Origin of the sequence: Paraclostridium dentum (assembly GCF_012922555.1) — a bacterium.
In the GTDB taxonomy this organism is placed as follows: Bacteria; Bacillota; Clostridia; order Peptostreptococcales; family Peptostreptococcaceae; genus Paraclostridium; species Paraclostridium dentum.
In genome coordinates this window covers 1-57,671 of the sequence record NZ_WIPK01000013.1, presented here as the reverse complement: position 1 = coordinate 57,671, position 57,671 = coordinate 1, and the positions used below count along the sequence as shown (strand labels likewise).

The following is a 57,671-nucleotide window of genomic DNA, read 5'->3' as shown; positions in this document are numbered from 1 at the left end:
AACTATGAAGAACTTATATTTGCTGAAAATGAAGAATACGGAGAATATGAAGAAATAGAAGATGATGAATATGAATATGAAGAAGTTGAGTATATTGATGTAGAAGACGAAGACAGCGAATATGAATACGAATATTTAGAGTATATAGAAGTAGAAGATGATGAATATGAAGATGAGCAAGAAGATGTAGAAGAGTATGTAGAGCCTAAACAAGAGTATACTCCTAATAATAATAATCATAGAAATCAAAAACAAATTCAAAAGCAAAGTAAATATAGCAAACAAGTTGAGGATATAAAACAAGTAAATGAAAATATAGAATATGAAGAAGTCGAAACAACTAAAATAAGAAACTTATTAATGCCTAGACAAATAAAAAAAGGATTAAAGATGTTTAAAGAGGTAAAACCATTTGTAAATGAAAGTTTTGACAATACTAGATGGTGGAAAATAGAAATAACACCAATGACTATGTGTGGTTATACAATGCCTTATTTAGGATATGTAAATACTCTAAATTATACTATGTATAGTGATATAGTTTTACAGGCTTATAGATATAGACACTATTTATTTGGTGTTCAATATGATGAATATAATAAACGTAAAAATTATATATATGCAATTCCGGGAAATAAAAATGAACAGCCTGATCAAGGCCATACGGGATTTGATATGTATAAACCTTGCGATGATAGAAGTGATAAACTAGGATACTGGATATGTCTTGTAGATTCTAGAACTAGAAAAATTGTAAAATAATTGGCACTAGTTTAAAAATATCGTTTTCTCTTGAAAAAACTACCAATATAAATTACAATGTATATATCACATATACCAAGGAGGAAATTTAAGATGATAAACAAAAAAAGATTAATAGACGAATTCATTGAATTAGTAAAAATAGATAGTCCTTCAGCTAAAGAAGGTAAAGTTGCAAAGGCTTTAGTAGAAAAATTAGAAGCTATAGGATGCGAAGTTTGTATAGATGAAGCTGGAACAAAAGTTGGCGGAGAAACAGGAAATGTAATAGCTAAATTAAAAGGAAACAGAGAAGGTAAAACTATTTTATTCAGTTCTCACATGGATACAGTTAGCCCAGGAGAAGGAATAAAACCTATAATAGATGAAGCTACTGGAATAATAAAAAGTGACGGAACTACAGTTTTAGGTTCTGACGATAAAGCTGGTATAGCAGCTATATTAGAAGCTTTAAGAGTTATACAAGAAAACAATATAGACCACGCTGATATAGAAGTAGTATTCTCTATATGGGAAGAAGGTGGATTATTTGGAGCTCAATACTTAGATTATTCTAAAGTAAGCCCAGATTTTGCATTTGTTTTAGATAGTGGTGGATCTCCAGGAGAAATAATAACAAAAGCTCCAGCTCAAGATAAAATAGAAATAACTATAAAAGGTAAGCCAGCACATGCAGGATTACAGCCAGAAAATGGAGTAAGTGCTATAATGGTAGCTTCTAAGGCTATAGAAAATATGAAGTTATTAAGAATAGATGAGGAAACTACTGCAAATATAGGTATAGTTAATGGAGGAATAGCTACTAACATAGTTATGCCAGAACTTGAAATAGTTGCAGAAGCTAGAAGTTTAGAAGTAGCTAAATTAGAAGCTCAAACTAATCATATGGTAGAAGAATTTAAAAAAGCAGGAGAAGCTATGGGAGCAGAAGTAACAGCTAAAGTAACTAGATGTTATGCACCATTCAAAATGGATGATAATGAAGAAATAGTAGAACTTGCTAAAAAAGCATTCTCTAACTTAGGAATAGAAGCTTATACAGCAGCAACAGGTGGAGGAAGTGACACTAACGTATTAAATGGAAATGGCGTAAAAGCTGTAAACTTAGGAATAGGTATGAAAAATGCTCATACATTAGAAGAATATATAGCTATAGAAGATATAATAAATTCTTCAAGAGCAGTATTAGAAATAATTAAAGAAGCTTAATCAAATATATGATATAATATAAAGATCGCCCAACATTTGTTGGGTGATTTTTCATTTTAAAGATAAATGATAATTAATATTGAATTATAACCATAATTTATTGCACTTAATATTTAATATAAGTTTAAATGTGAATAAAAATGGATAGTAAAATAAAAGATAGTATTAAAAGGAGGGAAATTAAGTGGAAACAAGGTATGATGAAGCAAATAAGGTAACAATAAAATCTATAGTATGGAATGTTATTTTAACTTTTATAAAAATATTTGCAGGTATAGTAGGTAAATCTAATGCTATGATAGCAGATGGATTACATTCAGCATCTGATATTATTAGCTCGGTAGGAGTTTTAATAGGGAATAAAATAGCTAATGCTCCAAATGATGAAAATCATAATTATGGACATGAAAAAGCCGAGACATTAGTATCTTTTTTACTTTCTATATTATTAATAGTGGTATCATTAAAAATAGGATTTGATGCATTAAAATCACTATTTAATTTAAATAGTGTTCAAATACCAACAGCGTTGCCATTAGTAGTATCAGTTATATCTGTAGCTATAAAAGAGTATCAATACAGAATAACAATAAAAATAGCTCAAAAAATTAATTCACCATCATTAAAAGCAGATGCATGGCATCATAGATCAGATGCTCTTTCATCTATAGCAGCATTTATAGGTATAGGAGGAGCTATGTTAGGTTTTAAAGCATTAGATCCTGTCGCTTCTATAGTAGTTGCGCTATTTGTTGCAAAGGTTGGATTTGATATATTAAAAGATTCAGCAAATGAACTTATGGATTATTCTATTGATACAGAAGAAGAAAAACAAATTATAAGTATAGCTGAAGGAACACAGGGCGTAATTAACTTAGGTGAAATTAGAACAAGAAAACATGGTGCAACTGCATATGTAGATTTAACTATATGTGTAAATAAAGACTTAACTGTATATGAAGGGCATGAAATTGCCACTAAATTAGAAAAAAGGATAATAAAAGACATGCAGTTTGTCAAAGGGATAACAGTCCATGTAGAACCATGTATAAATTGCCCAGGAAATTCATGTAAAAAATAATGAAAATTTTAAAAAATAATAAAAAAGCACTATGATTAAATTGTAGTGCTTTTTAGTTTGTGAATTTTATAGTATAATAAAATCGTAATTATATAGGGGGGAGCTTTTATGGCAAAGAAAAGAAAAATAAAAAAGCGCGTAATCATACTTATAGGGATGATTGTTTTTTTCGTTGTATATGCGGGTACATATATTTATTTCTCAAAACAACAAGAAAGTAGTGAACCTGTTAAAGTTCAAGATAAAAGTACAGAATCCGATAATAAAACTTTAATTTCTCAAATGAAAGAGACTGACACTGTATATATTTCAGATGATAAATTAAAAGATGTAAGGATAGAAAAAGATTACTGGGACCAAATAAAGTTTTTCTCTACAAAGTTTAAAGAAGTTAGAAAGCCTAGTAATTACGAAAGTAAATATGAAGCTTACATGGATAATGGAATTAGATTTTCTACAGATTTAGATTATTTTAGAATTTACACAGTAAATAAAGAAGAGTTTTATAAAATTCCGGTATCAGAAAAACAAGCATTTGATAAATTGCTTCAAGAAAGTATATATACATCTATAGATTCTGTAAAAAAATATAAAACTTGGGATAGTGTAGAGATAATATACAAAGATGAAGTAAAAAAACCATGGAAATGGAAATATGATGATTTAGCTTATAAAATATCTGTAAAGAGACTAGTTGGGAAAATTCAACCAGAAAAGAGTAAAGAAAGAAGTGAATATAACTTTACTATTAAAATTCATGGTGATGGTTATTCTACTACACTAGAAACAATGGGTAACGACTATGTTAAAATAACATCAGATAAAGCAACTGCATATTATGAAGTTCATGATGGATTATATGAATATTTAAAAAATGATATATTTAAGATTGGAAGTAAATAAAAAAACTAGGGCTTAGCCCTAGTTTTTTATTTATTAAGAAGCATTTCGCCGATTTTATAAACTGTACCAGCGCCTGCAGTTATAACTAAATCATCTTCAACTACATTTTCAGCAAGATAATTAGCAATATCTTCAAATTCACTTAGGTATAGTACATCAACATTATTTTGATATAACTTATCTACTAAATCTTTAGAATGTATATCACCAGGATCTTTTTCACGAGCAGCGTATATATCTGTTATTATAACTTTATCAGCAGCATAGAATGCATCTGAAAACTCATTTAATAAAGATTTAGTTCTTGTATAAGTATGAGGTTGGAATATACACCATAACTTATTCTTTTTAATTTTCTTAGCAGCAGATAAAGTTGCCTTTAATTCTGTTGGATGATGAGCGTAGTCATCTACAACTAAAGCATTTTTATATTTACCTTTAACTTCAAATCTTCTTCCAACTCCTCCATATAATGCAATATTTTTTCTTATAGTCTCTAAATCTACACCAGAAACTAAAGCTGCTATTATAGCACCAGTAGCATTATATATATTGTGAACACCAGGAACAGAAAGTTTGAACTCTCCTAAGTTGTTTCCATTATAGTTAATGTTGAATATTCCGTATCCGTTTTCGTCAAATCTAACATCTTTTATTAAAGCATTATTTCCTTCATTTTGACCGTATTTTATAACAGTAGCTTTTATTTCATGAAGTATATCTTTAGTATTTTCGTCATCTCCATTGATTATAAAGTATCCATCATAAGGTAATAATTTACCAAACTTATTGAAAGATGCTTTTATTTCATCGATTCCAGAGAAGTAATCTAAATGATCTTCTTCTATATTAAGTACTACTGAAATTTTAGGATTGAAGTTTAGGAAACTGTCAACATACTCACAAGCTTCAGTTATGAAGTTCTCAGATTTACCTATTTTAACATTTCCACCTATAATACTAAGGTTTCCTCCAACTAATATCGTAGGGTCAAGATCCGCGTATTCAAAAATTGCAGATAGCATCGAAGTTGTCGATGTTTTCCCGTGAGTACCAGAGATTGCTATAGCATTTTGATACTCCCTCATTATTTGACCTAAAAATGCAGCTCTATTTATTGTTAATTTATTTTTTTCTTTAGCAGCGATTAATTCCTCATTGTCAGATTTAACAGCAGCAGTATATACTACCATATCTATATTATCAGTTATATGCTCTTTTTTATGGCCAACATATATTGTTGCTCCTTGAGAACGTAAATCATCTAATAGATATGACTCTGTAGAATCTGAACCGAAAACATTATAACCTTTATTTAGGCATATTTTAGCTAGAGCACTCATGCTTATACCGCCAACACCTATAAAGAATATGTTCATATTGAAACCACCTTTCTAATAAATTAAAAGTTCTACAATAAGAACTATGTTTGTGATATAATAGTATAATGTTCAATATTTTAAGCAAACTAAAATTATAAAATATTTCTATACATTAATATATTAAATTTCAAATAAAACATAACAAATATTATAACATATTGGAAAAAAATATGCATTAACAAGTTTAAATACATAGGTTTCAGGGACAGGAGGTATTATATATGAAGTTTAAAAGAACGGAGCGTATAGGAGCGATAGTTAAAATACTATCAGATAATCCTAATAAAATATTTACTTTAAGCTATTTCACATCAAAATTTAATTCGGCTAAATCAACTATAAGTGAAGATTTAATAGTTGTTAAAAATGTTTTTGAAAAGCTAGAATTAGGACAAGTAATAACTATATCAGGAGCCGCTGGTGGAGTTAAATATATTCCAAAAACATCAAAATCAGAAAATGAAGAATTTTTATTAAACCTATGTGAAGAAATAAAAGATCCATCTAGAATTCTTTCAGGAGGATTTTTATATCTTATAGATTTAATATACGATCCTAGAATAGCGTCTAAGATTGGTAAAATATTTGCATCAAATATAGATTATTCACAAGCTGACTACGTTGTTACTATGGAGACAAAAGGAATACCTATGGCTCTTATGACAGCAAAAGCTATGAATTTACCTTTAGTGATAATAAGAAAAGACACTAAAGTATCAGAAGGTCCGACACTTAGCATGACATATGTAAGTGGAAATAGTTCTTCTAAAGTAGAAAGCATGAGTTTACCGAGAAAAGCTGTTAAGCCAGGAAGCAAAGTTATATTAATAGATGACTTTATGAGGGGCGGAGGAACTATAAAAGGTATGATGCAACTTATGAATGAGTTTGGAGCGGAAGTTATAGGAAGGGGAGTATTCATATCTACTACTAATCCAACGCAAAAAATGGTCGAAGATTATATATCTTTAATAGAAATAGATGTAGTTAATAATGAAGTTGTAAGCGTTAAACCTAATTTACAAACTTTTAGGGAAGAATATTGGTCTACAGCTGAAGTGGGAGAAACTGTAGAAGAACAAAGTGAAATTGATAAATTAGAAGAATAATATAAATTTTAAGGGTAAATTTCTATCAAATAAAAAAAAGGTAAAAAAATAAAAAAATTTTTCTGAAATAATAGAGGAAATTTAGCAATTTGATAGAATTAATATATTATAAATAAAAAAAGATTTTTTAATGTTCAAATTAAATTTGTCAAAACTAAAAGGGGGATATTAGTAAAATGAAAATCACTGACGTTAGAGTAAGAAAATTAACTGATGAGGGGAAAATGAAGTGTATAGTTTCATTAACTTTCGATAATTTATTTGTGGTACATGATATAAAGGTTATAGAGGGGCACAATGGATTATTTATAGCTATGCCAAGTAGAAAAATAGGTGAAGGAAACTTCAGAGATATAGCTCACCCTATAAATGCTGAAATGAGACAAATGTTAGAAGAAGAAGTTTTAAAAGCATATCAAGAAGCAATTTCTCAATTAGAAGTAGCTGCTGAATAGTAAAAAGAAGAACTAAAATAAGATATATTTTCGAATATATTTCTTAAAGAGCCGAATTTTAGGCTCTTTTTTATTTGAATAATATGTACTTTTTACTTCAAAAATGGTATATTAGTTAATAGAATTAGGAAATTGTATACAAAATAAAATATTTACACATCATATATAAATTTATTCAAAATTAAAAAAGATTGAAATGGAGTGGGTTTATGAATTTTAAGGCAATAATCCTTGCGGCAGGAAAAGGAACAAGAATGAAATCAAGTTTGCCAAAAGTAGTTCACAAGGTATGTGGGAAAGAGATGGTAAACCACGTTGTCAATGTATCTAAAAAGTCAGGGGTTAATGAAATTGTTGCGATTTTAGGTCATGGAAGTGAGGTAGTTAAAGATGTATTACCTACTGATACTAAAATAGCTATGCAAACTGAACAATTAGGAACAGGTCATGCTGTTATGATGGCAAATGAGCACATATCAGAAAATGATACTATAGTTGTTTTATGTGGAGATACTCCTTTAGTAAATTCAGATACATTAGAAAATCTATTCAAATATCACTTAGATAATGGATATCATGCTACTGTATTAACTACTAAAGTAGAAAATCCAACAGGTTATGGAAGAATAATAAGAGATGAAAAACAAGACTTATTAAAAATAGTTGAACAAAAAGATGCTAACGAAGAAGAAAAGTTAGTAAATGAGATAAATTCAGGAATTTATTGTTTTAACGGAAAAAGCTTAAAAGATGCTCTTTCTAAAATAGACAATAATAATGCTCAAGGAGAATATTATTTAACTGATACAGTAGAAATAATGAGAAATAATAATCTTAAAGTAGGAGCATTTAACGGAGCTACAATAGAAGAACTTATGGGTGTAAACTCAAGAGTTGAATTATCTAAAGCTGAAGAAATAATGAGAAGAAGAATAAACACTATGCACATGGTGAATGGTGTAACTATAATAGATATAAATAGCACATATATAGAATCAGATGTAGAAATTGGAAATGATACAATTGTATATCCAGGAGCTATGTTAAAAGGAAATACAAAAATAGGAAGTAATTGTAAAATTGGAATGAATACTTCTATATCAAATTCAACAATAGGTGATGGAACAGAAGTAGAAAATTCTACGATAATAGATAGTAAAGTTGGCAATAATACTACAGTTGGACCTTATGCATACTTAAGACCTAAGAGTAATATAGGTAATAATGTAAAAGTGGGAGATTTCGTAGAAGTTAAAAATGCTACAATAGAAGATAATTCTAAGGCATCTCACCTAGCTTACATAGGAGATGCACATGTAGGAAAAAATGTTAATATAGGTTGCGGAACAGTATTTGTAAACTATGACGGTAAAAATAAATTTAAGTCAGTTGTAAAAGATGGAGCTTTTATAGGATCAAACTCTAACTTAGTAGCTCCAGTTGTAGTAGAAGAAAATGGATATATAGCTACAGGATCTACTATAACGGATGATGTTCCACAAGGAGCATTGGCAATAGCTAGAGAAAGACAAGTTATAAAAGAAGGTTGGGTAGAAAAGAAGAACCTTAAGAAATAAATTCATATAAACAAGGCTATAACGCAGATATAGCCTAGTCTATACCTGCGTTTAAATATAATATTTTCTTTAACAAAATTTTCGGGAGGTAATTATGAATACTAGCGGAAGCGAAATTAAAATACTTGCAGGAAATGCGTCGAAAGAGTTAGCTCAAAAAGTAGCTGATTACATAGGTGTACCAATGGCAAAATGCGAAGTTGGGACATTTAGCGATGGAGAAATATCTGTAAATATAAGTGAAACAGTAAGAGGTTGTGATGTTTTCGTAATACAATCAACTAATAGCCCAGTAAATGATAACTTAATGGAGCTATTAATAATGATAGATGCATTAAGAAGAGCATCTGCAGGTAGAGTAACTGCTGTTATACCATACTATGGATACGCAAGACAAGACAGAAAGGCTAAGGCTAGAGATCCAATTACAGCTAAATTAGTTGCAAACTTAATAACTGCAGCAGGAGCAGATAGAGTTTTAACTATGGATTTACATGCGGCACAAATACAAGGATATTTTGATATACCATTAGATCACTTACAAGGTGGAACAATATTAGCTGACTATTTCAACACAAAAGAAATAGAAGACTTAGTAGTAGTTTCACCAGACTTAGGAAGTGTTACAAGATCTAGAAAGTTTGCCAATACTTTAAACGGAGATGTTCCGATAGCAATAATAGATAAGAGAAGACCAAAAGCGAATGTATGTGAGGTTATGAATATAATCGGTGAGGTTAAGGGTAAGAATGTTATATTATTAGATGACATGATAGATACAGCAGGTACAATAGTAAATGCAGCTAATGCTCTTAAAGAATTTGGGGCAAAAGATGTATATGCATGTTGTACACACGGAGTTTTATCAGGTCCAGCTATAGAAAGAATAGAGAATTCAGCTATAAGTGAGTTAATAGTACTTGATACTATACAACTTCCTGAAGAAAAGAAAATTGACAAGATAAAAGTGAAAAGTGTAGCTTCTTTATTTGGAGACGCAATAAAGAAAATATTTGCTAATGAATCAGTAAGTCAATTATTTTAATATTAAAATTAAATAAAAAAAGAGTTCATTTATTTATAAATGAACTCTTTTTTTGCTTCAATCTTAAGATAACATTTTAAATTTTATCTAATTTTTATATATTTCCTAGGAAAATATTTGTATATCTGAACTCAATATAGGAATAATCTTAAAAGAGATGCAAATAAATCGTAGGAGGTAGATTATGGATATATTCGATATTTTAATAAACGCTAGTGATTTAGGAGCCTCAGATGTACATATAAATTCTAAATGCGAACCGATAGCTAGAGTGAATGGAAAGTTTATAAAAATTTCAAATGAATTATTAAGCAAGTCAGATACTGAAAAAATGGCTAATGAATTAATAGGGATTCAAAAATTTAATGAGATTAAAGAATTAGGAGAATATGATTTTTCTATCTCAATAAAGAACTTATATAGATTTAGAGTTAATATATATAAACAACAAGATAGTTATGCAATTGCTGCAAGAATAATAAATTCCAAAATTCCTGATCTTGGAACATTAGGATTACCCAATGTTATAAAAGAATTTGCAAAGAAAGAAAATGGGTTAGTTTTAGTTACAGGTCCAACGGGAAGTGGAAAAAGCACAACATTAGCAAGTATATTAGACTCTATTAATAAAAATTTTCAAAAACACATAATAACACTAGAAGATCCAATAGAGTACATTTACAATAGAAAAAACAGTATTATATCTCAAAGGGAAATAGGTAAAGATACAAAAAATTTTAAATCTGGATTAAAATCAGTTCTTAGGCAAGATCCAGATGTTATTCTTATAGGAGAGATTAGAGATGAAGAAACATTAGCTACAGCTTTAACAGCAGCAGAAACTGGACATTTAGTTTTTTCAACATTACATACAATTGGAGCAGCTCAAACAATAGATAGAATTATAGATATGTTTCAAGCTAATCAACAAAATCAAATTAGGATGCAACTATCAAGTGTATGTGAGGGTATAATTTCACAACAACTTATACCTAATATAAACAATGAAGGTATGGTGGCGGCTACTGAGGTAATGGTATCTACATCCGCTATAAAAAACTTAATAAGAGATTCAAAAACTCATCAGATTTCAAATATTATACAAACTGGATCTAAAAATGGAATGCAACTTATGGATCAAGATTTAGTAAATTTATTTAAAAGAAGGGAAATTTCAAAAGAAAGTGTAATAAATAGATGTATAGATTTAGAATATACGAAACGATTAATTGGATTAGAATTTTAGCAAGATGTTAATAATTAAAATATCCTGCTATTAGTACTTAAATTATGATGAAAATAATATTAATGAGTTTATTAATGGTACAAATAATAATATTTTTTTTAGGTGAGGTATTTAAAATTGATTTAAAAGATAATAAAATAAAAATCTTTTTATATGTTATAATACCTATAATTATCTATATGTTATACGTGAAACTAGGATTAAGTAAAGAATTTATAATGTACTCAATACTAATAGGGTTTTTAATCGTGATATCTATAGTGGACTATTATACAATGTATATATACGATATAACTACGATTAGTGGTATAATAGTTCAAGGATTTATTATATTGATAACAAGAGGAATAATAATAGATCATTTGATGGGATTGATATTTGGATTTATGATTCCGTATATAGTGGTAAAAATAACGAAAGGTGTAGGCTCAGGAGATATAGGAGTCTATGCTTTGTGCTGTTTTTGTATAGGAATAGAAAAGTGCATATATATAATACCTATATCTTTTATAATTGGGGGTATATATGGTATGTATATGTTGATTACGAAAAAGAAGCGTGTAGGATCGTATGTTCCTCTTGCGCCATGGATTTCTTTGGGTACATTGGCTGTGATATTTTTAGAACAAAACAGTATGTTACTAATATAAAAATTTTAAAGTAAGTTTTAAATTGAAACAAGATATAAGGAGGAATGAAAATGTATGTAATAGTAGGATTAGGAAACCCAGGAAAACAATATGAAAACACAAGACATAACGTTGGATTTAATGTTATAGATATTTTGGCAAAGGAATATGGTATAAGCGTAACGAAAATAAAACATAAGGCCCTTATAGGTGAAGGTAGAGTAGGAGCTGAAAAAGTTTTATTGGTAAAACCACAAACGTACATGAATTTAAGTGGAGAAACTTTAATTGATATATATAATTACTATAAAGTAGATTCAGAAAACATAGTTGTTATATATGATGACATAGACTTAGATGTTGGAAAAATAAGAATAAGAAAAAAAGGTAGTGGCGGAACTCATAATGGAATGAGATCTATATTAAAATGCTTAGGGACTAATGAGTTTCCAAGAATTAGAGTTGGAGTATCAAAGCCAAGACCAGGACAGGATTTAGCAGATTTTGTGTTATCTAGATTTAGAAAAGAAGAGTCAGAAGATATTCAAGATGGCTTAGAAAAAGCTGCTAAATCTGTTGATTGCATGATTAGAGAAAATATAGATCTAGCAATGAATAAATATAATGGTTAGGTTATAAGGGGGATTTGAATATGTCTGATATTTTTATATCTCCTTTGCAAAATTCTAAAGAATATAAAGACATAATAAATAATATTGAAAATAATAAAAGCGCATTGCTTGTAAATGGATTATTACAAGCTCAGAAATCCAATATAGCTTACTCTATATTTAGTGATTTAAAGAAGCAAATTTTATATGTTGCAAATACTGATTTAGAAGCTAAAAAAGTATATGAAGATTTATGTTTTTATATGAAGGATAAAGTGGATTATTTAAGTTCACAAGATATCTACTTTTATCATTTAGATGCAAAGGATAGAAATGAAGAAGCAAAGAAATTAAAAGTACTTTTAAAGATGATAAGCAGAGAAAATACAATTATAGTTACATCTGCAGAAGCTATTCTTAGAAAGTATATACCTAAAGATATTTTAAAGGAAAATATTTTTACCTATAAAATAGGCGATGTAGTAGATTTAGATGAATTATCAAAAAAGCTAGTTTCTCTAGGATATGAAAGAGTATCTAAAATAGAAGGGTTTGGACAGTTCAGTGTGAGAGGTGGAATAATAGATATATTCTCTTTAGAATATGATACACCTATACGTATAGAACTATTTGATGATGAAATTGAATCTATAAGAACTTTTGATGTTTTTACTCAAAAATCTATAAAGAAAATAAAAAAATGCACAATAACACCATCAAGGGAATTTATATATCCTGAGGGTGTAAATTCTACTATTGATAAAATAAAAAAAGATACTCATAAATTTACGGATGACGATGTATATAAAAGTTTAGATAATATAGCGAGTAAAACGTATTTTGAAGGTGTAGAAAATTATATAGATTATATGTATGAGGAAGAAAACAAAAGCATTTTTACTTACTTAAAAGAAGATGCAATAGTATTTATAAATGACTTATCTCGTTTGAAAGAAAGATGTGAAAATTACACATCAGAGTTTAAAGAAAATTATAAGCTAAATCTAGAAAGAGGATTAGCTTTAAAAGAACAAGGTAAGCTTCTTTATCATTATTCAGATTTAGAATATTTAGTAGAAGAGAAAAAATTGATATTAAATATGCTATTAACTAAAGCTGTTAAGGAATTCAACATAGGAAGTATAGTTAATTTTGAAAGTAGAGAAATACCTACTTTTAATGGAAAGATAGACATTCTAGCAGAAGAATTAAATAGATTAAAATATAATGGACATAAAATTCTTTTAGCGACTAACACATATGATAGAGCTAAAAAATTAAACAAGGAACTATTAAATTTAGGAACAGAAAGTATTTTATCTAGAAAAAGAGATATAGATATTCAATCATCACAAATTGTTATAGTTGTAGGTAATATAACGTCAGGTTTCCAATATAAGTCTATAAAATTTGATGTTATAACCGATAAAGAAATGATAGGCTCAAACAAAAGAGCTAAAACAGTGAAAACTAAAAAATCTAATAAAGGCCAAAAGATAGAAAGTTTCTTAGATTTAAATGTAGGAGACTATGTTGTACATGAAAACAGCGGGGTTGGTAGATATGTAGGTATAGATCAACTAAGTGTGAATGGTGTAAAAAAAGATTATATGAGAGTTGTATATCAAGGTGGAGATAATTTATATGTACCTATAGACCAAATGGATAAGATACAGAAGTTTATAGGTTCAGATACAGAAAAAATTAAATTAAATAAACTTGGTAGCAATGAATGGTCAAAGGCTAAAGCTAAAGTAAAAAAAGAAATAGAAGACATGACCAAAGATTTAGTAGAACTATATGCAAGAAGAGAAAAAATAAAAGGATACAAGTTTAGCAAAGATACTTTATGGCAAGGTGAATTTGAAACTTTATTCCCGTATCAAGAAACAGATGACCAAATAAAAGCTATAGAAGAAACTAAAAAGGATATGGAGTCTAACAAAGTAATGGATAGACTTATATGCGGTGATGTTGGTTACGGAAAGACAGAAGTGGCTATAAGAGCTATTTTTAAGGCTTGTATGGACCAAAAACAAGTTGCAGTATTAGTTCCTACTACAATACTTGCTCAGCAGCATTACAATACGTTTAGAGCTAGGTTTGAAAATTACCCTATAAGAGTTGAGGTATTAAGTAGATTTAAGACTCCAAAAGAGCAAAAACAAATAATTGAGGATGCTAGAAAAGGATTGGTAGACGTAATCATAGGAACTCACAGAATAATATCTAAAGATATAGATCTTCCTAATTTAGGATTAGTGGTAATTGATGAAGAACAAAGATTTGGGGTAAAACATAAGGAATCTTTAAAAAAGATAAAATCAACAGTAGATGTTTTAACATTATCAGCAACACCTATACCTAGAACTTTACACATGTCTCTAAGTGGAATAAGAGATATGAGTGTTATAGAAGAACCACCTCAAGAGAGATATCCAGTTATAACATATGTTGTAGAAGGTAAAGAGAGTATAATACAAGATGAGATAGAAAGAGAAATCGCTAGGGATGGTCAAGTATTTTTTGTATATAATAGAGTTGAAAGAATAGATGAAATGGCCAGTATGATTCAAAAATTAGTTCCAGATGCTAAAATAGCTGTTGCTCATGGAAGGATGACTGGTAAAGAGTTAGAAAATATTATATTAGGATTTTTAAATAAAGAATACAATGTTCTTGTATGTACAACTATAATAGAAACTGGGATGGATATATCTAACGCTAATACCATGATAGTTTATGATGCTGATAAGATGGGATTAGCTCAACTATATCAGCTAAGGGGTAGAGTTGGAAGAAGTAATAGGCAAGGATATGCTTACTTTATGTATGAAAAGGATAAAGTTTTAAGTGAAATTGCAGAAAAAAGATTAAAAGCCATCAAAGAGTTTACTGAGTTTGGATCAGGGTTTAAAATTGCTATGAGAGACTTAGAAATTAGAGGAGCAGGAAATATACTAGGACCACAACAACATGGACATATGGCTGTTATTGGATATGATTTATATGTTAAAATGTTAAATGATGCAATAAGAAAGGTAAAAGGAGAAATAGTAGAGGAAGAAATAGATGTAGAAATAGATTTACCTGTAAATGCATATATTCCTGATAGCTATATAGAAGATGAAATTATAAAAATTGAAATGTACAAAAAAATTGCTTCTATAGAAAATGAAGAAGATTTAAATGATATAAAAGATGAGTTAGAGGATAGGTTCTCTGATATTCCGAAATCTGTAAATGCACTTATGTCTATTGCGTACATGAAAACATTATGTAAAAAGTTAGGTATAGAAAAAGTTAGAATGGCAAAAGATGAAATTATTCTTTTACCACAAACTAGATACAAAACTAAGGAAAAAAATGGATATAAGATAATTTTAGAATTAGAAAACATACTTGAGCAAATGTGTAATTCAAAAAAATAAAAAATTAGAGAGGATGTTGAAATTGAAAAAAATAATATCGTTAATAATGGTAGTTCTTTTAGGGGTAGCGATGACTGCATGTGGTAATGAAAAGCCTGTAGCAGTCGTAAATGGAGTTGAAATAACTGCATCTGATTATAAAAAAACAGTTGAGACTTATAAAGAATCTATTTCTAAAATGTATGGTAAAGATTTATGGAACCAAGAAATTAAAGAGGGTGTAAAATACAAAGATGAAATGAAAAAAGCTATTTTACAACAAATGGTACAAGAGCAAGTTATATATCAACAAGCAAAAAAAGATAAATTAGAAGCTAAACAATCAGAGGTTGATAAACAATTTAAGCAATTAAAAGAAAGTGTAAAACAAGATAAAGATTATGAAAAATTCTTAAAAGATAATGGTATCGATGATGAATTTTTAAAAGCTCAATTAGAAAAAGATATAACTATACAAAATTTTAAAAATAACTTTGATAAAAACACAAAAATAAGTGAAGCTGAAATGAAAAAGTACTATGAAGAAAATAAAAACAATTATGTAGATGATGAAGTTAGAGCATCTCATATATTAATATCAACAGTTGACCAAAAAACTAATAAACCTCTTTCAGATGAAAAACAGAAAGAAGCTAAGAAAAAAGCTGACGATCTTTATGAAAAAGTTAAGTCAGGAGGAGATTTTGCTAAACTTGCTAAAGAAAATTCAGATGATAAAGGTTCTGCAGCTAAAGGTGGAGATTTAGGATTCTTCTCAAAAGGTCAAATGGTTCCAGAATTTGAAAAAGCTGCATTTGCAATGGATAAAGGTGATATATCTAATGTAGTAAAAACTCAATATGGATATCATATAATAAAAGTAACTGATAAAAAGTATAAAGAATATACATTTGATGAAGTTAAAGATAATATAAAACAAAACTTACTATATCAAAAATATACTGAAAAAGTTAAACAGTTAACAGATAAGGCAGACGTTGAAACAAATGAAAAAGAAGCTCTAAAAATTAACATATAAAAAAAACCTATACCATTATTATAATGGTATAGGTTTTTTTTGTATATTTTTCTTAACGTTGGTAAAAATAAGTTCAAAGTTACTAATGGAGGTATTAATCTGATATGAGAGCTACAGGAATAGTTAGAAGAATAGATGACCTTGGAAGAGTTGTTATACCAAAGGAAATAAGAAAAACTCTAAGAATTAGAGAAGGAGATCCTTTAGAAATATTTACAGCTAAAGATGGAGAAGTAATATTAAAAAAATACTCTCCAATTGGAGAGCTTAATGAATTTTCTCAAGAATATGCAGAAACTTTGGGAGAAACTTTAGGTCATGGAGTTGTGGTAACAGATTTAGATTCAATAATAGCTGTATCTAAATTACCTAAAAAAGATTACAAAGAAAAAAGTATAAGTAGGGAATTAGAAGACCTTATAGAAAACAGAATTTCTACTCATGTAAAAGATAACAAATTAGTTGCACTGTACAAAGATGATTCTATGGACTATAAAATGCAAATAATAATGCCTATAGTTAGTTCATCTGGAGATTGTATAGGATCTATATGTTTAGTGTCTAAGGATGAAGCAGGACTAAATGATAGTGATGAGAAACTACTTAAAGTTGCAGCTAATTTTTTAGGTAAACAAGTTCAATAGTATTTTTCAAAAGACCCTTTAATGAAGGGTCTTTTAAAGTTTGCAAGGTAATTATTGAATCTACAATAGCATATATGTTATATTAGAGTTTGTTATACAACATAATATGGAGGGGAATTATGAGTAACAATAAGGGAAAAGATTCATTCTTGAAAGGGGCATTAATACTAGGATTAGCAGGAATCTTAGTTAAAATAATAGGTGCATTTTTCAGAATACCTTTGGGGAATTTAATAGGTGCAGAAGGTATGGGATACTATCAAGCAGCATATCCTGTTTATACTTTATTTTTAACTTTAGCAACTGCAGGTTTTCCAACTGCTCTAGCTAAATTGGTTTCGGAAAAAATGGCTATAGGTAATTATAAAGGGGCACATAAAGTTTTTAAAGTATCTTACTCGGTGCTCTCAATAACTGGGTTTGTAGCATTTTGTATATTTTTCTTTGGAGCAGACTTTATAGTAAATGATATAATGAAAAATCCAGGCGCAAAATATGCAATGATTGCTATTTCACCAGCCCTTTTATTTGTACCAGTAATGTCATCTTATAGAGGATATTTTCAAGGAAGAAGAGAAATGACTCATATAGCTATTTCTCAGATAAGTGAACAACTTTTTAGAGTTATATTAGGAATAACGTTGGCTTACCTTTTTATGTACAGTCTTGGGCCAAACCCTGGACCAGAACAAGGTGCAGCAGGTGCCATAATGGGTGCAACTATAGGTGCTATAGCATCTATTATATATTTAATTTTAGCTTATTTATTTAAGTTAAAAACTATAAAAAGAGAAATAAAATCAAGTAAAAAATTTAGGGAAGAAAGCGTATCTAGAATACTTAAAAAATTACTTGTAGTAGCAATACCTATAACTATAGGGGCTTCTGTTATGCCATTAGTAAATATGATAGATACTGTAATTGTTATAAGAAGATTGGTAGAAGCTGGTTTTAGCCAAACTGAGGCAAATGTAATGTTTGGGCAATTAACAGGAATGGCTATGGCTATAATCAACTTACCGGCAGTTATAACAGTTGCTATGAGTATGAGTTTAGTGCCAACAATATCACAAGCTTACGCTGTAGGAAATAGAGTTAAAGCGATAAAAGAAACTAAAAGTGCTATAAAAGTAACCTTAATGATTGTTTTACCAGCAGCTTTTGGTATGGCGTCTTTAGCACATCCTATAATGAAACTTTTATACCCATCACAGCCATCTTCTGTTGGAACTATACTATTATTTTTAACACCTTGTGTAGTATTTTTAGGGCTTATACAGAGTTTAAATGGGATACTTCAAGGAATGGGAAAACCGATTGTTCCTGTTATTTGTTTAGTTATAGGAATGGCTTTTAAAATAGCAATTAGTTACACTTTAACAGCAATACCAGAAATAAATGTTATAGGTTCTGCATTGGGGACTGTAACTGCTTATTTTGTAGCTGCTATACTTGAACTAATTTACATAAAAAAGGCAATGAATATGAGATTGTCAGTTAAAACATTCTTTATAAAACCATTAATAATTGTATTGATTATGTTTATATCAGTAAAATTAAGTTATAGTTTTATGGTAGGAATGTTAGGAAATACTTTATCGACGGTAGTATCAATAGCTATTGGAGGTATAATTTATATAATTTTTACAATAGCATTAGGTGGAATAAGAAAAAAAGAATTATTAAGTATGCCTAAAGGAGACAAAGTTTATAAAGTTCTTAAAAAACTAAAACTTATGAAATAATGTATATATATATGTAAATAAAGGAAATACTTATAAAAGTAATTTCCTTTATTTTTACATGATAAGGAGAATTTTATATGGGAAAAATAACTATAGTAGGTCTTGGACCAGGAGAATATTCTTTAATAAGTCAAGGTGCATTAGATGCTTTAAAAAATAGCTCTAGAGTTTTTCTTAGAACAGAAAAACACCCTATAATTGATAAGTTAAAGAATGAGATAAAATATACATCTTTAGATTATTTTTATAATCAAGATGAAAACTTTGATAATGTTTATAACAATATATCAAATTTTATAATTGAAGAATCGCAAAATGGAGATCTTGTATATGCAGTACCTGGACATCCTAGGGTTGCAGAAAAGACGGTAGGTATAATTGCTGGGATTGCGCATAGAAAAGGCGTAGAAGTGGAAATAATAGCTTCTATGAGCTTTGTAGATGCTATGTTTAACTATTTAGAAGTCGATCCATCTGATGGATTTAAATTAGTAGATGCATTTGAAATTGAAAATAGCTATATAGATACAAATACTAGCATGATAATTACTCAAATTTATGATAGATTTATAGCATCAAATGTAAAGTTAGCATTAATGGAAAATTATGATGATGAACAAGAAATATGTATAGTAAAAGCTGCAGGCGTTAAAGCTTTAGAAAGTAAAAAGTATGTTAAATTATATGAACTTGATAGAAATGATAATGAATTTGATTATTTAACAAGTTTATATATTCCAAAATCTGATAAAACTATGTATAATACAGTAAAAGATCTAGAAAACATAGTTGAGCAACTTAGAGGAGAAAATGGATGTGATTGGGATAAAAAACAAACGCATAAATCTCTCAAAGCTCATATAATTGAAGAAGCATATGAACTTGGACAAGCCATAGATAATGATGATATTGATGAAATGATAGAAGAACTAGGTGATATTTTACTGCATGTTGTTTTTCACTCACAAATAGGTAAAGAGGAAGGCTACTTCGATTTAAAAGAAATTACTAATAGTATTTGTGAAAAATTAATATTTAGACATCCTCATGTATTTAAAAATGAAGAAGTGGATATGAATACATATGACAAAACTTGGGAAGAGTTAAAAAAGAAGGAAAAAGGTGAATCTACGATAACAGAAGGATTGAAAAGAATTCCAAATAGTTTACCGGCACTAACAAAGGCTAAAAAAGTACAATATAAGGCATCTTTGGTAGGGTTTGACTGGGATGATATTAACGATGTTTTTAAAAAAATTGTAGAAGAATATAAAGAATTACTTGACGAACACAAACAAGGAAATATAAAATACATAAAGGAAGAACTAGGAGATTTACTATTCTCTATAGTTAATCTTGCTAGATTTTTAGATATAAATCCAGAAGAAGCATTGAACTTGACTACTGAAAAATTTGTAAATAGATTTGAATTTATAGAAAATAGAGCTATAAGTTTAAATAGACAATTAGAAGATATGTCATTAGCAGAGATGGATGAAATTTGGAATGAATCTAAAAAAATTTAGTAAGCAGAAGGTATTTTGTTAAAAATCTAGAATTTTATCTAATATTGATTATAAAATTCTATAATATAAACTTTTAGGAGGTAAGTAACGTGAATAAAGCTGAATTAGTAGCAAAAATGGCAGAAAAGAGTGAATTAACAAAGAAGGAAGCAGAAGCAGCATTAAATGCTTTCATGAAATCAGTTGAAGAAGCATTAGTATCAGGAGAAAAAGTTCAATTAGTAGGATTTGGAACTTTCGAAACTAGAGAAAGAGCAGCAAGACAAGGAAGAAACCCAAGAAACCCAGAAGAAGTTATAGATATACCAGCTTCTAAGGCACCAGTTTTCAAAGCTGGAAAGGGATTAAAAGATATAATAAATGGATAATTTTATTTATATTTAAAAGTGTGGATTTTCCACACTTTTTCTATATAAGGAGGTTTTCATAGATGAGATTAGATAAATTTTTAAAGGTTTCAAGAATAATAAAAAGAAGAACAGTGGCTAAAGAGGCTTGTGATAAAGGGATAGTTACTATAAACGGTAAGTTAGCTAAATCATCATCAGAAGTTAATATAGGAGATATTCTTGAAATTCAATTTGGTGAAAAACTAATGAAATTTGAAATAAAAGAAATAAAAGAGCATGTATTAAAAAATGATGCTAAAGAAATGTTTGAGATAATAGAATAAATTTTAAATATCCCTCGTATATTTATATTAGGTTAATTATAAAGATTTAATATGGAGGGATATTATGGAACATAGTATAAGCTTAAACAATCGATCAAGTTTAACTATTTCTGGAGTAGAGCATATATACTCTTTCAATGATAAAAAAGTAGAAATAAGAACTACATCTGGAGATATGATTGTAGATGGAGAAAATTTAGACATGAGCAAGCTTAGTATAGACGAAAAAGTTATTACTGTGACAGGGACTATAAATGGAATAAATTACAGTAAAGCTAAGGAACCTCAAGAAAATTTCTTTAAGAAGTTATTTAAATAATGATACCATTCACTCAGGACCTCGGAGCATTTTTTGCAACGATATATGGTGGAATATTTATAGGGGTTTTATTTGATCTATACAGGGCTTTTAAACAAAACTTTAATATAATAAAAATTTTCTCGTTTTTTTATGATGTATTATTTTGGATAATTGTGACTTTGCTCGTTTTTGTAACTATAAATGTTATAGAATCCTTTGATTTAAGATATTATCATTTCATTGCTTTATTTATAGGATTTATTATTTATTATAATACTATCAGTAAATTCATACTAAAAGTATTAAATAAATCAATAGGATTTGTTATTAACACTATAAGACGAATTTTAGTATGTACGTGCAAGATTTCGGTTAATTTGTATTACGTTATAATCTACTCAATACACTTATTATTTGATACTATATTTTATATACCTAATTTAATTTTAAGAATGGCGATGTTCATGAAATGTAAGTTAGGTAAATTAAAAAGAGTAAAAGTTAAATCGTAAGGAGAGAGATTATGAACAAAAGAAAAAAATTTTTAGGTCAATATCTAATTGTTGGAATGTTTTTATCTTTTTTAGTAATGTCACTTATAGGTGGGTTTACGACTCAAATTTTTAAATCTGTTAAATATAACAATGAAATTGCTTCTTTGAAAAAAGAAATAAAAAACACAGAAAAAGAGATTAAAGGATTAAAAGAATCCAAGAAAAGCTTAGATGATGATAAATATGTAGAGGACATAGCTAGAAATAGATTGAAAATGGTAAAGCCAGATGAAATAATATATGTAGATATAAATAGAGGAAGTAATTAAATACTTCCTCTATTTATATCTACATTTTTTAAATTACATTAATAGGAGGTTATTTAATTGAAATTAGGAGCTATAGATATAGGAACAAATTCTATGAGATTGTTAGTTGCAGATTATATAGATGGTAAACTTTTAAATAGAGAAAAGTTTGTAAACACGACTAGAATTGGACAAGGTGTAGACAGTGAAGGGTATATATCAAAAGAAGCTATAGAAAGAAATATTGAAGCTTTAAAGGAGTTTTCGGTTTTAGCAAAATCTAAAGGTTGTAAAGAATTATACTGTATAGGGACATCGGCATTAAGAGACAGCAAAAATAAATTGGATTTTGTGAATAGAGCAAAAAAAGAATTAAATATAGATGTAGATATAATAAGTGGAGAACAAGAGTCTAATTTAGGCTTTGCAGGGGTTTTACAGGGTCTAGAAGATAAAGAAGGCATATTAGCTATAGATATAGGAGGAGGTTCTACAGAATTTATTTTAGGAGGTTTTGAAGGGATCGAATTCTGTAAAAGTGAAAACGTTGGAGCTTTAAGAATGACTGAAAAATTTTTAAAGCATGATCCTATATGTGAAGTAGAATTTGAAAATATGGAAAAATTTATATTTGAAATTATAAATGAAACTCTTAATAAATTAAAAAAAGAAAATATAAAATCAGTAGTTGGTATCGGAGGCACAATAACTTCTGTTTCAGCTATGAATCAGGAATTAGAAACATACTCGATGGAAAAAATCCATGAAAGTGAAATATGCAAAAAAGATTTAGATAATATTTTACAAAATTTAAAAAAGATGACATTAAATGATAAGAAAAACTTAAAAGGGCTACAACCAAAAAGAGCGGATATTATAACAGCTGGTGTAGCAATTTTAAATTTAATAATGAAAAACTTAGAAAAAGAAAAAATTATAGTAAGTGAATACGATAATTTGGAAGGGTTATTATGTCAAAATGCAAAAAAAATGTCTTAATATTATAATGTATTAACTACCTATTATGACAAAAAAGGTATCTCCCATTTGTTACAATTTCAGTATGAAAATAACAGGGGGAGGTTTTTTTATGGAAAGAAGTATAGCGGTTAATAAAAGAAATTTAGTTTTTAAAAATATAGGACAAGTTAATTTTTTAGATACAAATACACTTGTTTTATGTCTATTTGGATTTTTACTTAGTAGAGCTATGGTTGTGGATAATATAGCCCCATTAGGTGTAGCTTTTTTCTTATGTGTATCTATTATAGATAAGTATAAATTTCCTGTATTTATAGCTACTTTAGCAGGTACGGTATTATCGTTTAATCAAGTGCCTAATATTATAAAATACTCAATTTGTATAATTATTATTCAAATTGTTTCTAGTCATATTAAAAATATAAAATCGATAAATAAGATATCGATTATAGGAACATTAATAATGATTCCTATATCTATTGGACAAGCTCTTATATTTGGTAGTTACGTATATAATTTAAGTATAGCTTTAGTTGAATGCATTCTAATGTTTGTTGGAACGTATATTTTTTCTTATGGAGTAGCTGTTATAAATAAAAGGGCTTCAAGGACTGTAACTTCTAATGAAGAAATAGTAGCTTTAACAATCATTGTAATATTTAGCATAATGGGAATAGGGGAAGTATCTTTGCTCGGTATATCTATTAGAAATGTTTTAACAACAATGACTATATTAATATTATCTATTACAGGTGGTGCAGCACTAGGTGCATCTAGTGGAGTTATAATTGGGTTGGTTTATTTCATAAATAATCTTGTATCTAGTATGTATATGGGTATTTATGCATTTGCAGGACTTATTTCAGGTGGATTTAATAAAGTTAACAAGTATTTAAGTATCGCGGGATATATAGTAGGTTGGAGTTTGATTTATATTTACACCTCTGGAATAGGATCTAATATTATGGAAGTAAGAGATATTTTAATAGCCAGTGTATTAGTAATACTTATTCCTGATAAGGTAATAAAAGGAATAGAAAAAACTATAAAAGGTAATGGTGGGCTTAAAGATGGAGTTGAAGATTATTTAGCTAGGAATAGAGAAATAACTAATAATAGATTAAGAGGGATGTATAAAACTTATTCAGACTTAGCAAATACTTTTGATAGAGTCAGAGAAAAGGAAAAAATATTAGATCAAAAAGATATCGCACACATAATAGATATGGTACATAATGATGAGTGTAAAAATTGTGGAATGAGAAGAAGATGCTGGGATTCTAAATTTAACTATACCTATACAATGCTGAATAGAATATTAGAAGAGTTAGAGGACAGTGGTGAAATTTATTTAGAAAATATACCTATTGATTTTAAAAAGGATTGTATAAAGCCTGAAAGTATTGTTAAGGCATCTAATTATTATTATAAGATGTTTGCATTAGACTATAGTTGGGAACAAAAATTTTCTGAGAATAGGAAATTAGTGGCAAATCAAATAAGATATATGTCTAAATCAATTGAAAGTATGGCTAAAGAATTAGATAAAGATATAACATTCGATATGGAGATGGAAAAAAACTTACTCGTTGAATTAGATAGAAATAATATAAGTGTAAAAAAACTTAATTATATATCTACGGATAGCAATGATTTTGAAGTCTTGATAGAAAAAGAAGTTTGCAGTGATAATAAATTATGTGAAAGAAAAATAACTAATATTATATCTAATGTTTTAGGAGAAGAGTTAGTTGCAAGGAAAGTTGGATGTACCTGTACAGGAGGACAATGTAAAATAAAATTAACTAAAAGGCAAGAATTTAAAATTGCAACAGAAGTTTCGAATATGTCTAAAGATGGATATATAATTTCAGGAGATAATTACACTTATATGGAAGTATCAGATGGTAAATATATGGTAGCTATAAGTGATGGAATGGGTAAAGGAAGAAAGGCATATGAAGAATCATCTGTAACTATAGATATACTAGAAAACATGATGGATTCTAACATAGATGAAGAAATAATAATCGACACTATAAATAATATATTGATGCTTAAATCATCAGATGAGATGTTTTCAACATTAGACTTAGGAATTGTTGATTTAAACAAGGGAGTATTAAATACTATTAAAATGGGAGCTTGTTCAACTTATATAAAAAGAAGTAATGGAGAAATAGAGCTTATATCTAGTGCTTCGTTGCCAGTAGGAATATTATCAGATATAAATATAGACAGAGATAGTAGGAAATTAAAAGATGGAGATTATATAATTATGGTTTCTGATGGAATTGTTGATGCTGGAAAAAACAAAAACTTAGGTGACAATTGGCTTATATATTTTTTAAAAGGATTAGAGACAACTAATCCAAAAGAAATTTCAAATGAAATTTTAAATAGAGCTCTGGATATACAAAATAATAATATTCATGATGATATGACGGTACTTGTGAGTAAAGTATTTAAACATTAAATCTACAAATCCACAAGTTATACACAAAATGTTAATAAAATGTGGATAAAATGTGGATATATATATAGGGTTTAAAGCTATGAATATGTTGAAATTACAATATTCGACAAAATATGTACAAATTTAAAAATAATTCTAACAATTTTAAATAGAAAATAGTGATTTAAAAATAAATAAATATCAACAAAAAAACATAAAAAATGTTAATAACTATGTATAATATGTGGATAATTACAGGATAAAATGTATAAATACGAAAAAATTTGTATAAAATATGTTGAAAAATTAACATTTTAAACATGTGAATATGTTGATAATTATGTGGATAATTTTCAAAATACTTATTTTCCAAAAACTGAATAATATAAATTCAAAAAGCCATCCTAATACTAATAATCTTAGTGAAAGGATGGCTTTTTATGGGGAAAAATATGTATAGAGTAATAACTATAGTCATTGCAGTTATATTATTTGCATCTATTTTATTAAAACGAGATATAAATGGAAATAGTGAAGCTTTTAGTGAAAAAGCACTTGAAATGATAAATGATACTAATAAAAAAGAACCTTCTAAAAATGATAAAAAAGAAGAAGAAAAAAAACCAACAAAATTTACTACTTGGGATATATCTAAACTGTATAAGAGTAATAGTGATTGGAAAAAAAATCTAAGTAAATTTAGTAAAGAAACTAAAGAGTTAGAAAATTATGTGGGAAAAGTAACAAAATCTCAAAAACATTTACTATATGCATTAAATATAAAAGAAGAATTAGATTCAGAATTAGAAAAATTAAGTGCGTATGTATCTTTAAATAGTGATATTAACAATAAATCTTATGACTATTTAAATATGAATGAAAGTTTGAACAAAGTATATAAAGAATATAGTTTTATTTGTTCTAATTTAGAATTAGAAATTTTAAAACTATCAAATAAAGATTTTAAAGATATCATGAAAAATGAAAAAATATCAAGCGAGTATAGTATGTATTTAAATGATATCAGAAGGAACAAAAAGCATTATCTAAATTCTAAGGAAGAAGAAATGTTAAGCAATATAAGTGATATAGCTTCTTTACCTAAAGAAGTATATGATCTTTTTATGAATATGGATAAAAAATCAAACTTAAATCCATCGCAATATTCATTAGCACTAGAAAGTTCTAATCGAGAAGAAAGAAAAAAAGCTTATGAAAATGAATCTCTACAGTACAATGATAATATAAATATGTTATCAGGATTATTTATAGGACAAGTTAAGAAAAATATTTTTTATTCAAATACTAGAGGTTATAAAAATTCAAGAGATATGTACATGTCAGGCGATGATATAGACCCTAAGGTTTATGATGAACTTATAAATACGGTTGATAATAATTTAGGAAGTTTGCATAAATATATAGATTTAAGAAAAAAAGTATTGAACTTAGACAAAGTTTACTCATATGATATGCATGCTCCAATTATAAATCCAGTAGATGAGTATATTCCATATGATAAAGCGCAAAGTATTGTATATGCATCGTTAAATCCTTTAGGTAAAGAATATGGAGATATACTTTATAAAGCTTTCAATGAACGATGGGTGGATGTATATTCTAATGATAATAAAGTAAGTGGAGCATATTGTTTATCTGTATATGATAGTCATCCGTATGTTTTAATGAATTATAGCGGAAATTTAGATTCTGTATCTACTTTATCTCATGAATTAGGACATGCTGTGTATGGATATATGAGTTCAAAGAATCAAAATTATTTAAATTCAAAACCTAGTATCTTTACTCATGAAGTAGCATCTATAACTAATGAAGCTCTATTATATGAAATGTTAATAAAAAATACTCAAAATAAAAATGAAAAAGCTTATTATATAACTCAGTATCTAGATTTAATAAAAAATACTTTGTTTGTACAAACCATGTATGCAGAATTTGAGTACAAAGTGCATCAAAAGGTTGAAGGTGGAGAAGTTGTAAATGTATTAGTACTAAATGATATATGGGGAGAACTTTTACAAAAATATTATGGTAAAGATTTTGGAGTAGACCAACTGTCTAAGGTTGGTTGGTCAAAAATACCGCATTTTTATAATAGCTTCTATGTTTATAAATATGCCACAGGATGTAGCGCGGGAATTGCATTTTCTCAAGATATAATTAAAAATGGGCCTGAAAATTATTTATCATTCCTTAAAAAAGGAGGATCTAACTATCCGATAGAATTATTGAAAGAGAGTGGTATAAATCTTTACAGTACTAAACCTATAGAACAAACTACTGAAAAATTTAATTCTTTAGTATCAGAGTTAGAAAAGCTCTTAATAAATTAAGGATAGAAGTAATTGAGAAATAGTGGTAGAATATATTAAAAAGTCCTTGTAATTTAAGGACTTTTTAAACTTTTAGTTTAGGTTAATTTATAAGTAATACATAATGTTTAAAATTGATAAGGTAATAACTTTGTAAAAACTAAAAATCAAAAGTATATTCAAAGGTATTAATCTTACTTACAGGATTGTAAATATAAGGAGGTAAAACATGAAACTATTTATAGATACTGCAAATGTAGATGAAATAAAAGAAATAAACTCTTGGGGAGTTATAGAAGGTGTTACAACAAACCCTTCATTAATAGCTAAAGAAGGAAGAGTTTTTGAAAATGTAGTTAAGGAAATAACTCAAATTGTAGATGGACCAATATCTGCAGAAGTTATCTCAATGGATAGCGAAGGAATGATAAAAGAAGGCGAAGAGTTAAGTAAAATTCATGAAAATATAGTAATAAAGATACCTATGTGTGCAGAAGGATTAAAAGCTGTATCAGCTTTACACAAAAAAGGAATAAAAACTAATGTAACTTTAATATTCTCATCAAACCAAGCATTATTAGCAGCTAAAGCAGGTGCTTCTTATGTAAGTCCTTTTGTTGGTAGATTAGATGATATAGGTCAAGAAGGAATAATGTTAATAGAAGAAGTTGCTGAAATATTCAGCATACATGGTATAGAAACTGAAATAATATCAGCTAGTATAAGACATCCTCAACATGTTTTAACTTCAGCTAAAGCAGGTGCGGATATATCAACTGTTCCTTACAAAGTTTTTAAACAAATGTTAGGACATCCTATGACGGATATAGGGATAGAAAAATTCTTAAAAGACTGGGAAACTGTACCTAAGAACTAATAAAAAGGCGATAATTTTTAAATTATCGCTTTTTTTATGTCTTTTTACAATTATATAACATACTAAAACCCTTATTTAACATTTATAAATGTTTACTATTTATTAAATGTGATATATAATTTGAAGAGAGATTAACGAACTAAGGGAGATGAATTTTATGGATAGAAATTTAGCATTAGAGTTAGTTAGAGTAACGGAAGCAGCAGCTTTAGTCTCATCGCAGTTTATGGGTAGAGGAGATAAAAACGGAGCTGACGGAGCAGCAGTTGAGGCTATGAGAAGAGCTTTTGAAACAGTTAAGGTCGATGGTGAAGTTGTAATAGGAGAAGGAGAATTGGATGAGGCTCCTATGTTATATATTGGTGAAAAGGTTGGTATGGCAACAGAGGATAGCATGAAAGTTGATATAGCAGTAGACCCTTTGGATGGAACTACACTAATAGCTAAAGGACTACCTAATGTTATATCTGTAATAGCTATGGGAAAAAAAGGAAGCTTGCTTAAAGCTCCTGACACTTATATGAAAAAGATAATTGTTGGTCCTAAGGCAAAGGGATGTATAGATTTAAACGCGAGTGTTGAAGAGAATATAAAAAATGTAGCAAAAGCTTTAAATAAAAAGACAACAGAAATGACTATAATAGTACAGGATAGAGAAAGACATGATTATATATTTGAAGCAGCTAGAAAATTAGGTACAAGAATAAAAATGTTCGGAGATGGAGATGTAGCAGCAGGTATTGCAACTTGCTTTGAAGATACAGGAATAGATATGCTTATGGGAATTGGCGGTGGACCAGAAGGTGTTATAACAGCGGCAGCAATTAAGTGTATGGGCGGAGATATGCAAGCTCAGATTTATCCACTAAGTGAGCAGGAAAGAATTAGATGCCATGAAATGGGGTTAACAGACGAAGATATATCGAAAGTATTATCATTAGAAGACTTAGCTCAAGGTGATGAACTATTCTTTGCAGCAACAGGAATAACGGATGGAGATCTATTAAAAGGTGTAGTTAGTTTAGGTAATAATAGAATAACAACAAATTCTGTTGTTATGAGAGCGAAAACAGGAACTATAAGATTTGTCGATGCAATACATTCGGTTGATAAAAATGATATATTAACTGATTTAATGGGTAAATATAGTATATAAAAGGCGTAAAAAATAAAACTATTTTATTTGAATAGTTTTATTTTTTTATTTGTTGACCATAATGTATAAATAGTGATAGTATTAAGTTTAACTGTTTGCTATAATAATGGTAGCTTCTCATTTGCACGCCTTTAATTTCCGAATAAAATTGTAATGTAATTATGGGATAGGAGGACTTTTTTGAATACGAAAGATATGACTTTGGATAATTTAGATGACATGACTCTAGTTCAACTAAAAGAATTAGCAAAGAAATTAGAGATTAAGTCTATAAGTAAGTATAAAAAGAATGAGTTAATACAAATAATAAATGAGTATAAAAATAAGGACATGATAGATAATAATAAAGAAATCGAGAAAAAAGAAACCGAGAAAAAAGAAATTAAAAGTGAACAAAAACACAGTGTGAATAAGCAAGAAACTAAGGTTTATGAAAATAGGACTCAAAGATACAATCAAAATCACAACAGAAATTCATACAATAATTCATATAATGTTAAAGAAGTTGATGAAGCTAAGATTGTTGATGAGTTTAATACATCTAAAGATGATGAGGTAATGGGTGTTTTAGAAATACTACCAGATGGATTTGGATTTTTAAGAGGGCCTAACTATTTATCTACAGAACATGATGTATATGTTTCACCATCGCAAATTAGAAGATTCAATATGAAAACAGGGGATAAAGTTAAGGGTATAACAAGACATCCAAAAAGTGGAGAAAAATTTAGAGCATTATTATATGTTCAAAAAATAAATGATGAACATCCTGAGACAGCTACAAAAAGAAGAGCTTTTGAAACTCTTACACCGATATACCCGGAAGAAAGACTTACATTAGAGAAGTATCAAAATGAAATATCTACAAGGCTAATAGATTTAATTTCTCCTATTGGTAAAGGTCAAAGGGGATTGATAGTAGCGCCACCTAAAGCTGGTAAAACTATCCTTTTAAAAAGTGTAGCCAATAGTATAGTTAAAAATCATCCAGATGTGGAGTTAATAGTTCTTCTTATAGATGAAAGACCAGAAGAAGTAACGGATATGCAAGAATCTATAGATGCAGACGTTATTTACTCAACTTTTGATCAGGTGTCAAGTCATCATGTTAAAGTTGCTGAGATGGTTCTAAATAGAGCGCAAAGATTAGTTGAGCACGGAAAAGATGTTGTTATATTATTAGATAGTATTACAAGACTTGCAAGAGCTTATAACTTAAGTATATCGCCAACTGGAAGAACGTTATCAGGAGGGTTAGATCCTGGAGCACTTCATGGGCCTAAAAAATTCTTTGGAGCTGCAAGGAACATTAGACAAGGTGGATCTTTAACTATTTTAGCTACAGCATTAGTTGAAACAGGATCTAGAATGGATGATGTTATATTTGAAGAGTTCAAAGGAACTGGAAATATGGAATTACACTTAGATAGAAAATTAGCTGAGAAGAGAGTGTTCCCTGCTGTTGATATATATAAATCAGGAACAAGAAGAGAAGATTTATTATTAACAGAAGAAGAGAAAGCTGCACTTTGGAAACTTAGAAAAGAGATGAGCAGTAATTCGGTATATGAAGTAACTGATAAAGTACTAGAATTACTTAAGAGAACAAAGGATAATAATTCGTTTATAAAGTATATAAAAGAGACTTTAAACTAATTAGAAAACTCTTGTACCCTAAATAATCTTATGTTATAATGGTGTAGTTGAATAATGAAAAACGAAAAGTTAATATAATTAATTTCGAAAAGTAAGGAGAAGAGGTGACAAATATGCAAAAAGATATACAACCAAAATACCAAGAAGTTGAAGTACGTTGCGCTTGTGGAAACACATTCGTTGCTGGATCAACTAAAGACGAAATAAAAGTTGAGATATGTTCAGAATGCCATCCTTTCTATACTGGAAAGCAAAAGAATATAGAAGCTGGTGGAAGAATAGACAAGTTCAAGAAGAGATTCAAAATCGACTAATAGTAAATACGGAGTTGGCTTGCCAACTCCTATTTTATTTATATAGGAGGATTAAGTATGTATAGACCGGTAAATCATGGATATATAGAAATTGTCATAGGTCCTATGTACAGTGGTAAAAGTGAAGAATTGATAAGAAGATTAAAAAGAGCTAAGATTGCAAAACAAAACGTAGTTGTTTTTAAACCTCTTATTGATGATAGATATAGTAAAGAAGATGTAGTATCTCACAGCGGATATGCAATAAATGCTATTCCTATAAAGGATTCTTCAGAAATGGGAAAATATATAAATGAAGATACTCAAGTAGTTGGGATAGATGAGGTTCAATTTTTTGATAATGAAGTAGTTGATATGGCTATAAAGTTAGCAGATAAAGGGATAAGAGTTATTGCAGCTGGATTAGATATGGATTTTAAAGGCGAGCCTTTTGGACCTACGCCTAAATTATTGGCTGTAGCTGAATTTGTAGATAAAATTCAAGCTATATGTTCAGTTTGTGGACAACCAGCAACTAGATCTCAAAGGCTTATAAATGGTAAACCAGCTAAGTATGATGAACCGATAATACAAGTTGGAGCTGTAGAAAGTTATGAAGCTAGATGTAGAAAATGTCATGTAGTTGAAAAATAAATTTATAAATAACAAACACCTTTTAGGTGTTTTTTCTTTGCCTAATATAGTAATATTATATATATAGTTTAGGAGTAGAGGTGAATATATGAAAAAACAACCGGTAGGTGGACAAGCTGTAATAGAAGGGGTTATGATGCAATCTAAAAACAAGAGAGCCATAGCTGTCAGAAAAAATGATGGAGAAATTATAATTAGAAAAAGAAATATAAAAAGTTGGATATCTGATAAGAATATAGATAAGATTCCATTTTTAAGAGGCGCTTTTATATTAATAGAGACTATGATTGAAGGAATAAATAGTATGAACTTTTCATCTGAATTTTTTTTAGATGATGATGAAGAAGAATCAGCTTTTGATAAATTCATAAATAAACTATTTAAAGATAAGGCAAATGATGTGATAATAATAATTTCCCTGATAATAGGATTGTTTTTTGCAATGTTATTATTTGTAGTAACACCCACAATGATAGGTGGATTATTTTCAAGATTTATAAATAGTGACTTAATATTGAACTTAATAGAAGGATTTACCAGAATATGCATTTTATTTATTTATATACTATTAATATCTATGAATAAAGATATTAAAAGGGTGTTTGAGTATCATGGAGCTGAGCATAAAGCTATTTATTGTTATGAAAATGATCTAGATTTAACTGTTGAAAACGCAAGGAAGTTTAAGACACAACATCCAAGATGCGGAACTAATTTTTTATTTATAGTAATGTTCACTTCAATAATACTTTTTTCTTTTTTTGGGTGGCCTAACCCAATTATAAGAATTATTATGAGAATTGTATGTGTCCCTATAGTTGCGGGAATATCATATGAAATAATAAAATTGCTTGGGAAATATAATAACATTTTGACAAGAATTGTAGCTTATCCAGGAATGATGTTACAAAAACTTACAACTAAGGAACCAGATGATAAACAACTTGAAGTTGCATTAAAAGCATTAGATTCTGTCATAAAGTAAAAAAGGAGAATTCTATGACAATAAGAGAAATTTTAATTAAATATATGGAGGAGTTATCAAGCATCAGTGATACTCCTAAATTAGATACAGAAATAATATTACAGAAAGTACTAGGAGATGTTGATAGGCTGTATATTCAATTAAACTTGAATAAAAAACTTTCAGATGAACAAATAGAAGAGTTTAATAGAATGATTAAGGAAAGATTAAATGGAAGACCTATTGCATATATAGTTAACAATAGAGAATTTATGGGATTAGATTTTTTTGTAGAAGAAGGAGTTTTAATTCCTAGACCAGATACCGAACCGTTAGTTGAGGAAATAATAGAACTTACTAAGGGTAGGGAAATGTTGAACATCGTTGATATTGGAACTGGATCAGGGGCTATATCTGTAAGCTTAGCAAAGTATATAGATAACTGTCATGTATATTCACTAGATATATCTGAAAAAGCTTTGAGTATAGGTGAAAAGAATGCTGTAAGCAATGAAGTTGACAGTAAAATTGATTTTATAGAATCTAATTTATTTAGTGGAATTAAAGATAAAAACATAAAGTTAGATTTAATAGTTTCTAATCCTCCGTATATAAGAAAAAAAGATATAGAGACGCTTCATACTCAGGTTAAAGATTATGAACCATATATAGCTCTTGAAGGTGGAGAAGATGGGTTAAATTTTTATAGGTCAATAACTAAAGAATCTGTTTGTTATTTAAAGGACGGAGGAATGTTAGCTTTTGAAGTTGGCCATGATCAAGCTAAAGATGTATGTGATATTATGAACGATAATGGTTACTCTAAAATATATACAAAGAAAGACTTGCAAGGAATCGATAGAGTTGTTATAGGTTATAAACTATGATATAATCAACTATTGATATTTTACAATTAAAGAGGTGAAAAGTATGCTAAACAAATTAGAAGTACTAGAAGATAAATATAAAGAACTAAGTGAAAAAATAGCAGACCCGGAAATAATAAATGACCAAAAAGTATGGCAGAAATTTATAAAAGAACATGCTGAAGTAGAGCCAATTGTAATGAAATTTAGAGAATATAAAGATGTAATGAACGCTATAGCTGATTCTAAAACTATCTTACAAGAGGAATCAGATGAAGAACTAAGAGAATTAGCTAAAATGGAACTATCTGAAATGGAAGAAAAAGTTGAGCCTATAGAGGAAGAATTAAAAATACTATTATTACCAAAGGACCCTAATGATGACAAAAACGTTATAGTTGAAATTAGAGGTGGAGCTGGAGGAGATGAAGCAGCTCTATTTGCTGGGGACTTATTTAGAATGTACTGCAGATATGCAGAAAGAAGAAAATGGAAAATTGAGTTATTAAGTGCTAGTGATACTGGTGTTGGGGGATATAAAGAAGTATCTTTCATGATAAAAGGTAATGGAGCATACTCTGTTCTTAAATACGAATCAGGAGTTCATAGGGTTCAAAGAATACCGTCTACTGAATCAGGAGGAAGAATACATACATCAACAGCAACTGTTGCAGTTTTACCAGAGGTAGAAGACGTTGAAGTAGAAATAAATCCAAATGACTTAAGAATAGATGTTTTCCGTTCTTCAGGAAATGGAGGGCAAAGTGTTAATACTACAGACTCTGCAGTAAGGGTTACACATATACCTACAGGAGAAGTAGTATCTTGCCAAGATGGAAAATCTCAATTAAAGAATAAAGAACAAGCTTTAAAAATATTAAAAGCTAGATTATATGATAAAGCAGTTGCTGCACAACATAAAGATATAGCTGCAGAAAGAAAAAGTCAGGTTGGAACAGGGGACAGATCTGAAAGAATAAGAACTTACAACTTCCCTCAAGGAAGAGTAAGTGATCATAGAATAAACTTAACTTTATACAAATTAGATGCATTCTTAGATGGAGATTTAAATGAAATGATAGATGCATTAATAACTGTAGATCAAACTGAAAAAATGATGTCTATATAGTTTTAATATAAAAAATCCCTATTTTGAATAGGGATTTTTTGCAAGTAAAAAGAGTTATTATCTAGTATTGTAATAATAGTAATTTATATTACATAAAATTTAGAGCAAGTTAAATAATACTAGGGGGTAACAAGAATTGTTTCGAATAACATTGATTGGATTGATATCTGGAGTTATAGGGACAGGAATCGGAGGCATTATATCCACTGTTTTTAGAAAAAATGTAAAAAGATATATAAGTTTTTTTATGGGAATATCTGGAGGCGTAATGCTAGCTGTTGTGGTATTTGATCTTCTTAAAGAATCCATGAACCAAATAGGAGTTATTTATACAAGTTTGTTTGTATTTGCTGGAGCTTTACTTACTATGTTAATAAAAAATAAACTAGAAGTAGAATCGGATCTTAAATCAGGGTATTTAATATTTTTAAGTATACTTTTACATAACTTACCGGAAGGTTTAGCTATAGGATCTTCATTTATAGCAACTGAAAACCTAGGAATTACCTTAGCAATTGTAATAGGTATTCATAACATACCAGAAGGTTTAGCAATGGCGCTTAGTTTAGCTGGGAGTAAAATGAGCACGTTTAAAGTTGTATTATTAACATTAATAGCAGGAATTCCTATGGGTATAGGTAGTTTTTTTGGCGCATATTTCGCAGGTATGTGTACTTCTTTAATAGGGGGGTTCTTAGCTATAGCAGCAGGAACTATGATGTATGTAGTTTTAGAAGAAATATTTCCATCAGCAAAATCTATGTATTCTATAATAGGTTTTTTGATTGGAATTTTAGTAGTCAGCTATATATAAACTAAATATGAAGGAAGGTATACTAATGATAAATACAAAAATAAGTAAAATCGATGAATCAAATATAGATATAGAAGAAATAAGAAAGCATGCAAAATTATTATCTGAAGGAAATACAGTTATTTTTCCTACAGAAACAGTTTATGGTTTAGGTGCAAATGCTTTAGATGAAGATGCTGTAAAAAAAATATATGAAGCAAAAGGACGACCTAGTGATAACCCTTTAATAGTACATATATGTGAAAAAGATGAAATAAATAAATTAGCTACTGATATAAATGAAAAAGCTAAAAAATTAATGGATGAATTTTGGCCAGGGCCACTTACTATGATTTTTAAGAAAAAAGAAATAGTTCCACAAAGAACTAGTGGTGGTTTAGATACAGTAGCTATAAGAATGCCTTCGAATCCTATTGCCAGAGAAATTATAAGACAATCAGGAGTACCTATAGCTGCTCCATCAGCTAATATATCAGGTAGACCATCTCCAACAAAGGGACAGCATGTATGCGACGAAATGAACGGAAGGGTAAATGGAATTATAGTTGCAGGAGACTGCGATTTTGGGCTTGAATCTACGGTTGTAGATATGACATCTGAAAAGCCTATGATCTTAAGACCTGGAAGTGTTACTAAAGAGCAAATGGAACTTTTAATAGGAGAAGTCCTTATAGATCCATCTATTGAAGGAAAAGCAGACGTAAAAAAAGCTAAAGCACCAGGAATGAAATATACACACTATTCACCAAATGGAGACGTTTTTATAGTAAGTGGAGAAGATTCAAAAGTAATTAATAAAATAAATTCTTTAATAGATGAAAATGAAGAAAAAGGATTAAGATGTGGTGTTATGTGTCTTAATAAAAATAAAGAAAACTATAAAGGCGAAGTGATAGGTCTTGGAGATAATTTAGAAGAAGTTGGAAGTAACCTTTTTAATGCATTAATAGAAATGGATAAAAAAGAAATGGATATAATATATTCTGAAGCTTTTTCTAATCAGGGAGTTGGTAGAGCTATAATGAATAGATTAATGAAGTCAGCTGGATATAAAATTATAGAATTATAAATAATAAAGTCCAAAAAATATATGAAATAATTATGTATAAATGATGCAAAAATATTTAAAGTTTAGTATAATATAAAATTAAGTATAAATCTATGTATACAAAAGTATTGGAGGTATTGGACTATGAAGATAGGTTTAGGTAGCGATCACGGTGGATACAATTTAAAAGAAGAAATAAAAAAACACTTACAGTCAAAAGGAATTGAATGTATAGACTTTGGAACTGAAAATGGAGTAGATTCAGTTGATTATCCTATATATGGAGAAAAGGTTGCCAAAGCGGTTGTTAGCAAGGACGTAGACTATGGGATATTATGTTGCGGGACAGGTATAGGAATCTCATTAGCAGCTAACAAAGTTAAAGGTATTAGATGTGCTGTTGTTTCAGATACATTTTCAGCTAAAATGTCAAAAGCACATAATAATGCAAACATGCTTTCTTTAGGAGAGAGAGTAATTGGAAAAGGATTAGCTCTTGAGATAGTTGATGCGTGGATAAACACTGAATTTGAAGGTGAAAGACACTTAAGAAGAGTAAATATGTTAAATGACATAGAACAAAATAATTAGGAGGCTTACATAATGAAAAAAGTAGTAGTTGCAGATCATCCATTAATACAACACAAATTAACTTTAATGAGGGATAAAAATACAGGATCTAAAGATTTTAGAGAACTTCTAACAGAAATAACAATGCTTATGGGATATGAAATAACAAGAGAATTACCTTTAGAGGAAATAGAAATAGAAACTCCTGTTGTTAAAACTAAAGCAAAAGTTATAGCTGGAAAGAAATTAGGAATAGTTCCGATATTAAGAGCTGGATTAGGAATGGTAGATGGACTTGTAAACTTAGTTCCAGCAGCTAAAGTTGGACATGTTGGTTTATACAGAGACCCAGAAACTTTACAACCAGTTGAATACTATAGTAAATTCCCACAAGATATACAAGAAAGAGAAATGATAGTAGTAGATCCAATGTTAGCTACTGGTGGATCTGCTGTAGCAGCGATAGATGTATTAAAGAGAGATGGAGCTAAAACTATAAAATTAGTTAATTTAGTTGCTTCTCCAGAAGGTATAGAAGAGGTTCACAAATATCACCCAGATGTTGATATATATGTAGCTAATATCGATGAGAAATTAAATGATCATGGATATATAGTTCCAGGGTTAGGAGACGCTGGAGACAGATTATTTGGAACTAAGTAATAAGTTTAAATAAGGTATCTATAAAGTTTTTATAGATGCCTTTTTCCGTTGAGTTATTAACCACAATATTAGGAAAACAATTATTAAAATAAACAATGCATACCATAAAAAAATTAAATTTAAAAAAATATTTTAAAATATTTTTTTAAAATGTAATTATTTGTAGAAAAATTTTCATAAAAGGTATAATATATATATATCTTTTATGGATTTATATTAGAAAAATAAATTAAAAAGTTCAAATTTTTGAAATGTTTTAAAAAGTAAAAATGTGCATAAATACTAGCATAATGAAGATTATATAAGTATAAACCGAAAAATGAAATGAATTTTATAATAATTATTTCATAATATATACATTTGAATAATTAAAAAAAAATTATTCAAAATTTATACAAAAATGAAAAAACTGAAATTTAAAAATCAATATTAGGTATTGATAAAAATATTTAAAAGAAATATAATAATGAAATATAATTTACAATTAAAATATTCAATGTTTCAAACAAACATCTTACATACGTACAATGAATTAATAGAATTTAAAATAAATTACGATACAAGAGGTATGATATTTATGGAAGATAAACATAGAAAATATGTACAGGCTCTTAGTATGCTTTCTTTAATAAGCCAAGTAGGATTGATGATTTTAATCCCTATTTTAGGATGTGCTTTTATAGGAAAGTACTTAGATGATAAATTTGGAACAAGTCCATTTTTATTATTGATTTTCCTTTTATTAGGAATAGGCGGTGCATTTAGTGGTGTTTATAAAACCTTAATTGTATACGCAAGAAGGAAGTGATTAAATGAATAATGGTTTAGAAAAACAAATAAGAGACGTAAATAAAGGTATACTCATAATTGATTTAATCGCAGCAATCCTTATTGTTTTTTTATCAAACTCTCCAAAAGAAATGCTTACAGGTCTTTTGTTTGGGAGCATAATAGCTATGTTAAATTTTAGATTACTAGCTATCTCGTTACAAAAATCAGTAACGTATCCTCCTACTAAGGCTCAGATATATTCAACTAGTAGATACATAATAAGGATGACAATAGTAGGTGTGGTTTTATTTGTTTCAGCAAAATCTCCACATATAAGTGTTATTGGAACTACCATAGGCTTATTGAGCACTAAGTTTTCTATATTAGGCAAAAGAGTAGTAGTAGACAAACTTAAAAGAAAGGAGGCGTAACTGTGAAGCAAGCACAATATATACTATATTTTGGAAACTTCAAGTTAAGTGATACAGTTATAACAAGTTGGATAATATTAGCAGGTCTTGCTATAGCATCTTATTTTTTAACTAGAAACTTAAAGAAAGTTCCAACTAGTAAAGTACAAATATTTTTAGAATTTGTTATAGGTGGATTTGATAAGTTTGTAAAAGCAACTATGGGACCAACAGCTATAAAAGAATTACCTTTTATGGTTCCATATATAGGAAGTTTATTCTTATTCTTTGCAACATCAAACCTTATAGGACTATTAGGATTTAGATCACCTACAACAGATTTAGACACTACATTAGCATGGGCATTAATAACATTCTTTATGATTTACTATGCAGGTGTCAAGAAAAAAGGTATGGGAATGTTCAAGGAGTTACTTGAGCCAATACCATTCTTATTACCGCTTAATATAATAGGGGAATTAGCAAAACCTATATCATTAAGTTTCCGTCCATTTGGTAATATATTAGGAGGATCTGTTATCATGGCACTTTTATATCAATTCTTAGGATTCGTGTCAACAAGCTTAACAGGCATAAATATACCTTTTGGACAATTAATAATACCAGTACCATTACATTTATACTTTGATATATTTGCTGGTGTATTACAAGCGTTCATATTCATAATGCTTACAATGGTATTTGTATCAAATGCTACAGAGTAATTGATATGTAAATAAACAAAAAACAATAAAAAATTATTGAAATTTAAGGAGGAAACAATCATGGAAACAGCTATATTATTAGCAGGTTCAGCTATAGGAGCAGGTATCGCAGTTGCAACAGGTATAGGAGCAGGAATAGGACAAGGATTCGCAGCAGGTAAAGCTGCAGAGGCAGTTGGAAATCAACCAGAAGCTAAAGGTGATATAACTCAAACAATGTTACTTGGAGCTGCAGTTGCAGAGTCTTCAGCAATATATGGTTTAGTTGTAGCTATAATACTTCTATTCGCTAATCCATTCATATCAAAATTATAAGAATTAAAGTTTAAGGCATTATAAATAGGAGGTGGGGAACCATCTCCTAATTACGAATTGTGATTAGTAGAAAGGAGGAATAAGGATGGAATTAAAACCACTAATTGGGTTAACATATGAATTACTATTCCAATTAATAAATACATTCTTAGTGTTTGTTATTTTAAAGAAACTTTTATTTAAACCTGTTTTAGGAATAATAGAAGCGAGAGAAAAAGATATTCAAACAAACTTAGCTCAAGGAGAGAAATCTAAATCTGAGGGTGAAAAGTTCAAAAAAGAATTCGAAGAAAAATTAAGTTCTGCTAAAGAGCAAGGGCAAGAAATAATAAAACAAGCAACTGTAAGAGCAGAACAAAAATCAGAGGAAATAATATCTACAGCTAAAAATGAAGCTACAAGCATAAAAGAAAAAGCTAGTAAAGATATAGTACAAGAAAGACAAAAAGTTATGAATGAAGTTAAGGATGACATATCTTCAATAGCTTTACTTGCAGCATCTAAGGTTATAGAAAGTGACCTAGATAAGTCTAAGCATGAAAAGCTAATAAATGACTTTATAAAAGAGGTAGGCGAAGCTCAATGATAAATATAGTTGCAAGCAGATACGCTGAAGCCTTATTCCAAGTTGGAGAAGACTCTAAGTCGACTGAAAAACTATATAATGAGCTAAAGGCTGTAGTAGATATAATAAATGAAAATAAAGAGTTTGCAAATATATTAAAATCTCCAATAGTATCAAAGGACGATAAAAAAGATTTAATATCTAATATATTTGGATCTCAATTAAATAAAGAAATGTTAAATTTCATGAAAATATTAGCTGATAAAGATAGATTATCTTTAATAACTGGTATAGCAGAAGCTTTTAAAGCTTTATTAAATGATAAAAACAATATATTAGAAGGAGTTGCTATAACAGCAGTTCCTATGGAAAGTGAAGAACTTGAAGGACTTCAAGCTAAACTTTCAACTAAATATAACAAAACAGTTATTTTAAAAAATGAAGTAGATGAGTCTGTATTAGGTGGAGTCCTAGTTAGACTTGGAAACGAAGAGATAGATGGAACAGTTAAAAATCGTTTAGATAAGATGAAGGAACAACTATCTCAAGTAATATCTTAGGAGGGCGGTGAACCCATGAATTTAAAACCAGAAGAAATAAGTGCTATAATAAAAGAGCAAATAAAGAATTACGAAAATAAAGTAGAGTTAACAGATACAGGAAGTGTTTTAAAAGTTGGGGACGGTATAGCTAGTGTTTACGGATTAGAAAAAGCTATGGCTGGTGAGTTATTAGAGTTCCCAGGTAAAGTATACGGAATGGCTCTTAACCTTGAAGAAGAAATGGTTGGGGCAGTTATGCTAGGAGATGACTCTGGAATAAAAGAAGGAGACATCGTAAAAAGAACTGGTAATATAGTTCAAGTTCCAGTTGGAGACGAAATGATAGGTAGAGTTGTAAACTCATTAGGTCAACCAGTTGATGGAAAAGGACCTATAAATGCAACTAAATTCAGACCAGTTGAATCTGAAGCTACAGGAATAATGGCTAGAAAATCTGTTCATGAGCCATTACAAACAGGTATAAAAGCTATAGATGCCATGATACCAATAGGTAAAGGGCAAAGAGAGCTTGTTATCGGAGATAGACAAACAGGTAAAACATCTATATGTGTAGATACAATACTTAACCAAAAAGGTAAAGATGTTATATGTATATATGTTGCAATAGGACAAAAACGTTCTACTGTTTCTCAAGTTGTTAGTACATTAGAAAAAGGTGGAGCAATGGATTATACAATAGTAGTTTCTGCTACTGCATCTGAATCTGCACCACTTCAATTCTTAGCTCCATATGCAGGTGTTGCTATGGGTGAAGAATTCATGTTCAATGGAAAACATGTATTAATAGTATATGATGACTTAACTAAGCATGCCGTTGCATACAGAGAAATGTCATTATTACTTAAGAGACCACCAGGACGTGAAGCGTACCCAGGAGACGTATTCTACCTACATTCAAGATTACTTGAAAGAGCAGCTAAGTTATCTGATGAATTAGGAGCAGGATCAATAACTGCATTACCTATAATAGAAACTCAAGGTGGAGACGTTTCTGCTTATATACCAACTAACGTTATATCTATAACAGACGGACAAATATACCTTGTACCAGAATTATTCTACGCAGGAATAAGACCTGCAGTTGACCCTGGTATATCAGTTTCAAGGGTTGGAGGATCTGCACAAATAAAATCAATGAAAAAAGTTGCAGGACCATTAAAACTTCTTTACTCACAATATAAAGAACTTGCTGCATTCTCTCAATTTGGATCTGACTTAGATGAAGATACTAAGAAGAGACTTGCTCAAGGGGAAAGAATAGTTGAGGTTCTTAAACAAGGAGAACATCAACCAATGGAAGTTTCAAATCAAGTTGTAATGGTATTTGCAGTTACAAATAACTTATTAGCAGATATACCTGTAAATAACATAAAGAGATTTGAAGCAGAATTATTAGAATTTATAGATGCTAATTATCCACAAATAGGAGAAAAAATTCTTGCAAATGAAGACTTTGCTCAAGAATTAACGAACGCTATAAACGATTTCAAAAAGAAATTTGTTATAGAAGCGTAATCCTTTTTAAAAAAAGGAGGTAACTCAATTGGCAGGAGCTGGAATGAAGGAAATCAAAACTCGTATTGCCAGTGTTGAAAATACGAAACAAATAACTAAAGCAATGGAATTAGTTTCTTCTTCTAAATTTAGAAGAGCTAAGGAAAAAGCTGAAAGTTCTAAAGCGTATTTTAACACTTTAAAAGAAGCTGTAGAGAATATAGCTAAGAGTACGAGCGGAGTTAAAAGTGAATTTCTTAAACAAAGAGAAGTTAAAAATAGATGTTATGTAGTAATAGCAGGAGACAGAGGACTTGCAGGTGGATACAATGCAAATGTATTTAAATCATTAGTTGCTGAAACTCAAGGCTCTAAAAATGTTAAAGTTGTTACTATAGGAAAAAAAGCAAAAGAATTTGTTAGCAAAAGAGACTTTGAAGTAATAGGATCAATACCTTCTGTTGAAAATGCTAACTATGAAGATATAATGAATATATCAAAAACTGTAATGGATTCGTATCAAAACGGAGACATAGACGAAGTTAAATTAATATATACAGAGTTCGTTTCTGCATTAAGTCAAGAGCCAAGATTAGTTAAGCTTTTACCAATAAGTATAGAAGCTGACAAAGGTGAAGAGAAGAAGCAAAGTGGAGCGGCAGTTCAATACTTACCTTCTGCAGACGCTGTGCTTGGATTTATAGTTCCTAAGTATGTATCAGGAATGATATACGGAGGATTAGCTGAGTCTTACGCTTCAGAGCAAGCTGCAAGAAGAACAGCTATGGAATCAGCAACAGACAATGCAAATGAAATGATATCTAATTTAGAATTACAATACAATAGAGCAAGACAAGCTGCAGTTACTCAAGAAATATCTGAGATAGTTGCAGGAGCTTCTTCAGCTCAATAAATAAGGAGGTTAGGACATGGCAAACATAGGTAAAATAGTTCAGGTTATCGGGCCAGTTGTTGACGTAAAGTTCAATGATGAAAAAAGCTTACCTAATCTATTAAATGCATTAGAGATAAAGCACGGAGATAAAAAAATAGTTGTAGAGGTTGCACAACATGTTGGTGATGATACTGTAAGATGTATATCAATGAGTTCAACTGATGGACTAGTAAGAGGTATGGAAGTTGTTGATACAGGAGCTGCTATAAGTGTTCCTGTAGGAGAAGAAACTTTAGGAAGAATATTCAATGTATTAGGTGAGCCAGTTGATGGTAAAGAAGCTCCAAAAGATGCTCCTAAAAACCCTATACATAGAGAAGCGCCAGCATTCGATGAATTAAACCCAGGAGCTGAGATACTAGAGACTGGTATAAAAGTTGTTGACTTACTAGCACCATACTTAAAAGGTGGTAAGATAGGTCTATTCGGAGGAGCTGGAGTTGGTAAAACAGTTCTTATACAAGAGCTTATCAACAATATAGCTACTCAACACGGTGGTATATCAGTATTCGCAGGTGTTGGAGAGAGAACAAGAGAAGGTAACGACTTATTCCATGAGATGAGCGATACAGGAGTTATAAATAAAACAGCTCTAGTATTCGGACAAATGAATGAACCGCCTGGAGCAAGAATGAGAGTTGCTTTAACTGGTCTTACAATGGCTGAATACTTCAGGGATCAACAAGGGCAAGATGTTTTATTATTCGTAGATAATATATTCCGTTTCACTCAAGCAGGATCTGAGGTTTCTGCACTTCTTGGACGTACTCCATCAGCAGTTGGATACCAACCAACATTAGCAACAGAGATGGGTAGATTACAAGAGAGAATAACATCTACAAATAAAGGGTCTATAACATCAGTTCAGGCTGTATATGTACCTGCCGATGACTTAACTGACCCAGCACCAGCTACAACATTCACTCACTTAGATGCTAAAACAGTTTTATCTAGACAAAAAGCTTCTCTAGGTATATTCCCAGCTGTTGACCCATTAGAGTCTACATCTAGAGTTCTTGACCCAGCTATAGTTGGTAAAGAACATTACGAGATAGCAGTATCAGTTCAATCTATACTTCAAAAGTATAAAGAACTTCAAGATATAATAGCTATACTTGGTATGGATGAATTATCTGATGAAGATAAGATAACTGTTAACAGAGCTAGAAAGATAGAGAGATTCTTATCTCAACCATTCTTCGTTGGTGAGCAGTTCACAGGAATACCAGGTAAATATGTACCTGTTAAAGAAACTGTAAGAAGTTTCAAAGAAATATTAGAAGGTAAGCATGATAACTTACCAGAATCAGCTTTCTTATTCGTAGGAAGTATAGAAGAGGCAGTTGAAAAAGCGAAGGAGAGTAGATAATAATGGCAAGCGAATTTGCGGTTAAAATTGTTACTCCTGAAAAAGTCTTCTATGAAGGTCAAACAGAGATGATAATAGTGAGAACTACTGAAGGAGATAGAGGTATATTAAAAAACCACAGACCTTTAGTTGCAGGATTATCAGATGGAACTCTACGTCTAAAAAGAGAAGGTAAATTTAAAGAAGCAAAAATATCTGGGGGATTCGTTCAAGTTGAAAAAGAGCAAGCTGTTATTTTAACTGAATCTGCAGAATGGTTATAGAAAAAAGGCTAGAGTTTAACTCTAGCCTTTTTATTTTTTTATAACTAAGTAAATTTATAACCACTATTCACTTAAATTTAAATACTTGTGGAACTATTAAAATAAATTTCTCTATAGTAATATAAAAATAGATTTGTAAATAAAATTTAGTATAAACAATTGAATAGATTTGAATTTAAGTCACAAAATAGTAATATATACATAAATTTGGAGGTATCCATGAATATATTGGGTATAGGTATAGATATAGTAGAAATAGAAAGAATAGAAAACATATTAAAAAATAAAAAAAGATTTTTAAATAAAATATTCACTGATGAAGAGATAGAGTATTTTGAATCAAAAAAATTTAGATCTGAAACTATAGCTGGAAATTTTTCTGCAAAAGAAGCCATAAGTAAAGCTTTTGGAACAGGCATTAAAAATTTTAATTTTGATGACATAGAGGTTTTAAGAGATAAAAATGGAAAGCCTATAGTTAAAACTTATAATAATTTAAGACAAATGTGCATAGATTATAATGTTTTAGAAATACAAGTATCTATATCTCATAGTGAAAATTATGCTGTAGCTAATGCTATGGTAATAGTTAAGGAGTGATAAGATGAAAACTAAAAAAGCGAAAGATATAATGACTACTAATGTAAAGGTAGCAAGAGAAACTGATAATATACAGGATATAGCTAACATTCTTATAACTGAGAAAATAGGTGGAGTGCCTGTAGTGGATAAAGATAATAAAGTTGTAGGTATTATCTCAGAAACAGATATAATGAAAAAAGAAAAATACGTAGATCCTCCAGAGTACATAACATTTTTACAGGGGTTAATATGTATTAATGATTTTAAAAAGATAGAACATGACATAAAAGATATAGCAGCTACTAAAGTCAAAGACTTAATGTCTGAAGATGTAATAAAAGTTTATGAGAATGATACATTTGATGATATTGCAAACATAATGATAAAAAAATCAGTAAACAGAGTTCCTGTAGTTGATGAAAATGACAAAATAAAAGGAATAATTTGTAGATACGATATAATAAAATCTATGTATGAAGAATAGATTTTAAATTAGGAGGTATTGTGTGAAACGAAAGTGGACGTTATTTTTGATTTTAGTTATAAGCTTTACGACTATATTTATAGGTTGTGAAAAAAGCAAGTCCACAAAAGAAGAGGTATACAAAAACTTTCAAAATGACATATCGAAGATGAAGTACTATAAGTGTAAAGCAGATATAGAAGTTATAGGAAATAAAAAATCTCATAAATACTCTTTTTTACATGAATATAATGGTCCTGGTAACTTTAAATTAGTTGCCTTACAGCCTAAGCATCTTAAGGGTAAGACTATAGAATACAAACAAGATAAGATAATTGTAACTAACCCAGAGGTAGAAGATAAATTGATTTTACCTAATGTAGGAAAAGATAGTCAGCATTTATTTGTTGGAGATTTTGTAGAGAATTATCTACAAGGGGAAGATGTAGAGATTGGAATGAAGAATGGGTATTTAATGCTTACAGTATCAATACCTGGGAACACTAAATATTTCAACAAGCAGATACTTTATATAGACTCAAAAGAAAATTATCCTGCTAAATTAGAAATATTAGATCAGGAAGGGAATACCAGATTTATAGTCAATTATTCTGATTTTAAGTACAAGAAATAGCAAGGAGATAGACAATGAAGATAAATATAACAGCTCCTACATGGGCGGAGATAAATCTAGATAATATAAGTAATAATTTAAAAAATATAAAAAAAATATTAAAAGAAGATACTAAAATTTGTGGAGTGGTTAAGGCTAATGCATATAGTCATGGGGCAGTGCAGATATCAAAGTTTTTAGAAAGAGAAAATGTAGATTATTTAGCAGTATCTAGGCTTGAAGAAGGTCTAGAACTTAGACAAAATGATATAGGATTACCTATATTATGTTTAGGATATATACCAAATCAATCTTTAGAAGAAGCTATAATTAATGACATCAGTTTAACTATATTTTCATATGAAACTGCATTTTTAGCAAATAAAATCGCAAAAAAACATAACAAAAAAGCTAAAATTCATATAAAAATAGATACAGGAATGAGTAGGATAGGATTTCAAGTAAATGATGAATCTATAACTGAAATAATTAGAATTAATCAACTTGAAAATATTTTTATAGAGGGCATATATACACATTTTGCTACGGCTGATGAAAGAAATAAAGAATACACTTATGGTCAAGTTTATAAATTTAACTTAGTAATTGAAAAATTACAAGCTGCAGACATTGATATTCCTATAAAACATGTTTCTAATAGTGCAGCAACTATGGAATGTAAAGATTTAAATTTTAATATGGTTAGATGTGGAATTATACTTTATGGACATTATCCTTCTGATGATGTTAATAAAGATATAATTGATTTAAAACCTGCTATGACATTGAAAACTAGGGTTTCTCATATAAAGGAAGTTGATGAGAATATAGGTATAAGTTATGGTCTTAAATATGTAACTAAATCTAAAGAAAGAATAGTTACGGTACCTATTGGATATGCTGATGGATTTACAAGAATGCAAAAAAATCCTAAGGCTTATATACAAGGATTAGAGTTTGATGTTGTAGGAACTATATGTATGGATCAATGTATGATAAAAATAGATAAAGATATAGACATAAAAATTGACGATGAGGTTATAATATTTTCTGAGAGCGAAAATCAGAGTGTAGAAAAAATAGCTAAAGACTTAGGAACAATAAATTATGAAGTCTTATGTATGATTTCTAGACGAGTTGAACGTGTTTATATGGAAAGAAATGCAATTGTACAAAAAGATAATTATTTGGTAAAATAAAGATGATAGTATTACCCCCTAGGAGGCGATTTTGTGCACAATATGAGCAAAGAGAAAATTGTGTTTACTCTACCTGACTCTTTGATTTCTGAAGTTGATCATATAGTACAGATAGAGAACTCTAACAGAGAAGATTTTGCAAAAGCTGCTTTTCAATTCTACATTACACAAAAGAAAAAATTTGACTTAAAAGAATCCATGATTAAGGGTTATAAAGAAATGGGTCAAATAAATTTAACTTTAGCCGAGCTAGGAATGACAAATGAGGTATCTTCTGATGATAACCTTGAAGGGACTATAGCTCAAGGTGAGTTCTAACAATTTAGATATAAAACGCGGACATTTATTTTATGCCGATTTAAGCCCTGTAGTTGGATCTGAACAAGGTGGAATAAGACCAGTTCTAATCATTCAAAATGACATAGGAAACAAGTATAGTCCAACTGTTATTGTTGCGGCCATAACTTCGCAAATTAACAAGGCTAAATTACCAACTCATATTGAAATTAGTTCGAATGAGTATGGGCTTAATAAAGATTCCGTTATTCTCTTAGAGCAAATAAGAACTATAGATAAAAAGCGTTTAAGAGAAAAAATAGGTTATCTAGATGAATGTATGATGGAAAAAGTGAATAATAGTCTGCTTATAAGTTTGGGATTATTTCAAATTTAATTTAAATTATTGGTGTATTGAAAGAGTATATCAATAATTTTTTTTGGATTTTTAAGCAAAAAAAACGCAAAAAGTGATATAATAATATGGAATTAGTATGGTACAATTGCAAAGTACATATATAGAGTCAGTAGTTTTACTCACAAAACAAGGAGGTAATTACATGAGAGACCATAAAGTATTAAATGGAATTGCACGTAATATAAGAAGAGATATAGTTACCATGATACATAGTTCTAAATCTGGACATCCAGGAGGATCATTATCTGCAGTTGAAATATTAACATCACTTTATTTTGATGAAATGAATGTAGATTCTAGAAATCCAAAGATGGAAGATAGAGATAGATTTGTACTATCAAAAGGACACGCAGCTCCAGTTTTATATTCTACATTAGCTGAGAAGGGTTATTTTGATAAATCAGAATTAAACTCATTAAGAAAAATAGGAGCAATGTTACAAGGTCATCCAGATATGAAGGGAATACCAGGGGTTGAAATGTCAACAGGTTCTTTAGGACAAGGTTTTTCAGTAGCATGTGGTATGGCAATGGCATCTAAATTAGATAATGCGCCATGGAGAGTATACACATTACTTGGGGATGGAGAAATACAAGAAGGTATAGTTTGGGAAGCAGCAATGAGTGCAGCTCACTATAAATTAGATAATTTAGTAGCATTTTTAGATTACAATGGATTACAAATTGACGGAGAAGTTGAAAAAGTTATGAATGTAGGTCCTGCAATGGATAAATTCAAAAGCTTTGGATGGAACGTTATTGAAATAGATGGACATGATTTTGATCAAATATTCGCAGCTCTTGATATGGCTAAAGAAACAGTAGGGAAACCTACAATGATAATAGCTAAAACTGTTAAGGGTAAAGGTGTTTCTTTTATGGAAAATAATGCTGGATGGCATGGAACAGCACCTAGTGATAGCGATTTAGAAAAAGCATTACAAGAATTAGGAGGTTCGGATAATGAGTAGTATAGCAACTAGAGAAGCATATGGAAAAGCCTTAGTTAAATTAGGTCAAGTAAATGATAATGTGGTTGTTTTAGATGCAGATTTATCTAAATCTACAAAAACAAATGACTTTTCAAAAGCATTCCCTGATAGATTTTTCAATATGGGTATAGCGGAACAAAACTTAATAGGTGCAGCTTGTGGATTAGCAGCAGCAGGTAAAATACCTTTTGCAAGTAGTTTTGCTATGTTTGCAACAGGAAGAGGATTTGAAATAATCAGAAACTCTGCATGTTATCCTAAGTTAAATGTAAAAGTATGTGCTACACATGCAGGTATAACTGTAGGAGAAGATGGAGCATCTCACCAAAGTGTAGAAGATATAGCTATAATGAGATCAATACCTAATATGACTGTTATCGTTCCAGCTGATGGAGTTGAAACAGAACAAGTTATATTTGAAATTGCTAAATACAATGGACCAGTATATGTTAGACTTGGAAGATCTGCAGTTCCAACTTTATTTGATGAGAACTACAAGTTTGAAATTGGTAAAGGTGTAGTAGTAAGAGAAGGTAATGACGCTACTATAATAGCTTGCGGAATAATGGTTAATGAAGCTGTAATAGCACATGAGCAATTAAAAGAAGAAGGTATAAATGTTAGAGTTATAAATATGCCTACTATAAAGCCTATAGATAAAGAAATAATATTAAATGCAGCTAAAGAAACTAAAGTAATAGTTACAGCTGAGGAACATAATATAATTGGTGGACTAGGATCTGCAGTTAGTGAAGTTGTTAGTGAAGAGTGCCCAGTTATAGTTAAAAAAGTTGGTGTTAAGGATGTATTTGGACAATCAGGAACACCGAAAGAATTATTAGAAGCTTATGGATTAACTTCTAAGGAAATAGTTAAGAGTGTAAAAGAAGCTATAGCTAAAAAATAAATTTATGATTATTGAGCCGCAAATATTAGATATTATATCTAATATTTGCGGCTTTTTATTTTTTAAAAATCTTCTATTATTAAAAACAAGCTCATATATTTATATGGGGGGGTGATTAATTGAAAGTTAAATTTAATATTAGGGGCGTAATCTATGGAATGATAGTTTTAATTCTACTATTAGGAGGTTTTGTATTTGTGCCAAAAATGTTTATGGATGAGTCAAAACCTGTAGATTATATAATGCTCCAAAAAAATGAAATTCCAGAAAAGATTCTTGATATGATGGGTAAATACACAGATGAAGAAAGAGCTCTAGCTGTTAAACTAGATGGCAAGATATATGTAGTTGTGACTAGAGGTAAAGATGCAAATAAGGGAATAGAGATGAACTCTATAAAAATGTTTAAAGAAGAAGATAAAAATGTAATGAAAGTTGAAGTTGTACATAAAAATAAAGAGGAATCACATCCTTACATAGTAGTAGAAACTAACTTAAAAGAACTACCAGATAGAATTGAACTGAATTCAAAAGTAGAAAAATAACAAGAAGTTATAAATAATTAGGCTAAACTAATTATTTATAACTTTTTTTATGTAAAAAATTTTATGTCCAAACCGAATTTTATATTTTATATAAGTAGATTAAAAATATTAGTTTGAATAACATTGTTTATAAGTAAAGTACATTATTTATGTTATATAGGTAAAACTAAATGTAAAAATAAATGCTATGAGGTGAATGAATGTTTAATTCGGATAAGTTTAAATTAGATATTGAAAAATTGAAATGTACTTGTGACTTAGATAATATAGAATTCAAATCTACAGAAGATATAGAACCAGTTAGGGATATAATTGGTCAAGACAGAGCTGTTAAAGCTATAGAATTTGGTCTTAATATGAAACAAAAAGGTTATAACATTTATGTTGCGGGGAGTAGTGGCACAGGAAGAAATAGTTATACGAATATGCTTATAAGCAAAGTTAAGAAAAATAATAAAAATATAAAAGATTGGGCATATGTTTATAATTTTAAGAATAATAACGAACCAATAGCTTTATCTTTTGAATGTGGACAAGGTAAGTTATTTAAAAAAGATATGGAAGATATTATTGAAAAGTTAAAATTAGAGATACCTAAGATTTTTAGTACTAAGGAATATGAATATCATAATAGACTATTGATGACGGAACTTGAAAGTAATATTCAATATATAATAGATAAGCTAAATGGAATTGCAAAACCTAGAGGATTTAAATTTGAAGTAACAGAAAGAGGGTTGATAAGTGTTCCCATAAACTCAGATGGTGATATGCTAGGAGAAGCAGAAATTGGGAACTTAACACCTCAACAGATAAAAGATTTAAGAGAAGAGGGTTTAAAATTAAATCAAGATAGCAAAGAATATATTAATGAAATAAAGCTATGTGAAGATCAATATAAAGAGAAATTGGATGAATTAGATAAAAATGTAGGTAAAAGCTTAGTTGGATTCTATGAGAGATATTTACTAGAAAGATATGGAGAATGTAAAAAAGTTAAAGACTATATAAATGATTTATGCGATGATATTGTGGAAAATATAAGTAAATTTAAGACTTCAGGAGAAGAAAATAATCAAAATCCAATGGCATTATTAGGTTTAATGGGTCCTAAAAGTGATGCTAAGTTTTTTGTTAGATATGGAGTTAATTTACTAATTGATAATAGCGAGTGTACGGAAGGCAAGGTTATAAATGAAAACAATCCTACATATTACAATTTGGCAGGATCGATAGACTATAAAAATGAAATAGGATCATTAACTACTAGTTTTATGGAAATAAAGCCAGGGTCATTACACAAGGCTAATGGAGGATTTATAATAATAAATGCTAAAGATTTATTATCAAGTCCTTTTTCATGGGAATGTCTAAAAAGATCACTTAAGACAGGCAAAATATCAATAGAATCTCTAAATAAGCAGTATGGATACTTAGTTACATCTAATTTAAAACCAGAACCTATTGATTTAGATATAAAGGTGATTTTAATAGGTGACAATTATATTTATAATATATTGTACTCTTATGAGGAAGATTTTAGAAATTTATTTAAAATAATGGCTGACTTTGATGTTGAAATTAATAAAAATAATGAAAACATATATAAAATTATTAAGCTTATATCCAATCAATGTAAAGAATATAACTTAAAACACTTTGATAGAGAAGCAGTGGAAAGAGTTTTAGAATATAGTGTAAGACTTAGTGATGATAAAGAAAAATTGACAGCTAAATTTAATAAAATTGTAGATTTGATTTTTGAATCGGAAGCTCTTAGTAAAGTAGATTCAAAATATGTAACTAAATTAGATGTAGAGAAGGCCATTAATCAAAAAAGATATAGAAATAATAAATATGAAGAAAAGTTAAATGAAATGTTTGAAGATGAAACATTATTAATAGATATAGATGGAGAAAAAGTTGGTCAAATAAATGGACTGGCTGTAATGGGAACAGGTGAATATAGTTTCGGAAAGCCTTCTAAAATAACTGCATCAACATATAAAGGTAGAAGTGGGATTATAAATATAGAAAGAGAGATAAAGCAAAGTGGAAGTATACATGATAAAGGTGTTTTAATATTAACGGGATACTTAGGAGAAAGATATGGTAAGGAAAAACCTTTATCTATATCAACATCTATAACTTTTGAACAAAATTATTGTGGTGTAGATGGAGATAGTGCATCTAGTACTGAATTATATGCGGTAATATCTAGTATATCTAAAATACCAATTAAACAGAATATAGCAGTAACTGGATCTGTAAGCCAAAAAGGCGAAATTCAGCCTATAGGAGGAATAAATGAAAAAATAGAAGGATTTTTTGATGTCTGTAAGATAAAAGGTTTAAATGGAAAACAAGGTGTAATGATGCCTATACAAAATGTTAAAAATTTAATGTTAAAAGATGAAGTGGTAGAAGCTGTAAAAAATGGACAGTTTAGTATATATGCAATATCCAATATAGAAGAAGGACTAGGAATTCTTACAGGACTTACTATAGAAGAAATAGATAAAAAAGTTATAGAGCAATTAAATATATATAGAAAAAATGATGATGATAAAAAAGATAAATAGTTATTAAATAGAGTAAAGATAATACTTTACTCTATTTGATATTTTTATTTTAAAATTCTTTCTTCTGTTACAATGTAATTTAGTTGGGCATCATGACTTTCTTTTGGTATAGAATTAAAAATTTGAAATTCAAAAGCTATTCCTATGGTTATACTATCAGGTCTCAGTTTTTCTATAAATCTATCATAGAAGCCACCTCCATAGCCTAATCTAAATTTATTTATATCAAAGGCAACTGCAGGTACTATTAAAACATCTATTGATTCGATATCTGTTACTCTTATAAACTCTTTTTTAGGTTCCCTTATGCCATAGGTTCCTATTGAAACTTCTGTATTTATATTTTTGATTTGTGAAGGTACAAGGGTTTTGTTTTCTTTTATGGTAATAGGTACTAATACTTTTTTACCTAAAGAAATTAATGAGTTTACTAGGCTATCAGTTTTTACTTCGTTATTAAAGTCTAAGTAAATCATTATAGTAGAGGCTTCTTTTACATCCTCTAATGATAAAATTATATCGGAAATTTTTTTAGATTTGTAAATTATAGATTGAGGAGATTGTTTTTTTCTAAGTTCTATAACTTTTTTTCTAAAATCTTTTTTCAATTTAAATCACCTTTCTTTAATGTGGTATAATATGGTATAAAAACTTCCTAATAAGGAGTTTAGTATTAAAATACGATAACATCAACTGAAAGACATGCAGTAATAAAAATAATATGAAGGCATATAATAATATAGTATATTATGTAAAAGGAGATGCATAAAATGATATCCAAAAAAAGGGCTATAATATACTCTGTTATAATTGTAATCGCTACGGCATTAATAACATCTCAAGTAGTAGGTTTCAAGTATAAGGGGTATGATAAAATTGCTGGTTTAAAAAGAACGATAGATAAAGATTTTTATAAGGACCCTGATAATGAAAAATTGATGACAGGATCTATAAAAGGGATGTTTGAAAGCTTGGATGATCCATACTCACAATACTACACAAAAGAAGAGTTTAAAAAGTTACAAGAACAAACATCAGGTAGTTATGTAGGAATAGGGGTAGTTATAGGTCCAACATCTGATGATGAATTAATAACTGTTGTATCTCCTATAGAAGGATCTCCTGCTGAAAAAAGTGGAATAAAATCAGGAGATAAAATAATTAAAGTTAATGGAAAAGAAGTTACTTCTAAAGATATGGATAAGGCAATGAGTCTTATAAAAGGAAAAGCAGGAACAGATGTTAAGTTAACTATAAAAAGAGGTAGTGAAGTATTAGATATAAATGTTAAAAGAGAAGAAATAGTAATGAAAACTATAGATTCTAAAGTTTTAGAAAATAATATTGGATACATAAAAATTTCGTCATTTGATGAACATACTTATGATGACTTTAAAAAGGCTCTAGATAGTTTAAATAAAAAAGGCATAAAAGGTCTAGTGTTAGATTTACGAGATAATCCAGGAGGATTATTAAATATATGTGATGATATAGCAGATGAAATATTACCTGAGGGAGATACTATAGTGTCTGTTAAAGATAATAGCGGGAAAGCTAAGTATTTAAAATCTGATAATAATAGAGAATTAGATTTACCGATAGCTTTACTTATAAACGGAGGTAGTGCATCTGCATCTGAAATACTTACAGGAGCTATAGTTGATAACAATAGAGGAATAGCTATAGGAACAACTACATTTGGTAAAGGATTAGTTCAAACTGTAAGAGGTTTAAATGATGGAACAGGTTATAAACTTACTACAGCTCAATATTATACTCCGAGTGGAGACTATATAAATAAAAAGGGAATAAAGCCTAAAATAGAAGAAAAAGATGAAAATAAGCAACTTCAAGCTGCTATAGATTGGATGAATAATCAAATAAATAAATAAAATTAAAAGGACTGAGGCAAATTAATTCACTTTATGTGAAATTAGATTGCCTCAGTCCTTTATTGTTACAAATTATGAATTTATAGTTATTGAATAAGAAGCTTCGAAAGTTTTATTTGGAGATAATTGATTTATTCCTAATTTGTTTTTGAAAATTTTATTAGAATCTAAACAGTCGGCTATTCCAAACCAAGGTTCTATACATACAAAAGGTGCTATTGTATTATTTTCTGTGTTATAAGGAGACCAAACTCCAACAAATGGAAAATTATGAAACTTTACATTTATAGATGTAGAACTATTTTTAGATGATATAGTAATTTCATCTACATTATCATATATTAAAGCATCATTTTTAAAAATTTCTGGATGTAATTTAATTGATTTTAAATTATCGACTTTTGATTTTTTACAAACAAAAGGTCCTTGTAATAAATAGTTAGATACTTCATCTCTAGTTTTAAAGTTTAAGTAGTAATTGTCAATAGTAGTATCTTTATCAAATGGAACATTAAAAGCTGGATGAGCGCCTATTGAAAAAAATATATCACTACAATCTGTATTTATAACTTTCCAGCAAACTTTAATTTCAGTTTCAGTGATTATGTATTTAATGAATAATTCAAAATCATAAGGATAGTACTTTTTAGTTTCGCCAGTAGAAGCTAATTTATATGTTAAAGAGTTTTGATCCTTTTCTATTAAATTAAAATCAAAATCTCGAGCAAATCCGTGTTGATTCATATTGTATGTTTTTTCATCTATAATAGTTTCATTATCTTTTAGTCTTCCTACAATAGGAAATAGAATAGGAGAATGTCTTCCCCAAAACTTTTTATTTCCATTCCATAAAAACTCTTTATTAAGCGTTTTAGAGTATATTCGACTTAGTTCAGCGCCTGTATTTTTAACTTCAATAATTAAATCTTTATTTTCAAGTTTATTCATTTTTAAAACTCCTTTATTTAAATTCTTTTATTCACGTTTTCATTATATAATAAAAAATAATTAAATAAAAAATAAAATAAATAAAAAAAGTATTGACGAAAGATAAAAGAGGTGGTAAAGTATAACTTGTAGAAAAAATGTAAGAACTTTGAAAATTAAACAGTAGGTTAATTATATAAATTCTTTTTTAAAGAATTAAACACAAACAACCAAGCCA

The 57,671-nt window shown here is 29.1% G+C and carries 60 protein-coding genes (1 of these 60 running past the window's edge); 57 read left to right on the top strand and 3 right to left on the bottom strand.

Features of this window, described 5'->3' with window-relative positions; all coding sequences use genetic code 11:
• The 4 genes from GFJ41_RS15095 to GFJ41_RS15080 all read left to right on the top strand — a co-directional run.
• Positions 1-762, top strand: partial view of a hypothetical protein gene (locus tag GFJ41_RS15095; RefSeq protein ID WP_025162041.1) — the 3' portion only. 354 nt of this gene lie to the left of the window's left edge; the window shows 762 of its 1,116 coding nt (coding positions 355-1,116); the start codon falls outside the window, past its left edge; it ends in the stop codon at positions 760-762.
• A 93-nt stretch (positions 763-855) separates the two neighbouring features.
• Positions 856-1,971: a M20/M25/M40 family metallo-hydrolase gene (locus GFJ41_RS15090; protein WP_021430353.1), complete on the top strand. Its 1,116-nt coding sequence runs from the start codon at positions 856-858 to the stop codon at positions 1,969-1,971.
• 184 nt (positions 1,972-2,155) lie between these two features.
• On the top strand, positions 2,156-3,052 hold the full coding sequence (locus tag GFJ41_RS15085) for a cation diffusion facilitator family transporter (protein ID WP_170075762.1): 897 nt from the start codon (positions 2,156-2,158) through the stop codon (positions 3,050-3,052).
• A 108-nt stretch (positions 3,053-3,160) separates the two neighbouring features.
• Positions 3,161-3,955 (top strand): hypothetical protein, encoded by a 795-nt coding sequence (locus GFJ41_RS15080; RefSeq protein ID WP_021430418.1) that lies wholly within the window; start codon positions 3,161-3,163, stop codon positions 3,953-3,955.
• 26 nt (positions 3,956-3,981) lie between these two features.
• On the opposite strand, the gene murC is transcribed toward GFJ41_RS15080, so the two are convergent.
• On the bottom strand, positions 3,982-5,334 hold the full coding sequence (murC, locus tag GFJ41_RS15075; protein WP_035118370.1) for a UDP-N-acetylmuramate--L-alanine ligase: 1,353 nt from the start codon (positions 5,332-5,334) through the stop codon (positions 3,982-3,984).
• A 224-nt stretch (positions 5,335-5,558) separates the two neighbouring features.
• Here murC and purR point away from each other — a divergent pair, with 224 nt between their 5' ends.
• From purR to GFJ41_RS14815, 52 genes are all read left to right on the top strand, one after another.
• A complete protein-coding gene (purR, locus tag GFJ41_RS15070; protein WP_035118368.1) occupies positions 5,559-6,446 on the top strand; it encodes a pur operon repressor in 888 nt (295 codons plus the stop codon).
• A 176-nt stretch (positions 6,447-6,622) separates the two neighbouring features.
• Complete coding sequence (spoVG, locus tag GFJ41_RS15065) at positions 6,623-6,901, top strand: septation regulator SpoVG (RefSeq protein WP_021430398.1); 279 nt, start codon at positions 6,623-6,625, stop codon at positions 6,899-6,901.
• A gap of 209 nt (positions 6,902-7,110) precedes the next feature.
• The gene (glmU, locus tag GFJ41_RS15060) at positions 7,111-8,478 is read left to right on the top strand and encodes a bifunctional UDP-N-acetylglucosamine diphosphorylase/glucosamine-1-phosphate N-acetyltransferase GlmU (RefSeq protein ID WP_170075761.1); all 1,368 of its coding nucleotides are present in this window, start codon (positions 7,111-7,113) and stop codon (positions 8,476-8,478) included.
• A 94-nt stretch (positions 8,479-8,572) separates the two neighbouring features.
• Complete coding sequence (locus GFJ41_RS15055) at positions 8,573-9,523, top strand: ribose-phosphate diphosphokinase (protein WP_021430390.1); 951 nt, start codon at positions 8,573-8,575, stop codon at positions 9,521-9,523.
• A 184-nt stretch (positions 9,524-9,707) separates the two neighbouring features.
• Positions 9,708-10,769, top strand: a complete 1,062-nt coding sequence (locus GFJ41_RS15050) for a type IV pilus twitching motility protein PilT (RefSeq protein ID WP_170075760.1) — start codon at positions 9,708-9,710, stop codon at positions 10,767-10,769.
• 47 nt (positions 10,770-10,816) lie between these two features.
• Positions 10,817-11,419, top strand: a complete 603-nt coding sequence (locus GFJ41_RS15045) for a prepilin peptidase (protein ID WP_170075759.1) — start codon at positions 10,817-10,819, stop codon at positions 11,417-11,419.
• 50 nt (positions 11,420-11,469) lie between these two features.
• The gene (gene pth / locus GFJ41_RS15040; RefSeq protein WP_021430425.1) at positions 11,470-12,030 is read left to right on the top strand and encodes an aminoacyl-tRNA hydrolase; all 561 of its coding nucleotides are present in this window, start codon (positions 11,470-11,472) and stop codon (positions 12,028-12,030) included.
• Between the two features lie 20 nt (positions 12,031-12,050).
• Positions 12,051-15,440 (top strand): transcription-repair coupling factor, encoded by a 3,390-nt coding sequence (gene mfd, locus GFJ41_RS15035; RefSeq protein WP_170075758.1) that lies wholly within the window; start codon positions 12,051-12,053, stop codon positions 15,438-15,440.
• A gap of 22 nt (positions 15,441-15,462) precedes the next feature.
• Positions 15,463-16,458 carry a peptidylprolyl isomerase gene (locus GFJ41_RS15030; RefSeq protein WP_170075757.1) on the top strand — a complete coding sequence of 332 codons (996 nt, stop codon included), beginning with the start codon at positions 15,463-15,465 and terminating at the stop codon, positions 16,456-16,458.
• Positions 16,459-16,562: 104 nt separating this feature from the next.
• A complete protein-coding gene (locus GFJ41_RS15025) occupies positions 16,563-17,102 on the top strand; it encodes a stage V sporulation T C-terminal domain-containing protein (RefSeq protein WP_021430424.1) in 540 nt (179 codons plus the stop codon).
• A 119-nt stretch (positions 17,103-17,221) separates the two neighbouring features.
• Complete coding sequence (locus tag GFJ41_RS15020) at positions 17,222-18,847, top strand: putative polysaccharide biosynthesis protein (RefSeq protein ID WP_170075756.1); 1,626 nt, start codon at positions 17,222-17,224, stop codon at positions 18,845-18,847.
• A 77-nt stretch (positions 18,848-18,924) separates the two neighbouring features.
• On the top strand, positions 18,925-20,373 hold the full coding sequence (gene yabN, locus GFJ41_RS15015; RefSeq protein ID WP_035118356.1) for a bifunctional methyltransferase/pyrophosphohydrolase YabN: 1,449 nt from the start codon (positions 18,925-18,927) through the stop codon (positions 20,371-20,373).
• 89 nt (positions 20,374-20,462) lie between these two features.
• On the top strand, positions 20,463-20,741 hold the full coding sequence (gene hbs, locus GFJ41_RS15010; RefSeq protein WP_021430423.1) for a non-specific DNA-binding protein Hbs: 279 nt from the start codon (positions 20,463-20,465) through the stop codon (positions 20,739-20,741).
• Between the two features lie 62 nt (positions 20,742-20,803).
• Positions 20,804-21,046 carry an RNA-binding S4 domain-containing protein gene (locus tag GFJ41_RS15005; protein ID WP_021430396.1) on the top strand — a complete coding sequence of 81 codons (243 nt, stop codon included), beginning with the start codon at positions 20,804-20,806 and terminating at the stop codon, positions 21,044-21,046.
• 64 nt (positions 21,047-21,110) lie between these two features.
• Positions 21,111-21,365, top strand: a complete 255-nt coding sequence (gene yabP, locus GFJ41_RS15000) for a sporulation protein YabP (RefSeq protein ID WP_021430372.1) — start codon at positions 21,111-21,113, stop codon at positions 21,363-21,365.
• Positions 21,365-21,859: a spore cortex biosynthesis protein YabQ gene (yabQ, locus tag GFJ41_RS19625; RefSeq protein ID WP_021430407.1), complete on the top strand. Its 495-nt coding sequence runs from the start codon at positions 21,365-21,367 to the stop codon at positions 21,857-21,859. Before yabP ends, yabQ begins: the two co-directional genes overlap by 1 nt.
• Positions 21,860-21,870: 11 nt before the next feature.
• The gene (locus tag GFJ41_RS14990) at positions 21,871-22,170 is read left to right on the top strand and encodes an FtsB family cell division protein (protein WP_021430388.1); all 300 of its coding nucleotides are present in this window, start codon (positions 21,871-21,873) and stop codon (positions 22,168-22,170) included.
• A gap of 57 nt (positions 22,171-22,227) precedes the next feature.
• Entirely contained in the window at positions 22,228-23,148 is a 921-nt protein-coding gene (locus GFJ41_RS14985; RefSeq protein ID WP_170075755.1) for a Ppx/GppA phosphatase family protein, read from the top strand.
• Positions 23,149-23,239: 91 nt separating this feature from the next.
• Entirely contained in the window at positions 23,240-25,606 is a 2,367-nt protein-coding gene (spoIIE, locus tag GFJ41_RS14980) for a stage II sporulation protein E (RefSeq protein WP_035118350.1), read from the top strand.
• Between the two features lie 419 nt (positions 25,607-26,025).
• The gene (pepF, locus tag GFJ41_RS14975; protein WP_035118348.1) at positions 26,026-27,939 is read left to right on the top strand and encodes an oligoendopeptidase F; all 1,914 of its coding nucleotides are present in this window, start codon (positions 26,026-26,028) and stop codon (positions 27,937-27,939) included.
• Positions 27,940-28,147: 208 nt separating this feature from the next.
• Positions 28,148-28,795 carry a fructose-6-phosphate aldolase gene (gene fsa, locus GFJ41_RS14970; protein ID WP_021430419.1) on the top strand — a complete coding sequence of 216 codons (648 nt, stop codon included), beginning with the start codon at positions 28,148-28,150 and terminating at the stop codon, positions 28,793-28,795.
• 157 nt (positions 28,796-28,952) lie between these two features.
• Complete coding sequence (glpX, locus tag GFJ41_RS14965; protein ID WP_021430428.1) at positions 28,953-29,951, top strand: class II fructose-bisphosphatase; 999 nt, start codon at positions 28,953-28,955, stop codon at positions 29,949-29,951.
• Positions 29,952-30,146: 195 nt separating this feature from the next.
• Complete coding sequence (rho, locus tag GFJ41_RS14960; RefSeq protein WP_035118416.1) at positions 30,147-31,607, top strand: transcription termination factor Rho; 1,461 nt, start codon at positions 30,147-30,149, stop codon at positions 31,605-31,607.
• A gap of 113 nt (positions 31,608-31,720) precedes the next feature.
• On the top strand, positions 31,721-31,921 hold the full coding sequence (gene rpmE / locus GFJ41_RS14955; RefSeq protein ID WP_025161269.1) for a 50S ribosomal protein L31: 201 nt from the start codon (positions 31,721-31,723) through the stop codon (positions 31,919-31,921).
• A gap of 57 nt (positions 31,922-31,978) precedes the next feature.
• Positions 31,979-32,554 (top strand): thymidine kinase, encoded by a 576-nt coding sequence (locus tag GFJ41_RS14950; RefSeq protein WP_170075754.1) that lies wholly within the window; start codon positions 31,979-31,981, stop codon positions 32,552-32,554.
• Positions 32,555-32,642: 88 nt separating this feature from the next.
• Positions 32,643-33,539: a DUF1385 domain-containing protein gene (locus GFJ41_RS14945; protein WP_170075753.1), complete on the top strand. Its 897-nt coding sequence runs from the start codon at positions 32,643-32,645 to the stop codon at positions 33,537-33,539.
• A gap of 14 nt (positions 33,540-33,553) precedes the next feature.
• The gene (gene prmC, locus GFJ41_RS14940) at positions 33,554-34,405 is read left to right on the top strand and encodes a peptide chain release factor N(5)-glutamine methyltransferase (RefSeq protein ID WP_170075752.1); all 852 of its coding nucleotides are present in this window, start codon (positions 33,554-33,556) and stop codon (positions 34,403-34,405) included.
• A 43-nt stretch (positions 34,406-34,448) separates the two neighbouring features.
• On the top strand, positions 34,449-35,513 hold the full coding sequence (gene prfA / locus GFJ41_RS14935; RefSeq protein WP_021430379.1) for a peptide chain release factor 1: 1,065 nt from the start codon (positions 34,449-34,451) through the stop codon (positions 35,511-35,513).
• A 136-nt stretch (positions 35,514-35,649) separates the two neighbouring features.
• The gene (locus GFJ41_RS14930) at positions 35,650-36,327 is read left to right on the top strand and encodes a ZIP family metal transporter (protein ID WP_021430422.1); all 678 of its coding nucleotides are present in this window, start codon (positions 35,650-35,652) and stop codon (positions 36,325-36,327) included.
• A gap of 28 nt (positions 36,328-36,355) precedes the next feature.
• Positions 36,356-37,396 carry an L-threonylcarbamoyladenylate synthase gene (locus GFJ41_RS14925; protein WP_319023744.1) on the top strand — a complete coding sequence of 347 codons (1,041 nt, stop codon included), beginning with the start codon at positions 36,356-36,358 and terminating at the stop codon, positions 37,394-37,396.
• 123 nt (positions 37,397-37,519) lie between these two features.
• Positions 37,520-37,966, top strand: coding sequence for a ribose 5-phosphate isomerase B (gene rpiB, locus GFJ41_RS14920; RefSeq protein WP_053832905.1), 447 nt, complete (start codon positions 37,520-37,522; stop codon positions 37,964-37,966).
• A gap of 12 nt (positions 37,967-37,978) precedes the next feature.
• Complete coding sequence (upp, locus tag GFJ41_RS14915) at positions 37,979-38,608, top strand: uracil phosphoribosyltransferase (RefSeq protein ID WP_021430412.1); 630 nt, start codon at positions 37,979-37,981, stop codon at positions 38,606-38,608.
• Between the two features lie 466 nt (positions 38,609-39,074).
• The gene (locus GFJ41_RS18780; RefSeq protein ID WP_226890272.1) at positions 39,075-39,416 is read left to right on the top strand and encodes an AtpZ/AtpI family protein; all 342 of its coding nucleotides are present in this window, start codon (positions 39,075-39,077) and stop codon (positions 39,414-39,416) included.
• A gap of 4 nt (positions 39,417-39,420) precedes the next feature.
• Positions 39,421-39,810: an ATP synthase subunit I gene (locus GFJ41_RS14905; protein ID WP_170075751.1), complete on the top strand. Its 390-nt coding sequence runs from the start codon at positions 39,421-39,423 to the stop codon at positions 39,808-39,810.
• Between the two features lie 2 nt (positions 39,811-39,812).
• On the top strand, positions 39,813-40,514 hold the full coding sequence (atpB, locus tag GFJ41_RS14900) for a F0F1 ATP synthase subunit A (RefSeq protein ID WP_170075750.1): 702 nt from the start codon (positions 39,813-39,815) through the stop codon (positions 40,512-40,514).
• Between the two features lie 60 nt (positions 40,515-40,574).
• Entirely contained in the window at positions 40,575-40,829 is a 255-nt protein-coding gene (gene atpE, locus GFJ41_RS14895; RefSeq protein ID WP_053832903.1) for an ATP synthase F0 subunit C, read from the top strand.
• Positions 40,830-40,914: 85 nt separating this feature from the next.
• Positions 40,915-41,415, top strand: coding sequence for a F0F1 ATP synthase subunit B (gene atpF, locus GFJ41_RS14890; RefSeq protein ID WP_035118335.1), 501 nt, complete (start codon positions 40,915-40,917; stop codon positions 41,413-41,415).
• A complete protein-coding gene (locus GFJ41_RS14885) occupies positions 41,412-41,954 on the top strand; it encodes a F0F1 ATP synthase subunit delta (RefSeq protein WP_170075749.1) in 543 nt (180 codons plus the stop codon). The genes atpF and GFJ41_RS14885 overlap by 4 nt, the downstream gene beginning before the upstream one ends.
• Before the next feature lie 15 nt (positions 41,955-41,969).
• Entirely contained in the window at positions 41,970-43,472 is a 1,503-nt protein-coding gene (gene atpA, locus GFJ41_RS14880) for a F0F1 ATP synthase subunit alpha (protein WP_021434189.1), read from the top strand.
• A gap of 28 nt (positions 43,473-43,500) precedes the next feature.
• Positions 43,501-44,364 carry an ATP synthase F1 subunit gamma gene (atpG, locus tag GFJ41_RS14875; RefSeq protein WP_035118330.1) on the top strand — a complete coding sequence of 288 codons (864 nt, stop codon included), beginning with the start codon at positions 43,501-43,503 and terminating at the stop codon, positions 44,362-44,364.
• A gap of 16 nt (positions 44,365-44,380) precedes the next feature.
• Positions 44,381-45,775, top strand: a complete 1,395-nt coding sequence (gene atpD / locus GFJ41_RS14870; protein ID WP_021430421.1) for a F0F1 ATP synthase subunit beta — start codon at positions 44,381-44,383, stop codon at positions 45,773-45,775.
• Positions 45,776-45,777: 2 nt separating this feature from the next.
• Positions 45,778-46,038, top strand: a complete 261-nt coding sequence (gene atpC / locus GFJ41_RS14865) for an ATP synthase F1 subunit epsilon (RefSeq protein WP_021430426.1) — start codon at positions 45,778-45,780, stop codon at positions 46,036-46,038.
• Positions 46,039-46,257: 219 nt separating this feature from the next.
• Positions 46,258-46,638: a holo-ACP synthase gene (gene acpS / locus GFJ41_RS14860; RefSeq protein WP_170075748.1), complete on the top strand. Its 381-nt coding sequence runs from the start codon at positions 46,258-46,260 to the stop codon at positions 46,636-46,638.
• Between the two features lie 4 nt (positions 46,639-46,642).
• A complete protein-coding gene (locus GFJ41_RS14855; protein ID WP_021434186.1) occupies positions 46,643-47,104 on the top strand; it encodes a CBS domain-containing protein in 462 nt (153 codons plus the stop codon).
• 22 nt (positions 47,105-47,126) lie between these two features.
• Positions 47,127-47,717, top strand: coding sequence for a germination lipoprotein GerS (gerS, locus tag GFJ41_RS14850; protein ID WP_170075747.1), 591 nt, complete (start codon positions 47,127-47,129; stop codon positions 47,715-47,717).
• Positions 47,718-47,731: 14 nt separating this feature from the next.
• Positions 47,732-48,895, top strand: a complete 1,164-nt coding sequence (gene alr, locus GFJ41_RS14845) for an alanine racemase (protein WP_170075746.1) — start codon at positions 47,732-47,734, stop codon at positions 48,893-48,895.
• A 42-nt stretch (positions 48,896-48,937) separates the two neighbouring features.
• Entirely contained in the window at positions 48,938-49,213 is a 276-nt protein-coding gene (locus GFJ41_RS14840; RefSeq protein WP_035118413.1) for a hypothetical protein, read from the top strand.
• Complete coding sequence (locus GFJ41_RS14835; RefSeq protein WP_021430410.1) at positions 49,203-49,568, top strand: type II toxin-antitoxin system PemK/MazF family toxin; 366 nt, start codon at positions 49,203-49,205, stop codon at positions 49,566-49,568. Before GFJ41_RS14840 ends, GFJ41_RS14835 begins: the two co-directional genes overlap by 11 nt.
• Positions 49,569-49,731: 163 nt before the next feature.
• Positions 49,732-50,559 carry a transketolase gene (locus GFJ41_RS14830; protein WP_053832898.1) on the top strand — a complete coding sequence of 276 codons (828 nt, stop codon included), beginning with the start codon at positions 49,732-49,734 and terminating at the stop codon, positions 50,557-50,559.
• Positions 50,552-51,487 carry a transketolase family protein gene (locus tag GFJ41_RS14825; RefSeq protein ID WP_025161276.1) on the top strand — a complete coding sequence of 312 codons (936 nt, stop codon included), beginning with the start codon at positions 50,552-50,554 and terminating at the stop codon, positions 51,485-51,487. The genes GFJ41_RS14830 and GFJ41_RS14825 overlap by 8 nt, the downstream gene beginning before the upstream one ends.
• Positions 51,488-51,606: 119 nt before the next feature.
• Positions 51,607-52,032: a hypothetical protein gene (locus tag GFJ41_RS14820; protein WP_025161277.1), complete on the top strand. Its 426-nt coding sequence runs from the start codon at positions 51,607-51,609 to the stop codon at positions 52,030-52,032.
• Positions 52,033-52,232: 200 nt separating this feature from the next.
• Positions 52,233-54,614 (top strand): Lon protease family protein, encoded by a 2,382-nt coding sequence (locus GFJ41_RS14815; protein ID WP_170075745.1) that lies wholly within the window; start codon positions 52,233-52,235, stop codon positions 54,612-54,614.
• A 44-nt stretch (positions 54,615-54,658) separates the two neighbouring features.
• Here GFJ41_RS14815 and GFJ41_RS14810 read toward each other — a convergent pair whose 3' ends face one another.
• A complete protein-coding gene (locus GFJ41_RS14810) occupies positions 54,659-55,222 on the bottom strand; it encodes a 5-formyltetrahydrofolate cyclo-ligase (RefSeq protein WP_170075744.1) in 564 nt (187 codons plus the stop codon).
• Between the two features lie 162 nt (positions 55,223-55,384).
• On the opposite strand from GFJ41_RS14810, the gene GFJ41_RS14805 reads away from it, so the two are divergent.
• Positions 55,385-56,506, top strand: a complete 1,122-nt coding sequence (locus GFJ41_RS14805; protein ID WP_170075743.1) for a S41 family peptidase — start codon at positions 55,385-55,387, stop codon at positions 56,504-56,506.
• A gap of 72 nt (positions 56,507-56,578) precedes the next feature.
• Here GFJ41_RS14805 and GFJ41_RS14800 read toward each other — a convergent pair whose 3' ends face one another.
• Entirely contained in the window at positions 56,579-57,454 is an 876-nt protein-coding gene (locus tag GFJ41_RS14800) for an aldose 1-epimerase family protein (RefSeq protein WP_035118309.1), read from the bottom strand.
• Between the last annotated feature and the right edge of the window lie 217 nt (positions 57,455-57,671).

Excerpts from the sequence above, each read along its gene's own strand:
- GFJ41_RS15090 (WP_021430353.1), top strand. The coding sequence starts at position 856 with ATGATAAACAAAAAAAGATTAATAGACGAATTCATTGAATTAGTAAAA.
- GFJ41_RS15080 (WP_021430418.1), top strand. The coding sequence starts at position 3,161 with ATGGCAAAGAAAAGAAAAATAAAAAAGCGCGTAATCATACTTATAGGG.
- murC (WP_035118370.1), bottom strand. The coding sequence starts at position 5,334 with ATGAACATATTCTTTATAGGTGTTGGCGGTATAAGCATGAGTGCTCTA.
- purR (WP_035118368.1), top strand. The coding sequence starts at position 5,559 with ATGAAGTTTAAAAGAACGGAGCGTATAGGAGCGATAGTTAAAATACTA.
- spoVG (WP_021430398.1), top strand. The coding sequence starts at position 6,623 with ATGAAAATCACTGACGTTAGAGTAAGAAAATTAACTGATGAGGGGAAA.
- glmU (WP_170075761.1), top strand. The coding sequence starts at position 7,111 with ATGAATTTTAAGGCAATAATCCTTGCGGCAGGAAAAGGAACAAGAATG.
- GFJ41_RS15055 (WP_021430390.1), top strand. The coding sequence starts at position 8,573 with ATGAATACTAGCGGAAGCGAAATTAAAATACTTGCAGGAAATGCGTCG.
- GFJ41_RS15050 (WP_170075760.1), top strand. The coding sequence starts at position 9,708 with ATGGATATATTCGATATTTTAATAAACGCTAGTGATTTAGGAGCCTCA.
- GFJ41_RS15045 (WP_170075759.1), top strand. The coding sequence starts at position 10,817 with ATGAAAATAATATTAATGAGTTTATTAATGGTACAAATAATAATATTT.
- pth (WP_021430425.1), top strand. The coding sequence starts at position 11,470 with ATGTATGTAATAGTAGGATTAGGAAACCCAGGAAAACAATATGAAAAC.
- mfd (WP_170075758.1), top strand. The coding sequence starts at position 12,051 with ATGTCTGATATTTTTATATCTCCTTTGCAAAATTCTAAAGAATATAAA.
- GFJ41_RS15025 (WP_021430424.1), top strand. The coding sequence starts at position 16,563 with ATGAGAGCTACAGGAATAGTTAGAAGAATAGATGACCTTGGAAGAGTT.
- GFJ41_RS15020 (WP_170075756.1), top strand. The coding sequence starts at position 17,222 with ATGAGTAACAATAAGGGAAAAGATTCATTCTTGAAAGGGGCATTAATA.
- yabN (WP_035118356.1), top strand. The coding sequence starts at position 18,925 with ATGGGAAAAATAACTATAGTAGGTCTTGGACCAGGAGAATATTCTTTA.
- GFJ41_RS15005 (WP_021430396.1), top strand. The coding sequence starts at position 20,804 with ATGAGATTAGATAAATTTTTAAAGGTTTCAAGAATAATAAAAAGAAGA.
- yabP (WP_021430372.1), top strand. The coding sequence starts at position 21,111 with ATGGAACATAGTATAAGCTTAAACAATCGATCAAGTTTAACTATTTCT.
- yabQ (WP_021430407.1), top strand. The coding sequence starts at position 21,365 with ATGATACCATTCACTCAGGACCTCGGAGCATTTTTTGCAACGATATAT.
- GFJ41_RS14990 (WP_021430388.1), top strand. The coding sequence starts at position 21,871 with ATGAACAAAAGAAAAAAATTTTTAGGTCAATATCTAATTGTTGGAATG.
- spoIIE (WP_035118350.1), top strand. The coding sequence starts at position 23,240 with ATGGAAAGAAGTATAGCGGTTAATAAAAGAAATTTAGTTTTTAAAAAT.
- pepF (WP_035118348.1), top strand. The coding sequence starts at position 26,026 with ATGGGGAAAAATATGTATAGAGTAATAACTATAGTCATTGCAGTTATA.
- fsa (WP_021430419.1), top strand. The coding sequence starts at position 28,148 with ATGAAACTATTTATAGATACTGCAAATGTAGATGAAATAAAAGAAATA.
- glpX (WP_021430428.1), top strand. The coding sequence starts at position 28,953 with ATGGATAGAAATTTAGCATTAGAGTTAGTTAGAGTAACGGAAGCAGCA.
- rho (WP_035118416.1), top strand. The coding sequence starts at position 30,147 with ATGACTTTGGATAATTTAGATGACATGACTCTAGTTCAACTAAAAGAA.
- rpmE (WP_025161269.1), top strand. The coding sequence starts at position 31,721 with ATGCAAAAAGATATACAACCAAAATACCAAGAAGTTGAAGTACGTTGC.
- GFJ41_RS14950 (WP_170075754.1), top strand. The coding sequence starts at position 31,979 with ATGTATAGACCGGTAAATCATGGATATATAGAAATTGTCATAGGTCCT.
- GFJ41_RS14945 (WP_170075753.1), top strand. The coding sequence starts at position 32,643 with ATGAAAAAACAACCGGTAGGTGGACAAGCTGTAATAGAAGGGGTTATG.
- prmC (WP_170075752.1), top strand. The coding sequence starts at position 33,554 with ATGACAATAAGAGAAATTTTAATTAAATATATGGAGGAGTTATCAAGC.
- prfA (WP_021430379.1), top strand. The coding sequence starts at position 34,449 with ATGCTAAACAAATTAGAAGTACTAGAAGATAAATATAAAGAACTAAGT.
- rpiB (WP_053832905.1), top strand. The coding sequence starts at position 37,520 with ATGAAGATAGGTTTAGGTAGCGATCACGGTGGATACAATTTAAAAGAA.
- upp (WP_021430412.1), top strand. The coding sequence starts at position 37,979 with ATGAAAAAAGTAGTAGTTGCAGATCATCCATTAATACAACACAAATTA.
- GFJ41_RS18780 (WP_226890272.1), top strand. The coding sequence starts at position 39,075 with ATGAAATATAATTTACAATTAAAATATTCAATGTTTCAAACAAACATC.
- GFJ41_RS14905 (WP_170075751.1), top strand. The coding sequence starts at position 39,421 with ATGAATAATGGTTTAGAAAAACAAATAAGAGACGTAAATAAAGGTATA.
- atpE (WP_053832903.1), top strand. The coding sequence starts at position 40,575 with ATGGAAACAGCTATATTATTAGCAGGTTCAGCTATAGGAGCAGGTATC.
- atpF (WP_035118335.1), top strand. The coding sequence starts at position 40,915 with ATGGAATTAAAACCACTAATTGGGTTAACATATGAATTACTATTCCAA.
- GFJ41_RS14885 (WP_170075749.1), top strand. The coding sequence starts at position 41,412 with ATGATAAATATAGTTGCAAGCAGATACGCTGAAGCCTTATTCCAAGTT.
- atpA (WP_021434189.1), top strand. The coding sequence starts at position 41,970 with ATGAATTTAAAACCAGAAGAAATAAGTGCTATAATAAAAGAGCAAATA.
- atpD (WP_021430421.1), top strand. The coding sequence starts at position 44,381 with ATGGCAAACATAGGTAAAATAGTTCAGGTTATCGGGCCAGTTGTTGAC.
- atpC (WP_021430426.1), top strand. The coding sequence starts at position 45,778 with ATGGCAAGCGAATTTGCGGTTAAAATTGTTACTCCTGAAAAAGTCTTC.
- acpS (WP_170075748.1), top strand. The coding sequence starts at position 46,258 with ATGAATATATTGGGTATAGGTATAGATATAGTAGAAATAGAAAGAATA.
- GFJ41_RS14855 (WP_021434186.1), top strand. The coding sequence starts at position 46,643 with ATGAAAACTAAAAAAGCGAAAGATATAATGACTACTAATGTAAAGGTA.
- alr (WP_170075746.1), top strand. The coding sequence starts at position 47,732 with ATGAAGATAAATATAACAGCTCCTACATGGGCGGAGATAAATCTAGAT.
- GFJ41_RS14840 (WP_035118413.1), top strand. The coding sequence starts at position 48,938 with ATGAGCAAAGAGAAAATTGTGTTTACTCTACCTGACTCTTTGATTTCT.
- GFJ41_RS14830 (WP_053832898.1), top strand. The coding sequence starts at position 49,732 with ATGAGAGACCATAAAGTATTAAATGGAATTGCACGTAATATAAGAAGA.
- GFJ41_RS14825 (WP_025161276.1), top strand. The coding sequence starts at position 50,552 with ATGAGTAGTATAGCAACTAGAGAAGCATATGGAAAAGCCTTAGTTAAA.
- GFJ41_RS14815 (WP_170075745.1), top strand. The coding sequence starts at position 52,233 with ATGTTTAATTCGGATAAGTTTAAATTAGATATTGAAAAATTGAAATGT.
- GFJ41_RS14805 (WP_170075743.1), top strand. The coding sequence starts at position 55,385 with ATGATATCCAAAAAAAGGGCTATAATATACTCTGTTATAATTGTAATC.
- GFJ41_RS14800 (WP_035118309.1), bottom strand. The coding sequence starts at position 57,454 with ATGAATAAACTTGAAAATAAAGATTTAATTATTGAAGTTAAAAATACA.